This window comes from Nesterenkonia halotolerans, from assembly GCF_014874065.1.
Lineage (GTDB): Bacteria > Actinomycetota > Actinomycetes > Actinomycetales > Micrococcaceae > Nesterenkonia > Nesterenkonia halotolerans.
Genome location: NZ_JADBEE010000001.1, coordinates 2,118,393 through 2,176,063, shown reverse-complemented (window position 1 = coordinate 2,176,063; position 57,671 = coordinate 2,118,393). Strand labels below are relative to the sequence as shown.

At 63.8% G+C, this 57,671-nt stretch carries 50 protein-coding genes and 1 pseudogene (2 of these 51 cut by a window edge); 36 read left to right on the top strand and 15 right to left on the bottom strand.

Features of this window, described 5'->3' with window-relative positions; genetic code table 11:
- The 3 genes in view from H4W26_RS09880 to H4W26_RS09870 are tightly spaced (at most 20 nt apart) and all read right to left on the bottom strand, a layout consistent with a single transcriptional unit that may run on beyond the window.
- Positions 1-1,271, bottom strand: partial view of an ABC transporter ATP-binding protein gene (locus H4W26_RS09880; RefSeq protein WP_192591870.1) — the 5' portion only. The gene continues 613 nt to the left of window position 1, outside the view; 1,271 of the gene's 1,884 nt are visible here — the first part of the coding sequence; it begins with the start codon at positions 1,269-1,271; the stop codon falls past the left edge of the window.
- Between the two features lie 12 nt (positions 1,272-1,283).
- Positions 1,284-2,198, bottom strand: a complete 915-nt coding sequence (locus H4W26_RS09875; RefSeq protein ID WP_318779829.1) for a metallophosphoesterase — start codon at positions 2,196-2,198, stop codon at positions 1,284-1,286.
- 20 nt (positions 2,199-2,218) lie between these two features.
- Entirely contained in the window at positions 2,219-4,420 is a 2,202-nt protein-coding gene (locus H4W26_RS09870) for a transglycosylase domain-containing protein (RefSeq protein ID WP_192591869.1), read from the bottom strand.
- 131 nt (positions 4,421-4,551) lie between these two features.
- On the opposite strand from H4W26_RS09870, the gene H4W26_RS09865 reads away from it, so the two are divergent.
- From H4W26_RS09865 to H4W26_RS09855, 3 genes are read left to right on the top strand one after another with little or no spacing between them, the layout of a single operon-like run.
- Positions 4,552-4,719 carry a hypothetical protein gene (locus H4W26_RS09865; RefSeq protein WP_166645872.1) on the top strand — a complete coding sequence of 56 codons (168 nt, stop codon included), beginning with the start codon at positions 4,552-4,554 and terminating at the stop codon, positions 4,717-4,719.
- Between the two features lie 11 nt (positions 4,720-4,730).
- Positions 4,731-5,204 (top strand): RidA family protein, encoded by a 474-nt coding sequence (locus H4W26_RS09860; protein ID WP_192591868.1) that lies wholly within the window; start codon positions 4,731-4,733, stop codon positions 5,202-5,204.
- Between the two features lie 4 nt (positions 5,205-5,208).
- A complete protein-coding gene (locus H4W26_RS09855; RefSeq protein ID WP_192591867.1) occupies positions 5,209-6,519 on the top strand; it encodes a carboxylate--amine ligase in 1,311 nt (436 codons plus the stop codon).
- 106 nt (positions 6,520-6,625) lie between these two features.
- Here the strand turns inward: H4W26_RS09855 and H4W26_RS09850 are convergent, their stop codons facing one another.
- Positions 6,626-7,303 (bottom strand): Crp/Fnr family transcriptional regulator, encoded by a 678-nt coding sequence (locus tag H4W26_RS09850; RefSeq protein WP_192591866.1) that lies wholly within the window; start codon positions 7,301-7,303, stop codon positions 6,626-6,628.
- Between the two features lie 211 nt (positions 7,304-7,514).
- Here H4W26_RS09850 and H4W26_RS09845 point away from each other — a divergent pair, with 211 nt between their 5' ends.
- A complete protein-coding gene (locus H4W26_RS09845) occupies positions 7,515-8,690 on the top strand; it encodes a MarP family serine protease (protein ID WP_225939670.1) in 1,176 nt (391 codons plus the stop codon).
- Between the two features lie 123 nt (positions 8,691-8,813).
- Here the strand turns inward: H4W26_RS09845 and purD are convergent, their stop codons facing one another.
- Positions 8,814-11,111 (bottom strand): phosphoribosylamine--glycine ligase, encoded by a 2,298-nt coding sequence (gene purD, locus H4W26_RS09840; protein WP_192591865.1) that lies wholly within the window; start codon positions 11,109-11,111, stop codon positions 8,814-8,816.
- Between the two features lie 121 nt (positions 11,112-11,232).
- On the opposite strand from purD, the gene H4W26_RS09835 reads away from it, so the two are divergent.
- From H4W26_RS09835 to H4W26_RS09800, 8 genes are all read left to right on the top strand, one after another.
- Complete coding sequence (locus H4W26_RS09835; RefSeq protein ID WP_192591864.1) at positions 11,233-12,315, top strand: asparaginase; 1,083 nt, start codon at positions 11,233-11,235, stop codon at positions 12,313-12,315.
- Positions 12,316-12,543: 228 nt separating this feature from the next.
- A complete protein-coding gene (locus H4W26_RS09830) occupies positions 12,544-13,920 on the top strand; it encodes an NAD-dependent succinate-semialdehyde dehydrogenase (RefSeq protein ID WP_192591863.1) in 1,377 nt (458 codons plus the stop codon).
- Positions 13,921-13,933: 13 nt separating this feature from the next.
- Positions 13,934-14,305 (top strand): sterol carrier family protein, encoded by a 372-nt coding sequence (locus tag H4W26_RS09825; protein WP_192591862.1) that lies wholly within the window; start codon positions 13,934-13,936, stop codon positions 14,303-14,305.
- Between the two features lie 113 nt (positions 14,306-14,418).
- On the top strand, positions 14,419-14,757 hold the full coding sequence (locus tag H4W26_RS09820; RefSeq protein ID WP_192591861.1) for a hypothetical protein: 339 nt from the start codon (positions 14,419-14,421) through the stop codon (positions 14,755-14,757).
- Entirely contained in the window at positions 14,744-16,312 is a 1,569-nt protein-coding gene (purF, locus tag H4W26_RS09815) for an amidophosphoribosyltransferase (protein ID WP_192591860.1), read from the top strand. The genes H4W26_RS09820 and purF overlap by 14 nt, the downstream gene beginning before the upstream one ends.
- A complete protein-coding gene (gene purM, locus H4W26_RS09810) occupies positions 16,309-17,496 on the top strand; it encodes a phosphoribosylformylglycinamidine cyclo-ligase (protein WP_192591859.1) in 1,188 nt (395 codons plus the stop codon). The genes purF and purM overlap by 4 nt, the downstream gene beginning before the upstream one ends.
- A 130-nt stretch (positions 17,497-17,626) precedes the next feature.
- Positions 17,627-18,613 (top strand): hypothetical protein, encoded by a 987-nt coding sequence (locus tag H4W26_RS09805; RefSeq protein ID WP_192591858.1) that lies wholly within the window; start codon positions 17,627-17,629, stop codon positions 18,611-18,613.
- On the top strand, positions 18,606-18,950 hold the full coding sequence (locus tag H4W26_RS09800; protein ID WP_192591857.1) for a GntR family transcriptional regulator: 345 nt from the start codon (positions 18,606-18,608) through the stop codon (positions 18,948-18,950). The genes H4W26_RS09805 and H4W26_RS09800 overlap by 8 nt, the downstream gene beginning before the upstream one ends.
- Here the strand turns inward: H4W26_RS09800 and H4W26_RS09795 are convergent.
- Complete coding sequence (locus H4W26_RS09795; protein WP_192591856.1) at positions 18,907-19,215, bottom strand: hypothetical protein; 309 nt, start codon at positions 19,213-19,215, stop codon at positions 18,907-18,909. The genes H4W26_RS09800 and H4W26_RS09795 overlap by 44 nt on opposite strands.
- A gap of 84 nt (positions 19,216-19,299) precedes the next feature.
- Between H4W26_RS09795 and H4W26_RS09790 the strand changes: the two genes are divergently transcribed.
- From H4W26_RS09790 to H4W26_RS09775, 4 genes are read left to right on the top strand one after another with little or no spacing between them, the layout of a single operon-like run.
- A complete protein-coding gene (locus tag H4W26_RS09790) occupies positions 19,300-20,346 on the top strand; it encodes a nucleoside hydrolase (RefSeq protein WP_318779828.1) in 1,047 nt (348 codons plus the stop codon).
- A 1-nt stretch (position 20,347) separates the two neighbouring features.
- Positions 20,348-21,277: an ECF transporter S component gene (locus H4W26_RS09785; RefSeq protein ID WP_192591855.1), complete on the top strand. Its 930-nt coding sequence runs from the start codon at positions 20,348-20,350 to the stop codon at positions 21,275-21,277.
- Positions 21,255-22,037, top strand: coding sequence for an energy-coupling factor transporter transmembrane component T family protein (locus tag H4W26_RS09780; protein WP_318779827.1), 783 nt, complete (start codon positions 21,255-21,257; stop codon positions 22,035-22,037). Before H4W26_RS09785 ends, H4W26_RS09780 begins: the two co-directional genes overlap by 23 nt.
- A complete protein-coding gene (locus H4W26_RS09775; RefSeq protein WP_192591854.1) occupies positions 22,030-23,535 on the top strand; it encodes an ATP-binding cassette domain-containing protein in 1,506 nt (501 codons plus the stop codon). Before H4W26_RS09780 ends, H4W26_RS09775 begins: the two co-directional genes overlap by 8 nt.
- A gap of 43 nt (positions 23,536-23,578) precedes the next feature.
- Here H4W26_RS09775 and H4W26_RS09770 read toward each other — a convergent pair whose 3' ends face one another.
- Genes H4W26_RS09770 through H4W26_RS09750 form a run of 5 tightly spaced genes read right to left on the bottom strand, consistent with a single transcriptional unit; the run spans position 23,579 to position 27,601 of the window.
- Positions 23,579-24,190 (bottom strand): LysE family translocator, encoded by a 612-nt coding sequence (locus tag H4W26_RS09770; RefSeq protein WP_192591853.1) that lies wholly within the window; start codon positions 24,188-24,190, stop codon positions 23,579-23,581.
- Between the two features lie 9 nt (positions 24,191-24,199).
- On the bottom strand, positions 24,200-24,838 hold the full coding sequence (locus H4W26_RS09765; RefSeq protein WP_192591852.1) for a TetR/AcrR family transcriptional regulator: 639 nt from the start codon (positions 24,836-24,838) through the stop codon (positions 24,200-24,202).
- Positions 24,839-24,854: 16 nt separating this feature from the next.
- Entirely contained in the window at positions 24,855-26,393 is a 1,539-nt protein-coding gene (locus tag H4W26_RS09760; RefSeq protein ID WP_225939984.1) for an MFS transporter, read from the bottom strand.
- Between the two features lie 59 nt (positions 26,394-26,452).
- Complete coding sequence (locus H4W26_RS09755; protein WP_192591851.1) at positions 26,453-27,397, bottom strand: Sir2 family NAD-dependent protein deacetylase; 945 nt, start codon at positions 27,395-27,397, stop codon at positions 26,453-26,455.
- 3 nt (positions 27,398-27,400) lie between these two features.
- Positions 27,401-27,601, bottom strand: coding sequence for a DUF3073 domain-containing protein (locus H4W26_RS09750; protein WP_192592120.1), 201 nt, complete (start codon positions 27,599-27,601; stop codon positions 27,401-27,403).
- A 358-nt stretch (positions 27,602-27,959) separates the two neighbouring features.
- Here H4W26_RS09750 and H4W26_RS09745 point away from each other — a divergent pair, with 358 nt between their 5' ends.
- Positions 27,960-28,562, top strand: a complete 603-nt coding sequence (locus H4W26_RS09745; protein ID WP_192591850.1) for a methylated-DNA--[protein]-cysteine S-methyltransferase — start codon at positions 27,960-27,962, stop codon at positions 28,560-28,562.
- A gap of 32 nt (positions 28,563-28,594) precedes the next feature.
- On the opposite strand, the gene clpB is transcribed toward H4W26_RS09745, so the two are convergent.
- Positions 28,595-31,231, bottom strand: coding sequence for an ATP-dependent chaperone ClpB (clpB, locus tag H4W26_RS09740; RefSeq protein ID WP_192591849.1), 2,637 nt, complete (start codon positions 31,229-31,231; stop codon positions 28,595-28,597).
- 221 nt (positions 31,232-31,452) lie between these two features.
- On the opposite strand from clpB, the gene H4W26_RS09735 reads away from it, so the two are divergent.
- The 9 genes and pseudogenes from H4W26_RS09735 to H4W26_RS09695 all read left to right on the top strand — a co-directional run bounded on the left by H4W26_RS09735 (position 31,453) and on the right by H4W26_RS09695 (position 42,721).
- Positions 31,453-32,190 carry a TnsA-like heteromeric transposase endonuclease subunit gene (locus H4W26_RS09735; protein WP_192591848.1) on the top strand — a complete coding sequence of 246 codons (738 nt, stop codon included), beginning with the start codon at positions 31,453-31,455 and terminating at the stop codon, positions 32,188-32,190.
- Positions 32,187-34,175 carry a DDE-type integrase/transposase/recombinase gene (locus tag H4W26_RS09730; protein WP_192591847.1) on the top strand — a complete coding sequence of 663 codons (1,989 nt, stop codon included), beginning with the start codon at positions 32,187-32,189 and terminating at the stop codon, positions 34,173-34,175. The genes H4W26_RS09735 and H4W26_RS09730 overlap by 4 nt, the downstream gene beginning before the upstream one ends.
- The gene (locus H4W26_RS09725) at positions 34,172-35,239 is read left to right on the top strand and encodes a TniB family NTP-binding protein (RefSeq protein WP_192591846.1); all 1,068 of its coding nucleotides are present in this window, start codon (positions 34,172-34,174) and stop codon (positions 35,237-35,239) included. The genes H4W26_RS09730 and H4W26_RS09725 overlap by 4 nt, the downstream gene beginning before the upstream one ends.
- Positions 35,208-35,642: pseudogene (locus H4W26_RS14155) on the top strand (TniQ family protein); the annotation flags it as partial. The gene H4W26_RS09725 and the pseudogene H4W26_RS14155, both read left to right, overlap by 32 nt.
- Before the next feature lie 1,843 nt (positions 35,643-37,485).
- On the top strand, positions 37,486-39,141 hold the full coding sequence (locus H4W26_RS09715; RefSeq protein ID WP_192591844.1) for an ABC-F family ATP-binding cassette domain-containing protein: 1,656 nt from the start codon (positions 37,486-37,488) through the stop codon (positions 39,139-39,141).
- Complete coding sequence (locus tag H4W26_RS09710) at positions 39,138-40,400, top strand: MFS transporter (RefSeq protein WP_192591843.1); 1,263 nt, start codon at positions 39,138-39,140, stop codon at positions 40,398-40,400. Before H4W26_RS09715 ends, H4W26_RS09710 begins: the two co-directional genes overlap by 4 nt.
- A 366-nt stretch (positions 40,401-40,766) precedes the next feature.
- Positions 40,767-41,462, top strand: coding sequence for a hypothetical protein (locus tag H4W26_RS09705; protein WP_192591842.1), 696 nt, complete (start codon positions 40,767-40,769; stop codon positions 41,460-41,462).
- A 121-nt stretch (positions 41,463-41,583) separates the two neighbouring features.
- The gene (locus H4W26_RS09700) at positions 41,584-41,793 is read left to right on the top strand and encodes a hypothetical protein (protein WP_192591841.1); all 210 of its coding nucleotides are present in this window, start codon (positions 41,584-41,586) and stop codon (positions 41,791-41,793) included.
- A gap of 220 nt (positions 41,794-42,013) precedes the next feature.
- Positions 42,014-42,721: a DUF4352 domain-containing protein gene (locus tag H4W26_RS09695; protein WP_192591840.1), complete on the top strand. Its 708-nt coding sequence runs from the start codon at positions 42,014-42,016 to the stop codon at positions 42,719-42,721.
- Between the two features lie 153 nt (positions 42,722-42,874).
- Here the strand turns inward: H4W26_RS09695 and H4W26_RS09690 are convergent, their stop codons facing one another.
- On the bottom strand, positions 42,875-43,579 hold the full coding sequence (locus H4W26_RS09690; protein ID WP_192591839.1) for an HIRAN domain-containing protein: 705 nt from the start codon (positions 43,577-43,579) through the stop codon (positions 42,875-42,877).
- 233 nt (positions 43,580-43,812) lie between these two features.
- Between H4W26_RS09690 and H4W26_RS09685 the strand changes: the two genes are divergently transcribed.
- The 7 genes from H4W26_RS09685 to H4W26_RS09655 all read left to right on the top strand — a co-directional run bounded on the left by H4W26_RS09685 (position 43,813) and on the right by H4W26_RS09655 (position 51,011).
- The gene (locus H4W26_RS09685) at positions 43,813-44,472 is read left to right on the top strand and encodes a hypothetical protein (RefSeq protein WP_192591838.1); all 660 of its coding nucleotides are present in this window, start codon (positions 43,813-43,815) and stop codon (positions 44,470-44,472) included.
- A gap of 242 nt (positions 44,473-44,714) precedes the next feature.
- Complete coding sequence (locus H4W26_RS09680) at positions 44,715-46,211, top strand: hypothetical protein (RefSeq protein WP_192591837.1); 1,497 nt, start codon at positions 44,715-44,717, stop codon at positions 46,209-46,211.
- Positions 46,212-46,480: 269 nt separating this feature from the next.
- Positions 46,481-46,870, top strand: a complete 390-nt coding sequence (locus H4W26_RS09675) for a hypothetical protein (protein ID WP_192591836.1) — start codon at positions 46,481-46,483, stop codon at positions 46,868-46,870.
- Between the two features lie 80 nt (positions 46,871-46,950).
- Positions 46,951-48,525: an AlbA family DNA-binding domain-containing protein gene (locus tag H4W26_RS09670; RefSeq protein ID WP_192591835.1), complete on the top strand. Its 1,575-nt coding sequence runs from the start codon at positions 46,951-46,953 to the stop codon at positions 48,523-48,525.
- A gap of 26 nt (positions 48,526-48,551) precedes the next feature.
- Complete coding sequence (locus H4W26_RS09665) at positions 48,552-49,181, top strand: GNAT family N-acetyltransferase (RefSeq protein ID WP_192592119.1); 630 nt, start codon at positions 48,552-48,554, stop codon at positions 49,179-49,181.
- A gap of 99 nt (positions 49,182-49,280) precedes the next feature.
- Entirely contained in the window at positions 49,281-50,189 is a 909-nt protein-coding gene (locus tag H4W26_RS09660; protein WP_192591834.1) for a DUF2268 domain-containing protein, read from the top strand.
- A 30-nt stretch (positions 50,190-50,219) separates the two neighbouring features.
- On the top strand, positions 50,220-51,011 hold the full coding sequence (locus tag H4W26_RS09655) for a MerR family transcriptional regulator (protein ID WP_192591833.1): 792 nt from the start codon (positions 50,220-50,222) through the stop codon (positions 51,009-51,011).
- Between the two features lie 350 nt (positions 51,012-51,361).
- Here the strand turns inward: H4W26_RS09655 and H4W26_RS09650 are convergent, their stop codons facing one another.
- Together H4W26_RS09650 and H4W26_RS09645 are read right to left on the bottom strand one after the other, a co-directional pair.
- Positions 51,362-51,757 carry a RidA family protein gene (locus H4W26_RS09650; protein WP_192591832.1) on the bottom strand — a complete coding sequence of 132 codons (396 nt, stop codon included), beginning with the start codon at positions 51,755-51,757 and terminating at the stop codon, positions 51,362-51,364.
- A gap of 4 nt (positions 51,758-51,761) precedes the next feature.
- Complete coding sequence (locus tag H4W26_RS09645; RefSeq protein ID WP_192591831.1) at positions 51,762-52,043, bottom strand: CGNR zinc finger domain-containing protein; 282 nt, start codon at positions 52,041-52,043, stop codon at positions 51,762-51,764.
- A gap of 795 nt (positions 52,044-52,838) precedes the next feature.
- On the opposite strand from H4W26_RS09645, the gene H4W26_RS09640 reads away from it, so the two are divergent.
- The 3 genes from H4W26_RS09640 to H4W26_RS09630 form a co-directional block, all read left to right on the top strand.
- Entirely contained in the window at positions 52,839-53,384 is a 546-nt protein-coding gene (locus tag H4W26_RS09640) for a hypothetical protein (RefSeq protein ID WP_192591830.1), read from the top strand.
- Between the two features lie 249 nt (positions 53,385-53,633).
- The gene (locus H4W26_RS09635; RefSeq protein ID WP_192591829.1) at positions 53,634-55,892 is read left to right on the top strand and encodes an AAA family ATPase; all 2,259 of its coding nucleotides are present in this window, start codon (positions 53,634-53,636) and stop codon (positions 55,890-55,892) included.
- Positions 55,882-57,671, top strand: the 5' portion of a protein-coding gene (locus H4W26_RS09630; RefSeq protein WP_192591828.1) for a UvrD-helicase domain-containing protein. The gene runs 94 nt beyond the window's last position; 1,790 of the gene's 1,884 nt are visible here — the first part of the coding sequence; it begins with the start codon at positions 55,882-55,884; its stop codon lies beyond the right edge, outside the window. The genes H4W26_RS09635 and H4W26_RS09630 overlap by 11 nt, the downstream gene beginning before the upstream one ends.

Genomic DNA, 57,671 nt, shown 5'->3' with positions numbered 1-57,671 from the left:
TCGACGCCGTCGATCAGGATCGCTCCACCGGTGACCTCGTAGAGACGCGGAATCAGGTTCAGCAGCGTCGAGGTGCCTCCGCCGGTGGCCGAGACCAGCGCCATGGTCTCCCCGGGCTCGACGCGCAGGCTGACCCCGTCGATCAGGTCCCGCTCGCCGTCCTTGGCGTCGGAATAGCGGAAGTGCACGTCCGCCAGCTCGAGCACGCCGTGCTCCTCGGCGGTCTTCGAGGTGGCCGGGGAGGTGATCTCGGTGTCGGTGTCCATGACATCGGCATGGCGGTCGATGGCCGTCTTGGCGGTGAAGGTCATGCCGAGCATCATGCCCACCCCCTCGATGGGGCCCTTGAGCACGGCGGCGGTGGCGAAGAAGGCTGCAAGCGCTCCCACACTGACTCCGGTGCTCTCCTCATTCGCGACCTGCCAGAGACCGATCAGCAGGCACAGCCCGAGGATGCCCTCGGGCAGGATGACCATGGCCATGAGGAACTTCGCCAGCGTCCGGGCCTTGGAGACCTCGAGGTCGCGCAGCTCGTCGGCTTCCTGAGTGAAGCCTTCGAGCGCGTAGTCGCCGCGCCCGAAGGCCTTGAGCACACGAATGCCGTGCACCGACTCCTCCACCTTCGTGGCGACGTCGCCGGCCTGGTCCTGGGACGCGCGGGAGTAGTGGACGAACTTCTGCCGGAACTTCGGGCCGATGACCATGATCGGCAGCGCCGCACCGAGGAAGACCACTGCAAGCAGCGGGGAGAGTGTGGCCATCAGGGTGAACCCCACGATCAGGCTCACCACCGAGGTGATCAGCATCAGCGAGCCGAAGGCGAACCAGCGGCGCAGCAGGTTGAGGTCGGCGATCGCGCGGGACTGCAGCTGGCCTGCGCCCCAGGCGGAGTGGAAGGAGGCGGAGAGGTCCTGGAGCTTGTCGAAGAGCCGGGTCCGCATGGAGGTCTCGGCGTCGGAGGCGGGTGGGATGACGAAGAAGCGGCGCAGGTACACCAGGCCGGCTTCCAGCACCCCGAGGGCGAGGATCACTCCACTGGCGCTCCAGACGGCGCTGACCTCGGCGCCGTCGTCGAGCAGGGAGTTGACGAGGGTCTGCAGGACCTGCGGGATGGTCAGCGCGACGACGCCGGCCGCGATGGCTGCGATCAGACCGAAGGTCCAGCGGAGCTTCAGACCATCCAGGTAGGGGCCGAGCCGCGCCAGGGCCTGCCACAGGGTACGACGGCGCCCGGAAGCCTCAGTGCCCTGGGCACCAGATTCTCGTTGCATCAGGCAACTAACCTACTCCGTGTCGCGGTGTACTTTCAACAGTGTGGCCTCGGGCGGGCAGAAGAGGCGCACCGGTGCGGTGGCGCTGGTGCCGATCCCGGCGGAGACATGCAGCGGCACTCCCCGAGCTGACTGGCCGGAGCCTGCCTCCTGTGGCGAGGCGACGGTGATGGTGCTGAGCCCCTTGGCCTGCGACCGGGGCAGATCGCAGTTGGTGACCAGCGCTCGCCCGCCGGGCAGGCAGACCTGGCCGCCGTGGGTGTGTCCGGCAAGGACCAGGTCGGCTCCGGTCTGCGCGAAGGTGTCCAACACCGAGCTGACCGGCGCGTGGGCGACCCCGATGCGCAGCGGGGATTCGGGCCCAGTCGGCCCGGAGCTTCCAGCCGCCTGCGTGGCGGGGCCCTGCGACCCCGGAACAGCCCCCGGCCAGCCCTGGAACTCGTCGCGACCAATGTGCGGATCGTCCACGCCGCTGAAGTCCAGAGCGTGGCCACCGGCGGTGAGCTGCGCCGTGTGGTTGCTGAGATTGCGCCAGCCTGCTGCCTCGAAGGAGGTGAAGAGCCGGCGCCACTCCAGCTCCTCGGGCTCCTCATCCAACCTCGAGGGGCCGCTGAGGTAGCGCAGCGGGTTCTTCCATTTCGGGGCGTAGTAGTCATTGGACCCCGGAACGAACACGCCCGGGAACTGGAGCAGGGGCGTGAGCGCTTCGAGCACCTCATCGACAGCCTTCAGATGCGAGAGGTTGTCCCCGGTGTTGACCACCAGATCGGGCTCGAGCTCCGCCAGGGACTGCAGCCAGTCGAACTTCTTGCGCTGACCTGGGATGTAGTGGATGTCTGAGATGTGCAGGATGCGAAGTCCGGCCCCGCTGCGCAGGGGCAGAGACAGGTGGCGGAGCGTGAAGTCATTGACTCCCAGCCCCACCACCTTCAGAGACGAGGTCGCGCTCAGTCGTCGTCCCCGTTGTCATTGTCGTCCGAGTTGATGGCCTCATCATCGTCGGGCAGCTCCCCGCCATCGCGGTAGCGGCTGCGGTCCCGGCGGTCATCGAACGGGGAGTCCTCGGCCTCACGGAAGTCGGAGGTGTCATAGTCGCCACCGACCTGTTCCATGTAGTCCAACCACATGGGGGCCGCGAGGGTCGAGCCGTAGAATTCGTCGTAGTACTGGCCGTTGATCGTGCTTCCTGTGTAACCGGTCCGGTTGCCCTCCGGGTTGCCGATCCACGCGACGGTGGAGACGCCGGAGGAGTAGCCGACGAACCAGGTGTGCACGGCTTCGTCCGAGGTTCCAGTCTTGCCCGCCATCGGGAACGGCGGGTCGCCGGCGGCGACGGTGCCCTCGGCGATGTTGATGGTGATGTCGTTGACCTGCGCCACGATCTCTTCATCGATCGCCTGATCGCAGTTCTCCTCAGGCACGTCGTACTCGTTGCCGTGGGTGTCGGTGACCTCCAGCAGAGCCCGCGGCTCGCAGAAGTTGCCGTCATCGGCCAGGGCCGCGTAGGCGGCCGCCTGCGTCAGCGGTGCGACGCTGTCGGTGCCGAGCACGAACGAGGGATTCTGCGGGGACAGACCCTGCTCGGGATTGCTGGCCAGGTGAATCCCGAGCCGGTCGGTGACATCGGTGATCGCGCAGAGGTCCATCTGCGTGGAGGTGGCCAGGGTGGCGGTGTTGACCGAGAAGTACACGCCATAGTCGATGGTCATGCGACGGTTCGAGTCGTCCTCGACGTTCTCGACCTCCCACGGCCCATCTGTGGTGGTGAACCCGCGCTCCAGGCAGCTGGCTTCCCAGCGCTGGGTGTCCGCCCATTCATCGGGAGAGGCGTCCACGACATCGTCGGTAGAGCCGCCCTCTTCCAGGTAGGCGGCGACCACGAAGGGCTTCAACGAGGAGCCGGGCTGGAATCCCTGACCGCCGCCGACATCAGAATCCACGTTGTAGTTGATCGTCGTGTTCCCGACTCCGTCCTCGGGGGTGAAGTTTCGGTTCTGTGCCATCGCGAGGATGTTGCCGGTGCCGGGTTCCACGGAGGAGATCGCCGCACCCGCGCCGGAGTTGTCATCGGAGGGAACGGTGGCATTCACCTCATCCTCTGCCGCCTGCTGGGCGTCGGGGTCCAGGGTGGTGGTGATGCTCAGACCGCCGCGGTTCAGCAGCTGCTCCCGGGACTCCTCATCGGGGCCGAAGGTGTCGCTGGCAAGGATCTCGCGGCGGACGTAGTCGCAGAAGTAGGCGCCCATGCTGGCGGAGATGCAACCCGTCTCTTCGGGGTTGACCTCTTCCACGCCGAGGTCTTCGGCGATGGCCTCGTCGTACTCCTCCTGGGTGATCGCGTCCTGGTCCAGCATCGCACCGAGCACCACGTCACGCCGGTCCTTGGACGCTTCGGGGTTGACCGAAGGGTTGTAGCCGTTCGGAGACTGCACCATGCCAGCAAGCACCGCCGACTGGGAGATGCTCAGCTCCGAGGCGGGGATGCCCCAGTAGAACTGTGCCGCTGCCTCGACACCGTAGTTGCGTCCGCCGAGCAGCACGATGTTCAGGTAGCCCTCAAGGATCTCCTCCTTGGTCATCTCCTGTTCGACGGCGACCGCGAGCTTCATCTCGCGCAGCTTGTCCGCGTAGGTCTTCTCACCGGTGCCGGAGATGGTCAGGCGTCCCTCACCGGTGAGCACCACGGCGTTGATGAGCATGTTGTTCACGTACTGCTGGGTGATGGTCGAGGCGCCCTGCTGGGAATCCGAGGTGAGGTTGTTCACCAGCGCTCGGGAGACACCGCGGGGGTCCACACCGCCGTGCTCGTAGAACCGCTCATCCTCGATCGCGAGGATCGCGTCCACCATGTTCGGCGAGATCTCGTCCATCGTCACGGGCTGACGGTTCTCGGAGTAGAACGTCGCGATCTCCGTGGTGCCATCGGAGGCGTAGATGTGAGAGGGCACGCTGAGCGGCTCCTCATTCAGCTCCGCGGGGATGTCTTCGAGCAGGTCCGTGCCGGTAGCGGCAGCAGCCCCTCCGGAGGCCGCCAGCGGGAAGATCAGACCCGCCGCCAACAGGCCACACAGGGCACTCACACCGAGGAAGGACATGATTTTCCCGACGGTGGTGGCCGTGTCAAAGAGGGGAGATTTACGTGACGCCATGGGCTTCATCCTACCGTTAAGGGCAAGGCCGTTCGGGCAGGCGCATCCGTTGCCGTCCGCGCCGCGCTTCGATGCCTGCACAACTGCGAGATCTCTTCGGTGCGAAGACAGCCGTCGGATAGTCTGATCAGATGAGCGCTTCAGAGACCCAATGGGAATATGCCACGATTCCGCTAATCATCCACAACACCAAGGGCATCTTGGACCAGTGGGGCGAGGACGGCTGGGAGCTCGTCACCGTCCTCCCCGGCCCCGAGGGCAATGCCCCGGTCGCCTACCTCAAGCGGCCGCGGAACTGAGCGAGGCTTCCATGACGCAGCAGCTCTCCGCCGTTGAATCACGTCTGGCCGAGCTCGGCCTGAGTGTGCCCGAGGTGGTTCCGCCCGTCGCCTCCTACCAGCCTGCGGTCATCGCCGACGGCGTGGTCTACGTGTCCGGTCAGCTGCCCTTCGTCGACGGCGCGCTGCCGCTGACGGGCAAGGTCGGGGCCGAGGTGACCGAGGAGCAGGCCTATGAGCTGGCCCGCCAGTGCGCACTGAACGCCATCGGCGCACTCAAGGCCGCCGTGGGCGACCTGGATCGGATCACCCGCATCGCCAAGGTCGGTGGATTCGTCGCCTCCGCACCCACCTTCACCGGTCAGCCGAAGGTCATCAACGGTGCCTCCGATCTGCTGGGCCAGGCCTTCGGAGAGGCCGGGCAGCACGCCCGCAGCGCCGTCGGTGTGCCGGTCCTTCCGCTGGACACTCCCGTGGAAGTCGATCTCATCGCCCATGTCCGCTGAGGCCATGGCCCCGACGGATCGGCGCTGGGCCGAGAACGAACGCCGCTGGGCCGAGGTGGGCTTCGCCCCCGTGATCGTCGGCGGCGACGCCGGGGCCTACGGGGCGGCACGCGCCTTCCACGAGGCCTACGGCATCAGCTCCGTGGTGCTCTCCAAGCATCAGATGTGGATGATCCGACATTCCCGGATCATCGAGCACCTGGAGGTGGAGAACGGCACCGTGATGGAGCACGTCCGCACCGGGCTGGCCGCTCCACAGATCTCCCGACTCCGCGATCAGGGCATCAGGATCCTGCTTCTGGGAGCGATCGACTCCACCGTCGAGGCGATCATCGAGCTCAAAGAGACTCACCCAGAAGACCTGGGGGACGACGTCGTCGTGCCCTATGTGGACAGCGTCCGCTTTGAAGCAGGCACGGTGAAGGACAACTTCACCGCTCTCGCGCAGCGCCTCGGCGTCGATCATCCGGTGACGAGGGTCGTGGACTTCAGCCAGGATCTGGGCCCGCAGCTTCCACTGGATCTAAGCTTCCCCGTCTGGGCGAAGCCTGCCGATGTCACCGCCTGGTACTGGACCGAGTTCGAGGGCAAGCACAAGGTGCACCGGGTCGAGACTGCTGAGGATCTCGAGGAGCTCTTCGGCAAGATCCATGCCGCCGGGTATCGCGCGAGCTTCGTGGTCCAGGAAGAGGTGCCCGGCGACGATCAGAACATGCGGGTGCTGACCTGCTACTGCGATCAGGACTCCGTGATCCGCTTCGCGTCCTGGGGCGAGACCGTGCTGGAGGACCACTCCCCCGCCGCGCTCGGCAATCCTTCGGTCATCCTGAGCGGGCAGAACTCCACAGCGGTGGATCAGGCGCAGCTGCTGCTCGCCGAGCTCGGCTGGGTGGGCTACGCAAACTTTGACCTCAAGTACGACCCCCGGGACGGCAAGACGAAGTTCTTCGAGCTGAACCCGCGACTGGGCCGCTCGAACTACTACATCACCGGCGCCGGCAACAATCCGGTGGAGTACTACGTGCGGGACTGGATCCGCGGCGAGCTCTCCGGGCGCGGCGAGACCTCACGGGTGGAGGACCAGGCAGAGACCGTGTACACGGTGCTGCCCCGCTGGCTGACGGCTCGCTATGTCTCGGATCCCGCGCGTCGGCGTCGCCTTCGCAAGATCATGAGCTCCGGGGGAACGCGCAACCCGTTCTTCTACGCCAAGGACCGGGATCCTCGCCGGCTGGCCCTGCTCGTGGCGGCGCAGGCCTCCACCGTGCGGAAGTTCCTCCGCTTCTACCCGCCCTCGCGGGTCACCGGCGAGTAGGACCGGGGCGCAGGACCGGGACCGGCAGAAAGCTCCGCCAGACAGAGGAAGAGCGCCCGACTCACGTCGGGCGCTCTTCCTCTTGCGTCTGCTGGGCAGACCCTGCTCAGCGGGAGCGCTGGCGGATCCGCTGGATGTCCAGGATGACGACCGCGCGCGCCTCCAGGCGCAGCCAGCCGCGCTGGACGAACTCGGCCAGTGCCTTGTTCACGGTCTCGCGGGACGCGCCGACCAGCTGGGCGAGCTCTTCCTGCGTGAGCTCGTGGGCCACGAGCACACCGTCCGGAGCGGGACGCCCGAAGCGATCCGCCAGGTCCAGCAGCGCCTTCGCCACACGACCGGGGACGTCCGAGAAGACCAGGTCGGCCAGGGACTCGTTCGTGCGGGTCAGCCGCTTGGCCAGCGCCTGGAGCAGCTGGACGGAGACCTCGGGGTTCGTGTTGATGACCGAGCGCAGGCTGTCGTGGCGCAGGCCGGCCAGGCGCGTCTCAGAGACCGCAGTGGCGGTCGCTGTGCGCGGGGCCGGGTTGAACAGCGCCATCTCGCCGAAGATTTCGCCGGGGCCGAGCACTGCCAGCAGGTTCTCGCGACCGTCCGGCGTCGTGCGTCCGAGCTTGATCTTCCCGGAGATGATGAAGTAGAGCTGATCGCCCTGATCGCCCTCATGGAAGACGGAGGATCCGCGGGAGAGGTCCACCTCGGTGAGCTCTTTGATCAGAGCGGAGAAGACGTCGTCGTCGAGCGTGGCGAACAGCGGTGCGCGACGCAGTACTTCAAGATCCATGGGCGATCCGTTCTTCCTGGATGTGTGTGAGACAACAGATTCTCGTTGATTAGAAGTTACCAGTTCGCCCCGACCTGCGGAAACGTTCCGCAGGCGGCGAACGATTCTATGTCATTCTTGTGGAGCCGTTTCACGGGCCCGCGCACTACACGATCGGGCCAGCATGTGGCGGCGTCACTCACCAGCATGAGCCATAAGGAGCCCCCTGCCCATGGGAATCACCGTACTCGACGTGATCTTGGTGCTTGTGCTCCTCGGATTCCTCATCGGCGGGCTGCGCAAAGGCGTCTGGGCGACCCTCGGCGGCGTCTTCGGCTTCCTAGTGGGAGCCACCGCAGCCTTCTTCGCGATCCCCCTGGTGGCCTCCTGGGTGGCGGATCCGCTCTGGCGGGTGATCGCGGTGCTCGTGGCCGCCGTCGTGCTGGTGGCTGCAGGGCATGGGCTGGGCTCCGCCGCCGGCTCGGAGATTCAACGGATGTTCAACTCGCGGGCCGTGCGCGGACTGAGTTCGCTGGTGGGCGGCGTGCTGAATCTCGTCGTCGCCGTCTTCGTGATCGCCCTCTTATCCTTCTCGGTCTCCGCGATGGGCTTCCCCGCGGTGAACCAGGCGATGAACCAGTCGACCGTGCTGCAGACCATCAACTCCTCCGTGCCCGAGCGCGCGGAGTCCTGGTTTGCCCAGGTGCGCTCCGCAGTGCTCGAGTCCGACATCCCCGAGATTGCCCAGCTCGTGCCGCAGCCGGCTGAACTGCCGGAGGACCTCGACCTCAACGACGCGGCGCAGACCTCCGCGGCCTCGGTGGGACGGATCATCGGGGTGGCGGAGCAGTGCGGCCAGTCCCAGTCCGGCTCCGGCTTCGCCGTCTCCCCCACTCGGGTCGTGACCAACGCGCATGTGGTGGCCGGCGTCGCGGAGCCCTCGGTGGAGATGCCTGACGGTGAAGTGGTCACCGGGCGCACCGTCCACTTCGACCCCTCCACCGACCTGGCGCTTCTTGCCGTGGATCCCCTGCAGGCCGCCCCGCTGAGCGTCAGCGATGGTCTCGGGATCGGCGACTCGGCCTATGTGATGGGGTACCCCGCGGGCGGCCCGTTCTCGGCCGGCCCGGCGGTCGTCCAGGCGCGCGACGTCTCGCAGGTCAACAACATCTACGGCAGCTCACCCTCGGAGATGGAGATCTTCCAGCTCAACGCCGATGTCCGGCAGGGAAACTCCGGCGGCCCGCTGATCGATCAGTCCGGCGAGGTGGCAGGCGTAGTGTTCGCCCGCGCCGTCGAAGGCAGCAACGTGGGCTTCGCGATCACCGCCGCCCAGGCCGGGGATGTGCTCACCGACCCGGAGCGCTACACCGAGACGGTCTCCACCGGTCAGTGCGTGGACGGCTGAGCGGGACGTCCCGCGAGCGCCCTCTCGCCCAACCGCGATTATCGTAGAGCTTTCGCGAAATCGTAGGGCTATAGCTCTACGATTCGCTACAGCCCTACGATAATTTCCTGAGGAGAGGCTCGCTCAGAGGAGCAGTTCGGTGCCGGTGAGTCGTTCGTAAGCCTCCAGGTAGCGCGCGCGGGTAGCCGAGACGACCTCCTCGGGCAGCTCCGGGGGCGCCTGCGCGGAGCCGCGATCCCAGCCGGATTCGGACGAGGTCAGCCAGTCCCGGACGAACTGCTTGTCGAAGGAGGGCTGGGACCTGCCGGGTTCCCAGGTCTCGGCGGGCCAGAACCGTGAAGAGTCCGGGGTCAGCACCTCATCGGCCACGGTCAGCGTGCCATTGGGGTCGAAGCCGAACTCCAGCTTCGTGTCCGCCAGGATCACGCCCGCCTCGCGGCAGGTCGACTCCGCCAGGGTGTAGATGCGCAGCGTGGCCTCGCGCAGCCGCATGGCCAGATCGACCCCCACCGTCTCGGTGAGCGTCTCGAAGCTGATGTTCTCGTCGTGATCGCCCTGCTCCGCCTTGGACGAGGGCGTGAAGATCGGCTCCTCCAGCGCTGAACCGTCCTGGAGGCCCTCCGGCAGACGCAGTCCGGTGACCGTGCCGGATTCGCGGTACTCGGCGAGCCCGGAACCGGTCAGGTAGCCGCGGGCGATGCACTCGGCCTCGACCATCTCCAGCCGACGGCAGATCATCGCGCGGCCGGCCACCTCCTCCGGCACGTCCACGGAGACCACGTGGTGTGAGATCCCGGCCGCCTCGAGCTGGTCGAACCACCACAGGCTCAGCTGGGTCAGGATGATGCCCTTGTCCGGGATGGGCGTGGAGAGCACGTGGTCGTAGGCGCTGATCCGGTCGCTGGCGACCATCAGGACCACATCCTGCCCGTCCCAGCTCGACCCCGGCGCGGGGACATAGAGGTCGCGCACCTTGCCCGAGGACAGGTGCACCCAGCCGGCGGGGTACTCCTCTGGCGGGTCCTCGCTGCTGGGCGGCAGCTCGGTGCTGCGCACGCCCTCCTGGCTCAGCGAGACGTCCTCAGCCTTCCGCGCAGCATCCGGCCCGTTTGGGCCGTCCAGCACGATCTCTCCGGCAAGCGCCTTCGCGGCGATGTCGGTGCGGTGCTGCTCTCCCTCCCAGGAGATCTCCGCGACGCCGGCGTAGGCGCGGTCCACCGCGTCACGCAGCGAGTCTCCGGTGCCGACGACGGCGAGCACGCGCCCCCCGGCGGTGACCAGCTGCTCCTGGTCGTCTCGGGCGGTGCCGGCATGCAGCACGGCCACACCCTCGAGGGCCTCCGCCTGCTCGACCCCGCTGATCACATCGCCACGTCGCGGGTCCTCCGGGTAGTTCTCGGCGGCGAGCACGACGCCGGCCGCGCTGCCCTGTGCCCAATCGAGCCTGCGGTCCGAGCCCAGGGAACCGGTGGCGCAATCCAGCAGCAGCTGACCCAGCGGTGTGGCGAGCCGCTGCAGCACCGCCTGGGTCTCGGGATCCCCGAAGCGGGCATTGAACTCGATCACCCGCACCCCGCGGGAGGTCACGGCGAGTCCGCAGTAGAGCACCCCCACGAAAGGGGTCCCGCGGCGGGACATCTCCGCCAGCGTGGGGGCGGCCACGGTGTCCAGCACGATCTGCACGAAGTCGCGCTCCACGCCGGACGCATCGGTCTCGGTGTAGCCCTCGAGCCACTCCAGCGGGGTGTAGGCGCCCATCCCGCCGGTGTTGGGCCCGGCGTCGTCGTCGGCGATGCGCTTGAAGTCCTGAGCCGGGGACAGCGGAACCATGTTCTCCCCGTCGGAGAGCACGAACAGGGAGACCTCCGGGCCGTCGAGGAACTCCTCGATGACCACGGATCCTCCGGCATCGAAGCAGGCCTGGGCATGGGCGAGCGCGGCGGCGCTGTCCTCGGTGACCACGACCCCCTTGCCAGCGGCCAGACCGTCGTCCTTGATCACAAAGGGGGGGCCGAAGCGGTCCATCGCCTCTTTCGCCGCGGAGAGCTCGTCCGCGTGCACTGCCTGCGCGGTGGGCACACCCGCGGCCTCCATGACCTCCTTGGCGAAGGACTTGGAAGCCTCCAGCCGGGCCGCCTCGGCCGAGGGCCCGAACACCGGGATCCCCATGTCTCGCACGGCATCGGCCACACCTGCGGCCAGCGGCGCTTCGGGTCCGATGATCACCATATCGAAGCGGCCGACGACGGCGAGCGACGCCACGGCTGCTCCGTCCTGGGCGTGGAGGTTGTGGCAGGTGACGTCCTGCGCGATCCCGGCGTTTCCCGGGGCCGCCTCCACGGTGGTGACTGCCTCATCGCGCAGCAGTGCTCGGACAATGGCGTGCTCGCGGCCTCCGGGGCCGACTACAAGTACCTTCACGCGGCTCAGCCTATCGAACGGGTCAGCGGATGGACCCTGCGGCGCCCTGGTATTCACCGTGCCGCACCCAGGTTCGGAACGGGTCCCCAGAAGCCAGGCTCCGGCTCCGTAGACTGGGCGCATGGATCACGTGCGCCGCTCGGCCGAAACCCCCACCGCCCTGCACCCTTCGGAATCCAGCGGTGGCGATTCGCATGAGCTGGCCACCGCCTCCGTGGAGGAGTCGGTGGAACTCGCGGTGGTGACCCGCGCCGGCGTCGTCGAATCGCGGCACATCGGCTCCGCCGTGGTGGTGGGTCCCGACGGGCAGGTGCTGGAGTCCATCGGCGCCCCGCAGCGGCTGATGTTCCCGCGCTCCACGCTCAAGCCCTTCCAGGCGATCGCCTCGCTGCGCTCCGGCGCACTGATCTCTCCCGAGGCGGTGGCGCTGGCCTGCGGCTCCCATGTGGGCTCGCGCAAGCACCAGGAGCTGGCCGCGAGCGTGCTGGAGGCGGAGGGCCTCGATGAGTCCGCGATGAAATGCCCCACCGCCTGGCCCGCCCGCACGCAGGATCTGCGGATCCACCTGGAAGCGGGCAAGACCGAGACCCGGCTGGCGTTCAACTGCTCCGGCAAGCACGCGGCCTTCCTCGCCGCCTCACGCACCAATGGGTGGCGGCTGGCCACCTACCTGGAACGCTCCCACCCGCTGCAGCAGGTGATCATGGATGTGATCACCGAATACTGCGGCGAGGAGCCCACGGTGGTCGGCGTGGACGGCTGCGGCGCACCGGCACCCGCGCTCTCGCTGACCGGGCTGGCCCGCGGCTTCTCCACCCTGGCGGCCTCCACCTCGCGGCGCGACGCCGAGGTGCATGCCTTCACCGTGAACCAGGCGATGCTGGACTACCCCTGGGCCGTCCACGGCCAGGGAGAGGCCAACACCCTGGTGCTCGAAGAGCTGGGCCTGACGGCCAAGCTGGGCGCCGAGGGTGTGCTCGTGGTCGCGGCGCCGGATGGCACTGCGGTGGCGGTGAAGGTGCTCGACGGCTCCTCACGCGCCACGAACCTGGTCGCGCTGAGCCTGCTGGCGGCCCGCGGGGTCATCGAGCTGGATGCCCTGGGGCCGGTGCTGCGCAAGATCGTCAAGCCCATCACCGGTGGAGCCTCCGGGGAGCAGGTGGGCAGCATCCGCCTCGCCCCCGCCCTGCTTGACCGGCTCTGACTGACCTGCTCGACCGGCTCTGAGCCGCCTGCTCAGCACCGACTCCCCGTCAGCACCTACCCCGGGTTTTATTCCGCGCGACCGGTCGATTTCGCCAGCTGGTGAACAACCCCTGAATAGTGCCCTCTGAGCTTGTGATGACTCGCGCCGCGTCATAGCGTCGGCAGAGTCCGCCGCTTGGGCGGACAGGTCAGGATACGACCACTGATAAGCGAGGCATTGATTCTTATGGCCGACTACAAAGTCACCAACCCAGCCACCGGTGAGGTCGAGGCGGAGTTCGCCACCCTCACCGACGACCAGCTGCGCGAGTCCCTGGACCGCACAGCCGAGACCTTCACGACCTGGTCGAAGTCCGAGCTCTCCGAGCGCGCCAACCTGCTGCGCCGCGCGGCTGACCTTTACGAGGAGCGCAAGGACAAGCTCGCGGAGATCATCACCCGTGAGATGGGCAAGCCGATCAAGCAGGCTCGCTCCGAGCTCGACATCGTCATCTCGATCTTCAACTACTACGCCGATCACGGTGCAGAGTTCCTGAAGGACGAGGAGATCACCGACGCTCCCGACGGACGCGCCTTCATGCAGAGCGAGCCCTTCGGCGTGCTGCTGGGCATCATGCCCTGGAACTTCCCGTACTACCAGGTCGCCCGCTTCGCCGCGCCGAACCTGATGATCGGCAACACGATCCTGCTCAAGCACGCATCCCAGTGCCCCGAGTCCGCAGCTGCCATCGAGCAGATCTTCCACGACGCCGGCTTCCCGGAGAACGCCTACACCAACGTGTACGTCTCCAGCCAGCAGATCGCGGAGATCGTCATCCCGGACCCCCGCGTCCAGGGCGTCTCGCTGACCGGCTCCGAGCGGGCCGGCACCAAGGTCGCCGCCACCGCGGGCGAGAACCTGAAGAAGGTCGTCCTCGAGCTCGGCGGCAATGATCCGCTGCTCGTGCTCGACCGCGAGATCCTCCCCCAGGCAGTCAAGGGCGCGGTCTCCGGCCGGATGGCGAACGCAGGCCAGGCCTGCAACGCCGCCAAGCGCGTGATCGTGCTCGAGGAGTTCTATGACGAGTTCATGGAGCAGTTCCGCGACTCGCTCGGCAAGATCGAGCTGCGCGATCCGATGTCTGAGGACTCCTTCGTCGGCCCGATGTCCTCGGTCTCGGCGGCTGAGGATCTGCACGAGCAGGTCCAGGACACCGTGAAGCAGGGCGCGACCCTTCATATGGGCGGTGACTACGATGAGCGCGGCGGCGCCTGGTACCAGCCCACGCTGCTGACCGACATCACACCGGACATGCGCGCCTACGGCGAAGAGCTCTTCGGACCCGTGGCCATGGTCTACAAGGTCGCGAACGAGGAAGAAGCCGTGCGGCTGGCCAACGACACCCAGTACGGCCTCTCTGCCTCGGTCTACTCCTCCGATGAGGACCGCGCCCAGCGTGTGGGCGAGCAGATCCAGACCGGCATGGTCTTCGTGAACCAGCCCCCAGGCACTTCGGCCGAGCTGCCCTTCGGCGGCGTGAAGCGCTCCGGCGTCGGCCGCGAGCTGGGCCCCTACGGCATGGCCGAGTTCGTGAACAAGCGGCTGGTCAAGATCGCCGGCTGATCAGGCGATAGATATGGCCCGACGTCGCATCTCCCCGGAGAAGGGAAGAGCCGCCGTCCTGCATTGGCAGGGCGGCGGCTCGGACCGCACCACCCTCGCCACCGCCGTGCGCTACCTCCTTGAGGAGCTCGCGGAGGTGGCGCCGGGTAACTCCGTGGAGGTCCGCGTCCCACCCTTCGGGGTGACCCAGTGCGTCGAGGGCCCGACGCACTCGCGCGGCACTCCCCCCAATGTGGTGGAGCTGGCCCCTCAGACCTGGCTCGAACTAGCGACCGGTGCCACCGACTGGGCGGACGCCGTGGCCGAGGCGCGGGTCTCCGCCTCCGGCACCAGGGCCGATCTCTCCGCCCTGCTGCCCCTGAATGCGGCTCGCCGCAGCCGCTGAAGTGACCCCGGGCAGCCGCTGAGCTGGACCTCAGTCGCGCTGCCGTGACCGGCTCCCGACTGCGCAGCCCGCAGGATGCCGGACACTCAGGCTGGGCCGGTAGCATGGGAGATATGTCTTCACGCGAGCAGCCCGACGCGTCAGCGCGTCGGCAGGTGACCGTTCGCCCCACCCCACGACTGAGCCCCTTCCTGATCACCGGGGTGCTGGTGGCCGTGGTGGCCGCCGTCGTCGTGGTCCTGGTGACCGGACCTGCCGAGGACTACACCACAGCTGGCTCGCTGGGATACCTCACAGTCGCCTTCGCCATGCCCGGGCTGGCCCTGGGCGCGGTGATCTGGCTGCTGATCGACTGGCGCTCGCGGAAGCGCACCCGCACTTATGACCTGCAGAAGTTCGAAGCCCAAGGTTCCGAACCTGCAGAGAGGAAACCTGCGCATGGCTCGGAGTGATGGCCGGCTGAATTTCAACCTCCTCGACGAGGACCCGCTGCCGCAGGATGAATGCGGCGTCTTCGGGGTCTGGGCACCCGGGGAAGAAGTCTCCAAACTGGCCTACTACGGGCTCTACGCCCTGCAGCACCGCGGCCAGGAATCGGCCGGGATCGCCGCATCGGACGGCAAGAGTATCCGCGTGTACAAGGACATCGGCCTGGTCTCCCAGGTCTTCGATGAGTCCACGCTGAACTCGCTGACCGGGCACATCGCCGTCGGGCACTGCCGCTACTCCACCACCGGGGCCAGCCAGTGGTCCAACGCCCAGCCCACCCTGGGCGACACCCCGCACGGGACCGTCGCGCTGGGACACAACGGCAACCTCACCAACTCCGCGGATCTGCGCGACCGCATCCTCGAACGTCACGGCCGGGCCGACTTCGGCGAGCTCAACCAGGGCAACACCACCGACACCGCGCTGGTCACCGCTCTGCTCAAGGACCAGCCCGGGGATTCTCTGGAGGATCAGGCGCTCGCGCTGCTGCCCACCCTCGAGGGCGCGTTCTGCCTGGTGTTCATGAATGAGGGCACGCTCTACGCCGCACGGGATCCGCACGGAGTCCGTCCGCTGGTCCTGGGCCGGCTCGCCAGCGGGTGGGTGGTCGCCTCCGAGCAGTCAGCACTGGCCACCGTGGGCGCCTCGATCATCCGCGAGATCGAACCCGGCGAGCTGATCGCCATCGATTCCGACGGCGTGCGGTCCCACCGCTTCGCCGCCGCCACCCCGTCGCGCTGCGTCTTCGAATACGTCTACCTGGCCCGCCCAGACGCCAACATCAATGGCCGCTCGGTCTACGAGTCCCGCGTGGAGATGGGCCGCCAGCTGGCCCGCGAAGACACCCATGACGCCGACATCGTCATCCCCGTCCCGGAATCCGGAACCCCCGCCGCCGTGGGCTACGCGGAGGCCTCCGGACTTCCCTTCGCCCAGGGATTCATCAAGAACGCCTACGTGGGCCGGACCTTCATCGAGCCCTCGCAGACGCTGCGCCAGCTCGGCATCCGGCTCAAGCTCAACGTCCAGGACCATGTGGTCCGCGGCAAGCGCGTGGTGGTCGTGGATGACTCGATCGTCCGCGGCAACACCCAGCGCGCCATCGTCCGGATGCTCAAGGAGGCCGGCGCCGCGGAGATCCACGTGAAGATCTCCTCCCCGCCGGTGAAATGGCCCTGCTTCTACGGGATCGACTTCGCCTCCCGCGCGGAGCTGATCGCCAACGGCGCCACCATGGACGAGATCACCCAGGCCGTAGGCGCAGACTCGCTGGCCTACATCTCCGAAGACGGGATGATCGCGGCCACCAAGCAGCCACGCTCCACGCTGTGCACTGCCTGCTTCTCCGGGGTCTACCCGATCAAGCTGCCTCCGGAGAGCCGGCGCGGCAAGATGCTGCTGGAGACGCCCTCGGCCACCGACGCCGGTTCCACGCAGAACCCCGGCGGCGGCTGCGATCCGGGCCCCGACGCTGAATTCGAACTCGACGAGACCCCCCTGGCGGAGGCCAAGAAGTGACTTCACAGAACACCAGCGCCGCGGCCAGCTCCGGCGCTCCGATCACCTATGCCTCTGCCGGGGTCGACGTGGAGGCCGGCGACCGCGCCGTCGAACTCATGAAGGCCCATATCGAGGCCACCCACACCCAGCAGGTCTTCGGCGGCTTCGGTGGCTTCGCCGGGCTCTACGACGCCTCCGAGCTCAAGCGGCTGCCGCGGCCGCTGCTGGCCACCTCCACCGACGGCGTGGGCACCAAGGTGGCCATCGCCCAGGCGATGGACATCCACGACACCATCGGCTTCGACCTGGTCGGCATGGTGGTCGATGACATCGTGGTCATGGGCGCCAAGCCGCTGTTCATGACCGACTACATCGCCACCGGCAAGGTGGAGCCGGCCCGGATCGCCGCGGTGGTCTCCGGGATCGCCAAGGCTGCCGCTGAGACGGGCACCGCGCTGATCGGAGGGGAGACCGCCGAGCATCCCGGCCTGCTGGCCGCCGATGAGTACGACGTCGCGGGCGCAGCCACCGGCGTGGTCGACGCCTCCGCCGTGCTCGGCCCGGAGCGGGTGCGCGCTGGTGACGTGATCATCGGCATGGCCTCCTCCGGCATCCACTCCAACGGCTACTCGCTGGTCCGCCGGGTGGTCTCCTCCGTCGGCTGGGGCTACGAGCGCGAGGTCGAGGAGTTCGGCCGCACACTGGGCCAGGAGCTGCTCGAGCCCACCCGGCTCTACACCCAGCCCTGTCTGGACCTGGTCACCGCGCTCAACGGCGATCCGGCCGAGGCCGAGATCTCTCCCGAGGCCCCGGTCCGCGGCTTCAGCCACGTCACCGGTGGCGGCCTCGCGGCGAACCTGGCGCGCGTGCTGCCCGCCGGGCTCATGGCCACCGTAGACCGCTCCACCTGGTCCTGGCCTGCAGTGTTCTCGCTCATCGCGCGGCTCGGCTCGGTCCCGCAGGCAGATCTGGAGCGCACGCTGAATCTGGGCGTGGGGATGATCGCCGTGGTCTCGGCAGACAAGGCCGACGACGCCGTCGCTCACTTGCAAGCTTCCGGCCAGTCCGCCTGGGTCATGGGTGAGGTCAGCGCCTACAGCGCCGAGGAGGCCCGCGTGGCTGATGCGGGTCTGGACTTCGTCCAGGGCGCCAAGGGAGTCGACGGCGGCGGCGTGCTGCTGACCGGGAGCTACGCCTCCTGATCGCTCTTATGAGGTGAACGGTTCCGCCTGTGGGACCTCTTGTACTGTTCAGCTGACACAAAATCTTGTACGTTGTCAGTGATACAAGAAAGTCCGCCTCGGTGGAACCACCTCTTCACCTGGAGAGACCATGCCTGTCTGGCAGATCTTCTACGATGCCCCGATCTTGATCCTCGCGGCGGTCATCGTCGCGTGTTCCTCGCTCCCAACACTGCGCCGCCGGCTGCCACACGTGCCCCGCCTGCCTGGTGAGGCTCGTCCGGACCCCATCGTGCGCGTCGGGCTGGGGGTGTTGACAGTGGGCGCACTCATTTACTCGGTCTCCTACGAGCTGAGAAGCTACTTGGCTGACGGGATGCTCCTGGCGGAGTACCACTGGTGGGCCTATGCAGACCTCCTGCTCGGGGCCTGTGCTGCCCTGATCTTCCTCACGCTGCTGATGCTGCTGTTCCGACGAACCTCCGCCGCACCCGTCGCGCCAGCCCATCCCCGAACGTGGCGCTCGTTCCTGAATGCGGGCCAACTCTGGCTGCTGATCGTCCCCACAATCCTGTTGCTCGCCCTGGTCGCCTTCGCCGGGTCAGTCTCCAGCCCGGATGAGGACGGCATCTATCGCATTCTTGTGCTGGATGTCGGCGAGGATGCGGACGGCGTCGGGGGCGGAATGCTCATCAGCTTCTTCGGCTGGGCGTATGGACTGCCGGTGGCCGGCGTCGCACTGGCCCTGGTGCTGCTGACGCTTGTGGTGCTTCACGTGAACGCCGTCCGCCCGTTCCTCAGGCCGGAGACTGTGGCGGCCGAAGAGGCCTCGCGATCTGCCCTTGCCACCCTGTTCGTCCTCTTCGGCGCCGGAGCAGTGCTGGTCACGCTGGCTCGGGCCACTCGAGTGGTGTCCACAGCAGGTGACGTCACTCTGGTCAGAGACGGCTACCAGTGGGAGACCAGCGTCTCCGCAATCTCACCCTGGCTGTTCTGGTCCGCACTCGCGCTCCAGCTCCTCGGCTATGTGCTGCTCCTGATGGTGGCGCGCATCGCCCTGCGTCGCCCCAGCGCGCTTCCCGACGCACAAGCCAGCCCGGCGACGCGGTCACACCCCGGGCTCAACGCCCATGGCTGAGTACACCGCCGAGGACATTGCGACCCACTACCGTGGCCTGATCCTCGCCGGGCGCGTGGGCGCGGGAGACCGGCTGCCCACAGTGCGGCAGACCGCGCGGGACTTAGGTGTCGCGATCGGGACCGCCGCGAAGGCGTATCGCCTGCTGGAATCGGAGGGCCTCATCGTGACGCGAGGCGCGGCGGGCACGCGCGTGGCGGAGCATCCTTCGGTGCTTCCGGGCGAACTGCTTGCTCACCTGCGCGAGGCGGTGGCGCAGGCGAGGTCCACTGGAATCTCGCGCAGCGAGCTGCTCAGTGCGCTGCAGGCGACGTGGGCTGATCAGCCCGAGCCCTGAGCCGGCGCAGGCGCAGCCCTGCCCAGAGGTAGAAGAGGCCTCCCGCGATCAGAAACGGTCCGAGCACCTGGACGTTGTGGGCCCAGCCGTCGCTCGTCTCCGTGAAGAAGCGCCAGGTGGTCGTCACCCCGTTGTAGAGGAGTACTGCACTGATACAGATGCAGAAGGTCACAGTCAGCTTCTTGATGTCGCCCAACATCCACCTGGACCACCGCGGCCACTCCTGCCGCCCGGCGTCGTCCTCTGTCCGGACTGAATCTGTCACGTCACTCACCTCTGATCCCACCTTAGGAACACATCAACTGCCCTCGTCAAGGGCTGTTCAGCAGAAACCGGCACAATAGGACGGGTGATCCCCCTCTTCCTTGACTGTGACCCCGGCATCGATGATGCCCTGGCGCTGGGCTGGCTGTTCTGCCAGGACGACGTCGAGATCCTTGGTCTCGCGGCCAGTGGCGGCAATGTCTCGACGGACCAGGTGGTCACCAATACCTTGGGCTGGCTGCAGCTCGCCGGCCGCGACGGGATCCCGGTCCACCCAGGGGCCCAGCATCCACTGGCAGGGGTCTCCGAGTACGCCGAGGAGACCCACGGAGACACCGGAGCCGGCTATGCCCAACTGCCCGCCGGCGGGAACACCGCCGATGCGCTGTCCGCGGCGGAGGCCTGGGTGCGCGCGGCCCACGCCCACCCTGGTGAGCTGATCGGCGTGGTCACCGGCCCCTCCACGAACCTCGCGCTGGCGCTGGACTTGGAGCCGCGGCTGCCACAGCTGCTGAAACGACTGTTCATCATGGGCGGGGCCTTCAACTACCGCGGCAACACCCGGCCCACCACCGAGTGGAACATCAGTTATGACCCGGAGGCCGCCAAGGCTGTGCTCGATGCCTTCGGCGAGGCCACACACCTGCCGGTGATCGGGCCCATCGAAGCCACGGAGGCCGTGGCGCTGACGCGGGCACGCCTGGAGCAGATGCTCGCCGGACCCGCCAACCCGCAGTGGTCGGCCTGGCTGACCCAGCTCGCCGAGGCGCTGCGGTTCTACTTCGAGTTCCACGAGTCCGACGGCCACGGCTACCTGGCCCATGTTCATGATCCCTATGTGACCGCGGCAGCGATCCTCTGGGCCCGGGGCCAACCTGAAAGCTCCTCGCCGGCGGAGGGGGCTGACGCGGATTCGTCTGCACACCAAACACACGGGATAATTCCCTGGGCGCAGAAGACCGAGAGGGCGGCGGTCGACGTCGAACTCACCGGCACCCTGACACGCGGCGAGACTGTGGCCGATTGGCTGGGTCGCTGGGGCCGAGTGCCCAATGCGGAGATCATCCGCAGCCTGGACGCTGAAGCGTTCCTTGATCACCTGACCAACACTCTGAGAAAAGGACCTGTCTGATATGACTCCCACCGACACGCACTCTGGGCAGGGGTCCGTCACCGCGGCGGATCCCGGAAAAACCCCGAAGCATCGCACCACCAAAGCCTCCAAGCAGCACCGCGCCGGAACCCACCCTCGGCCCGCTCCCCCACTCTGGTCCACCCTCGCGCTCACCGCGGGGGCCGCCGTCATCGCCGGCACCTATCTCTGGGTGTTGACCAGCCAGCCCGCCACCCTCGGCGCCGACCTCGGGCACACCACCCTCGGCGTGATGGTCGGCTACCTGCTGGGCGCCGCACTCATCGCCGCCGGCACGCCTCCGCGGATTCCGCGCAGCGTGCTCGCCCTGATGCCGGTCATGATCGCGCTGAACATCGCCACGGGGCAGATCGTCGGCACCATGACCCCCATCCCGCTGTACCTCGATTCGCTGGGCACCGTGATCATCGGTGTCATCGCCGGCCCGGCCGCAGGCGCGCTGACCGGCATCCTCACCAATGTGCTCTGGGGCGTGACGATCAACCCCACGGTCATCGCCTTCACCGCCGGCTCCGCCTTCATCGGTGCCGCGGCAGGCTGGGCCGCCCGGCTCGGTGGCTTCCGCCGCATCTGGTGGGCCGTGATCGCCGGCGCCGTGGCAGGAATTCCCACCGGGCTGATCGCCACCCCGGTGGCCGCCTTCATCTACGGCGGCGGACTCGGCGTGGGCACCGGCAGCCTGGTCGCCGCGCTGCAGGGCGCTGGCTCCTCGATGTTGGAAGCCGCGACCATCCAGGGTCTGGGCTCCGATGTGGCCGACAAGGCCATCATCTTCGCGTTGGCCTTCCTGGTGATCGCGGCGCTGCCCAAGCGGCTGCGCAGCCGGTTCCCGTTCACTGAGCACTCGATGGTGCGGCGCCGGAACACCTCCTCCGCGGAGCCTGCGCGTGCGGCTGCACCCAGCCACTGAGCTGGTCCTGCTCGGCTGCGCACTTCTGCTCGTCTACGGGATCCCCTCCCCGTTGCTCCCGGCCGCCGTGCTCGTCTGCGCGGTGGCCGGGGCGGCGGTGTCGCCACGAGTGCGTTTTCGCAGCTGGCTGCTGACCCTGCTGGTGCTCGCCGGACCCATGCTGGTCATGGTCGGCATCATTCAGGGGCTGTTCTATCCAGGCACTGATGTCCAGGTGCTGGCGGAGTTCGGTCCCGCCGCCGTCACGGTGGAAGGGCTCGCGCTCGCGGTCCAGCTCTGGCTGCGTGTGGCGGCCATGATCGCGGTCTGCGCGCTCTTCGCCATCGGCTCGAATCCTTCGCGCGCCTTCGACGGCCTGCTGACCCTGCGCGTCCCGCTCGCTCTGGCGTATGTCTGTGCAGCGGCGCTGAGCCTGATCCCCCTGGCCCAGCACCGGGTGCGTGCGGCGCTGGCAGCCCGCGCCGCTAGGGGCTGGAACACCGAGAAGTTGTCCGTCCGGCTGCGTCTGCTCACCGGCGTGCTCACCGGACTGCTGGTCACCGCCATCACCCAGCTGGATCAGCGCCACGACGCCCTGGCCCAGCGCGGCTTCGGCATGACACCGAGGCCCTCCCCCGCTCAGTTCTACCCCCAGGGTGCGGCACAGCGCGGACTGCGGTGGGGCGCCGCCGCCGGCTCGGTGCTGCTGGTCGGCACCTCGCTGGCCGGGCTGCTGCCGCTTCCCTCCGCCACCGACCTGCTCGGAGAGCTCGATGCCTGAACACGCGCCACTCCCCTCATCCTCTGCGCCGCCTTCCCCACCGGTGCTGACCCTGCGCGAGTTTGGCTTCACCTACCGCGGATCCGATGACCCTGCCCTGACCGGCGTCGACCTGATGCTGCATCCTGGCGAGGCCGTGGCCGTGCTCGGGCCCCAGGGCGCCGGGACCTCCACACTCGCCCGCGCCGTCGCCCGGCTGCTCGGCGAGCACGGCGAGAGCACCGGCTCCCGCGAGGCGACCGACGACGGCATCGGCATGCTCGGCGACGATCCCGAGGCCCAGGTCACCGGACTCAGCCGCACCGTGCGCGAGGAGGCGGCGCTGCCTGGACGCCTGATCGGTCTGCCGCTGCAAGACTGCCTCGCCCGCGCCGCGGTCAGCCTCGAGACGCTGGGCATCACCGCACTGGCCGAACGCGAGCTGTCCACACTCTCCGGCGGAGAGCGCCAGCTCACCGCCCTCGCCAGCCTGCTGACTCTGCACCCCAGGGTCCTGGTGCTGGACCAGGCCTCCCAATCACTGGACCACAGCGCACGACGGCGGCTGGCCCGGTCATTGCGCCAGTTCCGCGCCACCGGTGGTGCCGTGCTGCTCACCGGGCATCAGCATGACGAGCTGAGCGTTGAATGCGACCGCGTGTTGTTCCTGGACGAGAAACGGCTCAGTGCGGGTGGCCTGATGCCGAGTTCGGTCACACCGGTTCAGCTGGCCGCACACGGGATCTGGGACGCGCGCCACGAGGTTCACACCCCGCTGAACACGCCCGTGCACTTGCCGAACTCTGCTCGGGGCCCAGGCCACGAGGTGCTGCTTCGGGTGCGCGACCTTTCTGTCCATCGCGCCTCCGTTCAGGTGCTCGATGGCGTGGAACTGGATCTGCGCGCTGGCGAGGTCACCGCGTTGTTGGGCGCGAACGGTTCAGGAAAGTCCACCCTCCTCGGCTCCCTCGCGGGCCTAGTCCCCTCAGGGGCCGGAGCCAGCATCCTCGGTCCCGGTGGGGTGGAGCTCGCGGCGGAACCGGCTCATCGCCGGGCGAACCATATCGCCTGGGTAGGCCAGGATCCCGGGGATCAGCTTTCGGCTTCCACGGTGCACGCCGAGTTGATGCGCGCCGCCCCGCTGGGCCCCGGCGGGCGTCGACTCAAGCGCGCGGACCGGCTCCAGGCGAAGAAGCAGCGGGAGCTGGATGTCCAGCGCGTGATGGAAATGGCCGGCCTCACCGCCCACGCCGAAGACCACCCCTATGACCTCCAGCCGGCGCAGCGCAAGGACTGCGTGATCGCCTCCGCGCTGCTGATGAACCCAGCAGTGCTGCTGCTCGATGAGCCCACTCTGGGCCGGGACGCTGCCGGGATGGCCCGGCTGAGCCATCTGCTGCGCAGCTTCACCTCTGCAGGGGGAGCCGTGCTGGTAGCGACCCATGATCGGCGCTGGGCTGCGGAGGTAGGCGATCACCAGCTGCGATTGGTGGCGGACCACCTGCTTCCAGACACCTGATTGCTGGTCTTGCCTGCGTCGGGTGCGCCAGGCGCTGGAAAGACTACAGCGGCAGTGACTCCCAGGTGTCGATCATCGCGGGCACCACGGAGACGACCAACAGTGCGGCCATCACCACATTGAAGATCAGCATGTGCTTCGGCTGGGAGATCACCTTCCCCGCGCCGACGCCGAGCAGCGTCCAGGCCACGGTGAAGGGAGCTCCAAAGCACAGGGCGACCAGTGCGATCACCGCAACCTCGGCCAGGAACGAGTCCCAGAATCCGGTGAAGGTGCTCAGCGCCGCCACCGAGAGCGTCCATGCTTTAGGGTTCACGAACTGGAACAGTGCCATCTGCACGAACCCGGGGGGTTTGGCCTCCTGCTTGAGCCGCAGGTCAGTCGGCCCGGTGGCGATCTTGAAGGCGAGCCAGAGCAGGTAGAGGATGCCGATCGGTCGCAGGACGTCCAAGATGACCGGCCACTGCTCAAGCGCCTGGCCCAACCCGATCCCGACCAGCAGCACCATGGAGGGGAACCCGACGTTCACTCCGAGGATCGCCGGCAGGGTGCGCTTGAACCCGTAGGCAGCGCCCGAGGCCATCACGATGGTGTTGTTGGGCCCCGGCGTGCCAGCGCCGGCCACCACGAAGAGCATCAGAGAGAGAATTGCCACTGGACGAGACTACTCTGCGGCGTCGGCGGGCTTCGCCACGGAATCACTGGCGGGCCGCGCCGCCGATTCACTGGCGCGCTGCGTCGTGGAATCGCTGGCACGCTGTGCCAAGGCGATGATCTCCTCTGTGACACGCTCACGCATCTTAGGGCCCAGGCCCTCAGTGGAGAGTGCCTCGTAGAACCACAGCCCATCGGCGGCGAGCCGCGCGATGAAGCACCGGAGCGCGGCGGCTTCCGCGTCGTCGTCGGGGGCTGACACGACCTCCGGGGGCTGCGGGGCCCAGCGGGCGAAGACCTCATCCCACGCTGCGTTCGCCACCGGATCCTCGGACGCCTCGAGCATGAGCAGCAGCTCGGCTCGCTCGGGGTTCTGCGAGAGCCGGACGAAAGCCTGGAAGCGTTCATCCCAGGAGAGCTCCTGTGCGGTCCCGCCCGCCTGCGCCTCGAGGGAACGTTCCCACTGCTCAGCCACATGCCGGTGCAGTCCCAGCAGCAGCTCCTCCCGGGACGGGAAGTGGTAGAGCAGTCCGCCCTTGGTCATGCCCGCCTCGGCGGCCACGGATTCGTAGGTCAGGGTGGTGACACCCTCGCGCTGGACCACGCGGGTGGCGGCGTCGAGGATCTCGTGGCGTTTGGAGGGGCGCACAGTGCTGGATCTCCGCTCAGTGGTTTCCGGGGTAGGCCTGGGATTCGCTGCCCGGAGTGTACCGGCGCAGCATCCAGGACGAGGCGATGGTCGCGAGCAGCATGATCAGGGCGACGCCGATCAGCACTGCGAGGTAGGCGGTGTCGAAGGCCTCGGCGGCCGCCCCCATGGCGGGGGCGCTCCCGGATTCGAGCACCGCAGCCGGGGCCTGCCCGGCGAACTCCTCGGCCCCCGCGGGCAGGACCAGCACCCGGGTGTAGACGAAGGTGATCAGGCTGCCCAGCAGGGCCACCCCGACCAGTCCGCCGAACTCGTAGGAGACCTCCTCGATGGAGGCCGCCATTCCGGCGCGGCGGGGCGGAACGTTGCCCATGATCGCGGTGGAGGCCACCGACATGGACGCACCCAGCCCGGCGCCGAGCACGACGAAGCTGATCACCAGCCAGAGCAGCGAGTCTGCGAGGGTGGCGAAGATGGCTCCGCCCGCGCCCACGGCGGCCAGCGCCATGCCGCCGCCGATCAGGGTGAGCAGGCCGGAGCGGTGCAGGATCGCCCCGCCGAAGAGCGCGAAGGGCATGGAGCCCACGGCCAGTGCCGAGACGATCAGGCCGGCGTCGAGCGGGCTGAAGCCCTCCACCAGCTGGAAGCGCTGGGTGGTGCCCAGTTGAACCCCGACGATGGCGAAGATGCTGGCGCCCGCGGCGATGACGCCGCCGCTGAACCCGCGGTTGCGGAAGATGCTGAAGTCGACCAGCGGCTCCGAGGTGCGATTCAGCCGCACCTGCCGGCGTCCGAAGACGGTGAGCATCACGACGGCGACGACGGTGGAGACCACAAAGAGCGGCCAGTTCACCGGGGTTGCGGCGATGGTCTTGATCGCCAGCACCGCGGCGGTGAGGCCGACCATCACCTGCGCGGAGGACAGCCAGTCCCAGCGCCGGCGTGGGTTGGAGATGTTCGCCGGGCCGACCACGAGCATCAGCACCAGTGCGGCGATCACGATCGGGACGTTGACCAGGAACACCGAGCCCCACCAGAAGAACTCCAGCAGCACCCCGGAGACGATGGGGCCCAGGGCCATGCCGACGGTGGCGACCGCGGCCCAGATGGCGATGGCGAGGTTGCGCTCGCGCTCCACGGCGAAGGTCAGCCGGATCAGCGCCAGGGTCGCCGGCATCATGGCGGCGGCGCCCACCGCCAGCAGGGCGCGGGAGGCGATGAGCATCTCGGAGGTGCCGGAGAAGGCGGCCAGGGTCGAGGCCACACCGAAGATGCCGAGTCCGACCTGGAAGATGCGCTTATGTCCGAACCGGTCCCCCAGCGCGCCGGAGCCCGGCAGCAGCCCTGCGATGACCAACGGATACGCGTTGATGATCCAGAGCTGAGCTGAGGAGGACGCGCCCAGCTCGGTGGTGAGCGTGGGCAGCGCCGTGTACAGGATCGTGTTGTCGAGGGCGATCAGCAGCAGGGCCGAAGAGACGATGGCGAGCATGGTCCATCGCTGCCACGCGGTGAGCGTCTGGCCGAGCGAGGCATGCAAAGAAGGAAGGGTCATCACCGGAGTTACTATACTATACGTACGGTACAGTAACTACCTCGCGGAATCCTCCCAGGTCAGTGCAGAAGCTCGTCGAGTTCCTCCAGGGCAGGAGTGATGCGGGTGCGCCAGCGCCAGTCTGCCTTCGCGTCCGCTCGGGAGGGTCCGCCGTTGATCACCCCGATGGCGCGGTGCGACTGGTGCATGGTCAGGGCAATCTTGAATCCGCTCATCACCGCCATGGAGCTGCCCACCACCAGAAGCGCCGAGGATGCAGCGACGAGCTCATCCACGGCGGCCTTGCGCTCAGCAGGCACCGATTCCCCGAAGTAGACGACGTCAGGCTTGAGCCGGTCTGATCCGCAGACCAGGCAGGTGATCATGTGGAACTTCTCCACCCAGGACTGATCCAGCGTGACGTCGCCATCAGGATTGACGTTCTCAGCGGCGGCGAACGCGGCCTCTGCGTAGCCGGGGTTCGCCTCCTGGAGCCTGGTGTCCATGGAGGACCGAGTCTCGCGGTTGCCGCAGTTCAGGCAGATGACCGAGTCCATGTCCCCGTGCAGATGGATCACCGGGTCCGAGCCGGCGGCGCGGTGAAGCCCATCCACGTTCTGGGTGACGAGTCCGGTGAGCAGGCCCTCGGTCTGCCATTTGGCGAGCAGCCGGTGGGCCTGGTTCGGCTCGGCGCGATGCATCTGGCGCCATCCGACAAAGCCGCGGGCCCAATAACGACGGCGCGCGGCGAGGTCATGCTGGAACTCTTGGTAGGTCATCGGACGGTGCCGATGCAGGGAGCCCTGGGGTCCGCGGTAGTCCGGGATGCCTGAGTCGGTGGAGACACCGGCTCCGGTGACGGCCAGCACCCCGCCGTTCTTGAGCAGCGCGGCGATGCCCTCGCGGGCCTGATCGGCCGGCTGGGGTTCGGCGGTGTCCTCCACCACTCGCGCGATGGACCGCAGAGCCGCCTTGTGGGCGTTCTCGACGGGTCTGGTGAAGGCCTCTGAGGTGGGCTCAGTCACGCGTCAGCGCCCGTACTTATCCTCGTACGGGTCGAAACTGCTGCTTCGTTCCTCGGAGTCCGGTCGCGATCTGCCGGAGACATCCCCATCACCGCGGGTCTTGGCGAGCTCTCTCTCGAGCGCAGTCAGGTCGGTGTCCGGAGTGTAGTACTTGATCTCCCGAGCCTGCTTCGTAGCTTTCGCCTTCTGACGGCCACGCCCCATAAGCGAGACCCCCTCTGTCTTCTCGTGTCCTCTACGATGCCGGGCAGGGCTCATCGCGGGATTAGCTGTTTAAAAGTAGTTCGTGCTCACTAGGTTAACATGACTGGCGCTGCGCCGTCGTCAGATTGCCGCTGTTGGTCAGCACGATCACATGCGACCTCGCCTGGTCAGGTCAGTCACCTGGTTCAACGCCGCGGAGGCCGACTCTGTTCCGCGGTAATGCCCGCGGTGCTGCCCAAGGCGTGCCTGCGCGTCGCGGGCCGCTCGCCCCGGGCTCTCCAGACTGGAAGCGGCACCATCAAGCCGCGGTCCAGGGCGGAGGTGGACCTGGTTCGGTGGGCGATGGAGAATTCGGCATATGACTGATGTGTCCCTCCCGCCGGAGTCCGATCTGCCCGAGCTTCGCTGGTCCTCGGCCTCCCTCGACGGGCTGGGCGCCATTGTGGTGATCTACTCCCCCGAGGACGAGACCATCCGTGCGGCCTCGCTGGCTCAGGCGATCGGCGAGGAACCCGAGGTGGCCGCGATCGGACGTGTGCTGGAGGGACTCATGGATCGCCTGGAGCTGCTGGCACCGACCACCGCCGCCCGGGAGATGAAGCCGCTTCCCGCCGGCACCGGCAGGGTGGCAGAGGCCTTGGCGGCCTATGCGGCGGGGGATCACACCGCGCTGGATGAGATCCCCGTGATCCAGCCGGGCTCGGAGTATCGGCAGGACGTGTGGGCCGCGATGCGCGAGGTGCCCGCCGGGGAGACGGTGTCTTACGCGGAGCTCGCGCAGATGGCGGGCCGCCCGCTGGCACACCGGGCCGCGGCGAGCGCCTGCGCGAACAACCTGGTCGCCTTCGCGGTGCCGTGCCACCGGGTGATCCGTTCCGACGGCGGGATCGGCGGCTACGGCTTCGGCGGCACGGAGACCAAACGCGCACTGCTGGCCCGCGAAGGCCTCACGCTCTCCTGACCCTTCCCGGGCGGTTCGCTGACCCCGAGGGTTCAGCTGTCGAGGAGAAGTGGACCGTTCGCGGGCTTCTTGGACACCGTGAGCCCGTGCATGGATTCACCCTCCAGGGTGAGCTCCTCGCGGTCCACCAGCACCGTGTCCCCGTCCTCCACCTCACCGGAGAGCAGCGCGCGAGCGAGCTGATCGCCGATCTCGCGCTGCACCAGTCGGCGCAGCGGGCGGGCACCATAGGCCGGGTCATAGCCGGTGAACGCCAGCCAATCCCGGGCCGCCTCGGTGACCTCCAGGGTGAGCCGGCGTGCGGTCATCCGCTCCTGCAGCAGCCCGATCTGCAGCTCCACAATCCCGCTGAGCTGCTCCATGGAGAGCGGATCGAACATCACGACGTCATCAAGCCGGTTCAGGAACTCCGGCTTGAAGGAGGCGCGGACCACATCCATGACCCGCTGGTGCTTCACCGAAGTCTCCAGGGTCTGATCCACCAGGAACTGCGACCCCATGTTCGAGGTCAGGATCAGCACCACATTCCGGAAGTCCACGGTGCGGCCCTGACCATCGGTGAGCCGGCCGTCGTCGAGCACCTGCAGCAAGATGTCGAAGACCTCGGGGTGGGCCTTCTCCACCTCGTCGAGCAGGATCACCGAATAGGGACGACGCCGGACCGCTTCCGTGAGCTGCCCGCCCTCGTCATAGCCCACATAGCCTGGGGGCGCTCCGACCAGCCGGGACACCGAATGCTTCTCGGAGTACTCGGACATGTCGATCCGAACCATCGAACGCTCGTCATCGAAGAGGAACTCCGCGAGCGCCTTGGCCAGCTCGGTCTTGCCCACGCCGGTGGGACCCAGGAACATGAACGACCCAGTGGGCCGGTCCGGGTCAGCCACCCCGGTGCGCGCGCGACGCACAGCGTCGGAGACCGCGCCCACGGCCTTCTTCTGCCCGATCAGCCGCGAGCCGATGAGCTCCTCCATGTGGAGCAGCTTCTCAGTCTCGCCCTGCATCAGCCGACCAGCAGGGATCCCGGTCCAGGCGGCGATGACCTCGGCGATGCCGTCGGCGTCCACCTCATCGGCGACCATCTTCTTGCCCTCGGCCGGGGTGGAGGCGTCTTCCTCTTCCGCGGCCGCCAGGTCCTTCTCCACCTGCGGGATCTCGCCATAGAGCAGGCGGGAGGCCTCGGCGAGGTCGCCGTCGCGCTGGGCCCGTTCCGCTGTGGACTTGAGCTCGTCGAGTTTCACGCGCAGCTCACCGGCACGGTTGAGCTCACCCTTCTCGGCCTCCCAGCGAGCGGTGAGCTCGGCCAGCTCCTCGCGCTTGTCGGCCAGGTCGGCGCGCAGCGAGTTCAGCCGCTCGGCGGAGCCCGGGTCGGTCTCATTCTTCAGGGCCAGCTCCTCCATGGTGAGCCGGTCCACCACGCGGCGCAGTTCGTCGATCTCCACCGGCGCGGAGTCGATCTCCATGCGCAGCCTCGACGCGGCCTCGTCGATCAGGTCGATGGCCTTGTCCGGCAGCTGCCGGCCGCTGATATAGCGATCCGAGAGCGTGGCGGCGGCGACCAGGGCGTTGTCCGCGATGCCCACCTTGTGGTGGGCCTCGTAGCGTTCCTTGATCCCGCGCAGGATCGCGATCGCGTCGGCCACGGAGGGCTCGCCCACGTAGACCTGCTGGAAGCGGCGCTCCAGCGCGGCGTCGGCCTCGATGTTCTCGCGGTATTCGTTCAGCGTGGTGGCGCCGATCAGCCGCAGCTCCCCGCGGGCCAGCATCGGCTTGAGCATGTTGGATGCGTCCATGGAGCCCTGCGAGGCCCCGGCGCCGACCACAGTGTGGATCTCATCGATGAACGTGACGATCCGACCCTCGGCGGCCTTGATCTCCTCGAGCACGGCCTTCAGACGCTCCTCGAACTCGCCGCGGTACTTCGCCCCGGCGATCATCGCGCCGAGGTCCAGTGAGATCAGCGTCTTCTCGCGCAGCGATTCGGGGACGTCACCGGCCACCATGCGCTGGGCCAGGCCTTCGACGACGGCGGTCTTCCCGACCCCGGGCTCACCGATCAGGACCGGGTTGTTCTTGGTGCGGCGGGAGAGCACCTGGACCACGCGGCGGATCTCGGAATCGCGTCCGATCACCGGATCGAGCTTTCCGGAGCGCGCGATCTCGGTCATGTCGGTGCCGTACTTCTCAAGCGCCTGGAAGCTGTTCTCCGGGTCCGGTGAGGTGACCTTGCGGTCCCCGCGCAGCCCAGGAAGCTCGGCCTTGAGCGCCTGGATCGTGACACCTGCCTCGGCGAGCGCCTTGCCGGTGGGGCCGCCGTCGGAGGCTGCGCCGATCAGCAGGTGCTCGGTGGAGACGAAGTCGTCCCCGAAGTCCTCGGCTTGGGCTTGGGCGGTCTTGATGACGTTGAGCCCGGCGGGCGAGAACTGTGGCGCGGCGACAGAGTCACCACTGGTGGCTGGCAGGGATTTGATGATGGCCGAGGCGCGGGTGCTCACGGCATCCGCATCTGCGCCGGCGGCCTTGAGCAGCGCGACGGCCATGGATTCGCGCTGATCCATGAGCGCCTTGAGGATATGCGCCGGCTCCACCTGCGGGTTGCTCGCGGTGTTGGCGTTCATTGCGGCGGCCGAGACCGCCTCCTGCGATTTGGTCGTGAGTTTGACGTCCATGTCTGCCCCTCCCAGTGCGTAGTGACGCCGGGTACACGATGGCGTCGAATAAACTTGAGTCCATCATACTCAACTTTAGAGTGGGCGGAAGTATTCCTTGACGCAAGACCGCTCGACATCCGATCCGCCTGTAGGTTCTCGTATAAGTTGGCCAATTATCACCTACTTGGCCACAGCGTGTCAGATTTCTCATCTGCCTGTCCGGCAGGCAAAGTGAGAACGTGAGCAAACCCCAAGCGACGGTCAAATACTGCAACGAGATCGGCGATGAAGTCAGCACGACTTGGGAACAAGCACGTGCTGACCTGATAGTGGAAGGCCTTCCGGTCCGGGTACCCCCGACATTCAAAGGTCAACGGAACTACCCCGGCTTATTCTGGGCTTCTACCAATCGGCGGGTGATGGTCTACGAGAGCTTGCTCGAGCTAGACCGATTGTGGCTGGCCGACTTCGACCTGAACGTGGGACGGATAGCTACCCAACCGTTCCAAATCATGGGGCGTGAGGGCGCTGCGCCACGCAAACACGTGCCCGACATCCTGCTAGTCCATCGAGACAAGACGGTCACTTTGGTTGACGTGAAACCCTCAGCTCATTTGGAAAGGCCAGAGGTCGAAGCGCAACTAGCCTGGACACGCAGCCTTTGCCGGACGAAGGGCTGGAACTACGAAGTGTTCACGGGTAGTGACGGAGCAAAACTCCGCAATATCAAAGCCCTCGCGGTCGGAAGACGCCCTGAACGTCTTCCTCCAGGCTTGGTCGACGCCGCTCGCGCGACCTTGGACTGCAGCGAGGTGACGCTGCGCGAAGTCCTCACGAGAAGGCCCGAGGGTTGCGACGTGAATTCATGGCGCGTGGCAGTACTGGCCTGCCTGTGGGCTGGGTACATGACCCTCGATCTGGAGCAACCGCTCGGCGAGGAGACCGTTCTGAAATCTTCGGCAGGAGCTAGAGCGTGACATCGGAGATCTTGGACATTTTCGTTGGAGCAGGACTGTGGCACGATGGCGCCGCCTGGACCGTCGTCGAACTTGACGGTACAACCGTGGTGTTGCGTTCGGGAGAGCACTTCAAGCGCGCCCACGCTCCTTCTCTAATTGGGCAGGCGGAGCCCCTGCAGGAGGAGATTGGAGATCAAGATCCACATTCTGAACTCGACGTTGTCCTGCTGTCGGGGCTCAGCAAGGTCCAACGAGAACGGTTAGAAGCAGAAGCTCGTATCTACGATGAACTTGTTCTGACCGAAACCGGACTCCCGCTCGAACAGAAATATCGACAGGCGGGCACAATGCTGGGCGCCTCCTCCCGTACTGTTCGTCGCCGCGCAATTCGATACGCCGAACGTGGCCTCGCGGGCCTGATCGATGCGCGCCGCGGCAAACCCCATCGGCGGTCAGTTGCTGAAGAGTGGGATCAGGCCTGTATGGAGGTCTTGAAGTTCTTCGCTACACGTTCCAACCCCACGAGACGATTGGTCCTACATAAAACCAACGCACTTTACCTAGAGCGATATCCGGACGCTCACGTCCCTTCTCAAGCGGTGGCCTATCGTCGTTTGCAGGAACTCGATAAGGGACGCTACACCTTCGGTTCCGCGAAACAGCGGCGATCTGTGGCTGATCGTCCGAAAGGCGTTCTAGGACGTCTCAGTGCAGATCGGCCTGGCCAGTACGTCGTTCTGGACACCACTCGTCTCGATGTGTTCGCCATGGAACCTGCTACCGGCCGCTGGTTGAACACCGAGCTCACGATCGCAATGGACCTGTACTCGCGATGTATTTTGGGGCTGGCGCTTCGGGCGGTGTCAACTACGGCCCAAGACGTCTCCTCCGTGCTGTACCAGGTAGTCACACCCCAACAATGGGGAATGCCCGCTGAGGACCGTGTTCCAGCACCTTACGCCGGGGTCCCAGACACGTTGATCACCCAATCCACCGGGGCGTTGCCAGATACGATTGTGGTCGATCACGGCAAGGTCTATCTCGCGGCTCGAACCAAAGCCGTGTGTCACCGTCTGGGGATCAATATCCAGCCAGCAACCCCGCATAAGCCAACGGATAAACCAACTGTCGAAAGATTCTTTCGCACCTTGCGTCAACAATTGTTGGAGCGTCTGCCGGCATACAAGGGCCCCGACGTGCACTCTCGAGGCAAGGACGTAGAGAACGAAGCCTTTTACACGGTCCCAGAGCTTGAGACGATCATCCGCGAGTGGGTCGGCATTTACCACCACACCGCTCACAAGGGACTCTGTGACCCGCGGATTCCTGATGTTGTGCTTTCACCTGCGGAAATGTTCTCTCGTGGCGTCGCCGCCTCTGGGGTGCTGCGGCTGCCGGCTAGCCAGAGTTTGCGCATGGAGTTCCTGGACGTTGTTTGGAGGACCATTCAGCATTATGGCGTTGAGATCAATGGTCGGCGCTACGACGGCCCGGCCCTCAACCTCTACCGAGGCTCCAAGTCGCAACACGGGGGCGCCCACGGAGGAAAATGGCCCATCATGGTCGACCACGATGACGTGCGCACAGCCTACTTTCAAGATCCCGACACGCACCTCTGGCACGATTTGGAATGGGATCAAGCAGCAGGGCTCGACGCTCCGTTCAGCGCCGAAGCTGCGGACTACACCCGACGGCTAACCCTCAAGACCGACAGGCACATCAACCCCGACGTTGCCCTCCAAGATCTCATGCAGCGATACAGCAAAGGTGCCGTCACCGATAAGCGTGAAAAAAATCTCGCTCGTCGATCCGCCTCGACCTTGGCTCCCAGGCTCGATGCCACTGAGCCCACCCGACCCCCGGAGTCGGAACCTGAGGTAATCGATCTGATTGCGCACCTTGACCAACGTCGCGCCCACCCGCCCATGGACGATGATCTCGATGTCTTCGATCGAGCCTACGCAGATGACCCAGAAGGCACGATCGAGGTGTTCGACGTATGACCAACAGGTTCGCCCAGTGGCTGGCCAACAACGCGGTTCGTGACTTCGACATGGCATACAAGGAGGGGTGGAACACCTTTGCTGAACTCGGACCACGTGAACCGCTACCGATACTTTCCCACGCCGATCTCCAGACCCTGGGTGACGACGAATTAGAGGACTATAACGAAGCTCGTGCCGTCTGGAACGCCAACCCACCTGCAGTACACACCGCGCAATTGAAGGACGCATTTCGCGTCCTAGACCAGGTGATGGCTTCCAACTATCGAGACGGCGACCGCCTCCGTGGATCAGCAGTCATCGATGCGAAACCCGCGCTTGGAAAAACCACCATCGCAACCCGGTACGCCCGCGCCTTCCATCAACGTTCGTTACGTCGCCATGGGATCACGACACCGGAAGGACACCAAAGGATCCCTGTAGCGTTCATCCCGGTAGACGCAGGCACCACGCTGAAAGGGCTGAATCAGAAGCTTCTCAGCTTCTATGGCCACCCAGGGGCCAATCGAGCATCAACTTCCCGTCTAGCGGCGTTGGCCGTGGATTGTGTCCGGTCGTGCCAGACAAAGCTCATCGTGTTCGATGACGTCCACTTCATCGATTACAAGCACAGGCGGGGCCAGGAAGTCAGTAATCACTTCAAGGGCCTCGCCAACGAAATGCCAGCAACTTTCATTTTTGTTGGCGTGAACCTGAAAGCCAAGAAGTTCTTTGACGAGGGTCTACTCGGTGAAGATGCTGCCTTCGCGCAAACTTCACGGAGAGCCACTCGGATATCGGTATCACCGTTTCGGAGCACCTCAACCTCCGGGATGCGTGCGTGGTGCGACGTACTCGGCGCCTTCGAGCGTCACTTAATGCTGCTCCACAAGAAGCCTCGGATGCTGACCGACCTCGCCAACGAGCTCTTCGACAAGACGAGTGGGTCGATCGGGTCACTTACGAACATCCTGGATCGAGCAAGTCTCCATGCCATCGCCTCCGGCGAAGAGAGCATCAACGCCGCAACTATCGCAGCCGTGACGGGTGACAATGCAGCTGAGACCAGCCTCCGCAACGCTTAGTACTGGCCAGTCTCCAGCTACCGAACTTCGAGCAATTCCCGGTGGATACGACCTCGATCGGTGGCCAATACGAGTCGAGTTGAAACACGATGAGACCCTCATCAGTTGGTGGGCCCGAATGGCCCACCGATTTGGAGTCTCACCGGCACACCTGTTCGCAGAGGTCGGCATGAGCAAGAATTTTTACACGCCACTGATGACAGAAGAGCGGCTCGGCGATCGGCAAGACATCATCACCAAACGCACGGGCGTCGATGACGCCCAGCGGGCCGCTGCCTTCGAACGGCACACGGATATCCTCAACTCCGAGCGAAGGCTATCCACCAGGTACATGGCGTATCGGCCCCTGCCAGTCCTAACCGGATCCCGTTTCTGTCCTCAGTGCCTACTCGAGCAACAAGCATGGAGCCCAGAATGGCGACACCCGTGGATGGTTGCGTGCGTTCACCACAGGACTTTGCTGCTGACAAGCTGCCCAGGATGCGGCTCTCAGCCCTTCAGCACTTTCACCTGGGCACGCAGGCTCCGATCACCCTCTACCTGCACTGAGTACAGCAAACAGCCAGAACGCGGTCGGGGCTATGCCAGGGCTGGTTGCACCGTCGATCTGGCGACTCTATCGGCACCTCCAGCCCCAGAAGACCTCATTAGTGCACTACAGCTACTTCGACCAAAACCAGGTCAACCAAATCGGATCGAATTCTGTGCGGGCAAGCAGCTCACTCACGAGCACGCTTCCGAGTCGATGCATCTCCTTGCCAACGAGGACCGCCACAACTACCGAGGGAAACGACTCCATACTTCCGACCAGCACATCGCAGCCGCTCTCCTTCGAGCATTTCAAATCCTCAACCAACCATCGTTGGGAGAAGCTGCAAAGAAGGCCGATGAGTACGACTTGCTGCGGGTGCACGGGCGCCTCACTCCAATCGGTCCCGGCCGGGCTCTCGCACAAGCGCCCTTGGACCCTCTACTCCACGCGATTCGTCTCCAAAGCCTCCACGACAGACTTCCTCCATCGAGCCAACTGGCCTTCCGCATCGGTTCAAGCTGGCCCCGCGTTCCGCACCAATTGCGCCATACTGCGACATTCAAACCCGAACATGAACCCTCGTGGGAGATTCCGCCTCCCCCCATGTCGGCGATTCCGCAACTCTGGTGGCCCACGGGATTACCCGGTTTCGACCTCACCGGAGACGAACAAGCTCAGTTCGCCATCAGCATTGCTGTCACGTGCATAGGTCGCAGTATCACCGTCGCCTCGGCGGCGGAACGACTCGGCGCACCCAAGCTGGCGTCAGCCCGAATAATAAGCACATGGCGTCGCATCGCCCAGCAATCTAGCTGGCCTAACCTGCGACGTGCTCTCCTCACCGCCGCTGACCAACTCGTTGTCGACCCGCCACCCATCGACTACGCGGCGCGACGCGAAGCCCTTGCCTCGCCAGAACAGTTGGATCTCCTTGGAGGAGAACCCGATCGTGGAATTTCCTTTAGCGACGCCGAAAAACTCTGGATCTGGAGTCACGTTACGAGAAGCAGTCCACGGCTCACCCCTGAACGCTGGAAAGAGCTACGTGTTCCGCAGACTTTCCCAGAAGCGCCAGCCGAGTGGAAGATCAAACTAGCGCACACAACCGTCTGCGAGCACTCAGCCCAACCAGAGAGCTGGGCGCCACCATGAATGGTCAGTCAGCCACTCCGGGACTATCTGAATCTGCCCTCTTCAGAAGTATTAGAATCGCCTGAATTGGAACGTGCAGAGGAACGAGCATCCAGCATCTCCCTAGCCCCAGGAGCTCGTGAGCGCCCCATGTGGAGAAAACTCACGTACCAAACCGTCAATAGAAATCGCCTCGTCGGCGAGGCTGCGGATAGAAGAGTTCTTGGGTCCCTGCCGCCTCGGACCGGGCGCTTGACCGACTAAGCAGAATACCGACCTTTGAGTGCCTGTAAGCAAAGACCCCTCCCGGTCCAGCCACCTTAGCTGCGGCCCTCTGATCGCGCCGTCCGCAGATGATCATTCCCAGTTGGCTCCAGACCGCGCAGTTTCGTACAACACCCAATTGCTTTACTCTGTAGTCATGCATTTGTACTTCCTCTGACGGTATGACCGGTCCGTTGCGCCCGTTGAGTTACTCCGGGCCCCTAGCGGTCGCGTGTTCTGACCCTTAGTCGGTCACCGTCATCAGCGTGCCTTCCAGCCTTCTTCCTAGGTTCGGCGCGCCCATTCTTAGAGGAATCACATGCTTACCCCCACCCACCCTCATCCTGCGCGCCATAACGCGCAGCTCACCGCCACCGGCGTCTCGGTCATTCGCGGCGCGACTCCAGTCCTGAACCACATCAACCTCACCGTTACAGCAGAGTCTCGTATCGCTATCGTCGGCGAGAACGGTCGCGGCAAATCCACCCTGCTCCACGTCCTCGCCGGCAACCTCTCTCCTCAGACCGGCACCGTTCAACGGTCAGGCACGATCGGGGTGGCAGACCAAGAAATGTCTGCCACAGAGGACCGCACCGTCGGCCAAGCGGTCGCTGAAGCGATCAGTGAATCTCTGGACGCCCTCAAAGCCCTCGACTGCGCCGCACGTGCACTGGCTGAAGGTGAAGCAGGAGCGACTGAGGCCTACGCGGCAGCGCTGGAGAGGACCGAAGCACTCAACGCGTGGGAAGCCGAGCGGCGAGTAGAAGTCGCGCTTGAAGCGCTCGACGCCGAGACAGACACCTCCCGGTTGCTCGCCGACCTCTCGGTGGGACAACGGTACCGTGTCCGATTGGCGTGCCTGCTGGGCGCTGACGACGACTTTCTGTTGCTCGATGAGCCCACGAATCACCTCGACCGCAGTGGCCTCGACTACCTCAGCGCGCAGCTGCGTGCGCGCAAGGGTGGCGTCGTCGTCGTTAGCCACGACCGTGCGCTGCTCTCCGACGTGGCAGAGACCATCATCGACCTAGACCCCACCATGGATCAGCGCCACCGCGTCTATGGCGACGGCTACGCGGGATATCGCCAAGGACGACTCGCGGAACGTCAGCGGTGGGAACAGGAGTATCAGCGTCAGCAGGCGGAGCAGGCGCGTCTCCAAGTCAGTCTCAGCGCCGCGCAGAACCGGCTCGTTTCGGGGTGGCGCCCGGATAAAGGCACCAATAAGCACGGACGGGCTACACGTGCAGGAGGGCTCGTGAAAAACGTTCATCGGCGACAGGAAGCCCTGGACGCCAACGCGGTGACCGTGCCAGAACCACCCCAGTACTTTCGATTCCCCGATCTCCCGACCCGCACTGGGGCAACGCTGCTCACCGTGGATGAGGTCAGCGTGCCGGGAAGGCTCAGCGGACCTGTCAGTTTTGAGCTTTCCCATCGTGGGCGTCTCGTCGTGACCGGTCGCAATGGAGCAGGAAAGTCCACGCTCCTTGGGGTCCTCGGCGGTGAGCTGGCCCCCGATACAGGGGCCGTGAGGCTGTCCGGAAATACCCGTCTGGGCTTCTTGCACCAGGAGTCCACGCTGCCTCCGGATCAGCGCGCGAGCGAACACTTCGCGTCCCACGTCAGCGAGCTCATCTCAAGTGGCTCGTTGACCCCCTCAGAAGCCATCGGGCTCTCACAGCTGGGACTGTTGCGTCCCAGGGAGTCAGGGAAACGGATCGGGGAGCTCTCGATGGGACAGCAGCGACGACTTGATCTCGCACTCGTCCTGGCAGGCAAACCCCACGTCCTGCTCTTGGATGAACCCACCAACCACCTCTCCATCGCACTGGTGGATGAACTCACCGAAGCACTCCACGCCACTGCAGCAGCTGTCATCGTCTCCACCCATGATCGGCAGCTCCTGCGCGACGTGAGCGACTGGCCTGCGCTGGACCTGAGCGAGACCGCGGAAGCTGAGGTTAGATCATGAACCCCAAGAAGCAGCCGAAACTGCGGGCCCTGAAGCCGCTGAACTCGAAAGATTACCGACTGCTCTTCGCCGCGGTGGGGATCGAGATGTTCGGCACTGGCATGTGGACCATCGTGATGGTCTTCCAAGTACTCGCCCTCAACGACAGCCCTCTGGCGCTCTCGGCCGTGGCCACGGGCATGAGCCTTGGACTGTTCGCCTTCTCCGTCATTGGCGGGGTCGTCGCCGATCGGTTTTCGAAACGCCGCGTCATGATCACGGTGCATGGATGCACTGCCGCGGTGATGACGACGGTCGCCGTATTATCTCTGTCTGGCTCTATTGAGTTGTGGCACGTCGGGGTGGCCTCGTTCGCGATGGGCGCCGGCAGTGCGTTCTTCTACCCTGCCTACAGCGCGTACCTGCCCCAGGTCCTGCCTCCGGAACAACTCTTGGCAGCAAACGGCCTTGAAGGGGCACTGCGGCCCTCCATGGCCCAAGGCTTAGGTCCTGCACTGGGCGGGGTGATCGTCGGGGCATTCTTCCCCGCGATTGGTGCCGCCATCGTTGCTGCCTCCTACGTCGTGGCGTTCGTCATGACCCTGTTCCTCAGCCACCGCGACGAGAAAACAGGTTCAGAGACCTCAGAGCGCGCCAGCGTGTGGGGTGACCTCAAGACGGGAGTGAGGTTTGCAGCGCGAACCCGCTGGCTACTGTGGACCCTGATATTCGGGTCGTCTCTGGCCCTGATCATCCAGGGCCCAATCGAGGTACTTCTTCCGTTCCTGACGCGCGGGCGTTTCGAGGATGCTGAAGCCACGTTCGGGATCCTGTTGGCCGCGTACGGAGTGGGAGGTGCGGTCGGCTCCCTGGTGGTGTCATCGATCCGACTTCCCCGGCGGTATCTCACCTTCATGATCCTGTGCTGGGGCGCCGGCACGTTGCCCCTCATCGTGATTGGTTTCGCAGACCAGCTGGCCCTGATGCTCGCCGCACTCTTCGTCGTCGGCGCAGCAACCGGCGCGGGTGTCGTGATCTGGGGAACCCTGCTGCAACGTCTCGTTCCGCAGGAGATGATCGGTCGAGTCGCAAGTCTCGACTTCTTTGTATCGATCGCGTTCATGCCCGTGTCGATTGCTATCACAGGACCGCTGTCCTTGGTAGTTCCGATCGAAACGATCTTCATCGTCGCCGGGATCGCGCCGACAGTTCTTGCAGTCGTCGCTCTGTTCGCCGGTCAGATGCGGTCTACCGAGCTGGATCGCCCACTGGATACGTAGTTCAAGGTGGGTCCGACCAGTTCTAACGTCGGACCCACCTCCCAACGAACTACCGCGGACACAGAGAGTTGCGGCCCTTGAGCTATGTGATGGTGGATGTGGCACCTGTCCCCGAGCAAAAACCCTCGGAACCCGGGACCAGAGCCTCCAGGAAAGCCAGGGCGGTTCGCTTCCCCCACGGTGACCACAAGTGTCTCAACTGAGCCAGGTACGTCGTGGGGTCAGGCCACGCATTCCCTCGTGGGCCAAGGAATATGCGTCAAATCCCCTGGCGCTCCACGTATACCCGGAATAGGCTCGAGACAGATCGAGACGAATGTGCGAGCGGGGTACTTTCTGAACTCCTGTGGCCCAGACGGAGAAACCATGAAAATGACTTCAGCACCTTCTGGTGGTTCCAAAGAACTTCTGAAACTTGCCAAAGTCGGTGAGGAACTGGATAGACAGCTTCTGCGGTTCGGCAGCGCGTTTGAGGACTATCAAAACGCTCAGCCAGATCTTGAACTACCCACCACCGAGGCTATGACCGAGGCGCGGGAATCGCTTCGCGCAGAGCTCGCTAGCGCTCTCGAGGTCATGCGTCTCATCGACTCCGGTGTCTCCGTGGCGGCGACGACGCAGCGCGGTAATTTTTGGACGACCCCGCTCACTATCAATCAAGCCTTCAGACTCATGGAGCAGGCGAGCCCAGACAGCCTAGGTTTCCGCATCCAAGCCGACAGCAACTACGCCAAGCACATCGCCAGGGTGTACCGACAACATGCCGCCGCATCATCCACGTGCGGTCGTGGCAATAATTGTCAGACCCGCACCGTCACATGGCCCGGCCGGACACGTGGCCCAGGATGCTGGCGACACCTCACCCCAGAGGAACGCGAAGAACTGACAAAGATCTACGACCTCGCCGTTGAGAAAGGCCCCTGTGAAGCGTGCCAGGTGAGTCCTGGCAAACCGTGCGATGAGAACGCGGAGCCAAAGAACATCGACGGCTGGTTCTCCCCGATCCGGAAGTTCAATAAGCGGAGCGTCCATCTCATCCGGCTCGAGGCGTCGGTCGCGTGACGGCAGTGGTGAAGTTCTTAAGGAGCGAGTCTCATGTATCGCTTCGCTCGATTCCCACGGTGACTGACCGACAACCGGAAGATCTCAATATAGGGCTCTTCCCCACGACATGGAGCCACTAATGATCCGCAGGCAAACCACGAATACACCTGACGAAGAAGCTCTCGAGCAGTGGGCCGCCTCGGACGAAAGGGCAATCCGGAAAGACGCCACCATCATGAGCCCGACCGAGGTTAGTCGCACCGAGATGCGAAAACTCTTGATCGCGGCCGCCAACGCCGAACAGCTGGAGGAGATCAAGCGGGCAGCCAAACCTCCTTCCCGCTCGTAGCCTGCGCGCGCCTCATCTCATCGTTCCAGATCAGATGTCACCCATTAGCACAGCAGACCATGGCACGAGCCCGGCAGCGATACTGTTCAAGCGCGCTGCGCCGGTGACAAGAACGAGGCTCATGACGGGAGTGTACTGATTCCGCTTGCCTGAATTCGAAGTGTTTGCAGGCCAATCCACGTGCGGGCCGTGGGGTGTCGCCTAGGTACACTTTTGGGCCATGAGCCACGCACGCATCAGTATTTCCCTAGGCTTACTGATCTGCACTGGAACGCTGATCGTGGGATGCAGTGAAACGACCGGGGAAGAAGACGTCGGCCAAGAGTCGCCTGTCGATCAGGAGTCCGATTCTTCTTCGCCGGAAACCGATTCTCCAGAACCCGATACCGTTACCGAGGGAGAGGGCGGTGGAGAATCTGGCGATCCAGGTGAGATCGAGGAGCGCGAGCCGGTAGCCGAACGACTCAATGAGCGCGGAAACCTGCCCATGCCGGAGCACAACCCCTATTACCTGCTCTCACCGGAAGATGACTCAGCGATAGCAGAGTTTGATATCTCTGATCTACAGACTGACGTGGTGTGCACGTCTTCGATCGCGCCTGAGTCGACCGAGTCTTTCTTACAGATTGATCTTGACGTTTCCGTAGAGAACGACGCACGCAATTTCATCCCCGATGGGGCCATCCTCACCACAAACTTGTTCCAGGTGCTCGACAGTGACGGTTCGATAGTGGATACCGATCCGGGGTCCGGCGAAGCGTCGTATTCCTGCCTCCCGGAGGAAGAAGTGTTCCCGTTCGGGAGTATCCGCCCCGGTACTTCGGGGTCGGGTTCGTTCGTTTTTGAGCCTAGCGTTGAATCCGGGTACGTGGTCTTCCACGAGGTACTTTCAGACACATACCTCGAGTGGGAGTTTGATCTTCGCTAGTCGAACATGCCGGGCGGTGCCGTGACCGGCCTGCACCGCAGCTCAGTATTGGCTGGCCGGGTGGGCGGACGGCAGCACCTATTGCACCCTGCCGCCCTTCTCCTAGATACCCCGATCATGGATCTTTCGGCGGCCGGCACGAGCCCTCACACATCATCCGCCAAGCTTCGCGAGCCGCTCTGCGATACGACTATCCTTACGGAACTGCGGCGGGCACACTGCGAGCCAACGTTTCAGTACAACAAGCTCCTCGTCGCGGCGACCGAGCTTTCGGAGGATGATCGCCGCCTGCTCGGTATACCAAGGTGCCGGCGCTCGGCCGTCACGTTCACCTTCCGCTCCTTCAATTGCGGCGCAGCAGAGGACTAGCGCTTCCTCCAGGCGCCCTTCGCGCTTGAGTTGTTTAATCGGCTCAACGAGTTCGAGATAGTGCACGCCTTTGACCATGCCCACCTCGAACTGCGCAGCCCGGTCGCCACCGCTGGCCAGTGCATCGCGAACCATGTTGCTGCTTTGGACGTGACTGGCCTCAGCCTTCGCCTTGGAGGACATCGGCGGCCTCTTCGTTTCCGTCCATTCCCACTGCGGTTGCTCTGAGCCGAGCCACGCCCACGCCTCGGCCCGAAGCCCCTTAGGCGCCAACTCCGTGAAGATTTGGACGCGGACCGTGCGTGAGCCATCTATTGGGATGTTGACTTCTGAGGTGAGGTACCCGGGGAGGTATCCGACTCTCTCAGCTTCAACCAGGACGGCCACGGCGTTCGCATCTACCTCATTGTTGGGCTCGCGCTGCAACGAGCCGGGCAGTTCGAGGTAGCCGCCATCAGCGATACCGTGGCGCTCCGCCAGTGCAGACATCGCAGAACGACAGATTGTCGTGGTGCCGCTTAGTTTGACGAGACCAGCGAAGCCCCGGTCGGGGGCCGGCTGTTCACGGGAGCGGCCAAGAATTCGATCTAGGATCCCCATCTCTCGATCATCGCAGATCTGGCCCGCACTGGGATTGAAGCGCCCTGGGATTCCTGGAGATGGCCTGTGCTGGTTTCTGTGGCGCCAGCACTACTTGGTTGAAATCCCTCTACGATGTAGTTATGCAGCGTTCATATGTCGAAGCCCATATGCCATTGCGTGCAGCTTTCATTGCAGCCTGTAAATGGGCAAGAGGTAAGGAAGTTTCCCTCATTTCCCCCTCGACCAGCGTGGTCGAGGCGCAGCCATGGTTGGAGTCTTCAGGGGTGGCGATCGGCACGACCTCCAACCGACATTCTCGTTTCTCGGCTCGACCCCGCGGGGTAGTCATCGGTTGGTGCTTGAACCTAGGCGAGGTGTTAGAGATCGAGTCCAAAAAATCAGTGAGCAGTATCGTCGTGGTCCAGGCCCACACAGGTCACGCGCCTTGGGTGACCGCGCACGATGTTGAGCGTCTTGGGGGTAGCGAGATTGTTCCCGTTCCAGAGGCTTCAAAGGCGGTCAAGGCCATGGTTGCAGGGATAACCTCGCTCGCCGTCCTGAACCAGGGTCTGATCGATAACCGGGAGAGATCCATGGCGATTCAAGCACTCACTTTTATGCGTGACCGTGGTCATGCTCTTGACCCTGAGCAACTCGTTGCTGAGGCGATCCAACAGGACTGGGCAGGAACGAGTCCGCTAGAGTTCGCCGACCTCGCCCGGGACGTCAACAGAGGCAAACGGCTTCGCTTCCAGAATCGTCTGAACGCGCAGGCCCTCGAAAGCTGGGCGAGCGCGTGACGGGCCCCAAGTCCCACATGCCACGGGTATCTGGAGACGGTCGCCCCGATGCGATTCCGACGCTCGCCACGAGATGGTTGCGGCCGCCCGGCGAGTACCCGCAGGAGCTTTGGCCGATCGTCTTGCTCCGTAGAGTCACGCCCGAGCCCACGGGCTGGCTGACCGTCGAGGAGCACTTTCACCGGGACGACATGTACGGGGGAACCCACTCTGTCCTTGCCGCTCACGAAGCAGAGGAGCGAGTGCTTGGGTCTACTACGTGGTCCGGTCTGCACACGATTGGAGAGATTCAACTCTGGAACGATGGCCGGTTTTCCGACGGGTTGACTACCGGAGAGGACCCGGCACAGCCGGATCTGTTTTTCTTCACGGCAGTCCGTGAGCATCACCGGCGTGTTGACCCGACCTATGAGATCACGCCCACGTTTCTCTGGTACTGGGATGCGTTCCCAACAACTACCGGTTGGTCTTACCTCAATGCTGCGGGACGGGACGTGGAACTGATTCGGACCGACGTCGGCATGGATAGTTGGCGGATCCAAGTTGCCGCTCTCGAACTCCGAACGTTCTTGGCAAACGCGGGTCGAGATCTCCTCGTTCAAGTGGACTACACCACGACCATCGATCACGAAGACTTTGAACGGGTAGATAATCAGTTCCGTTCCAACACCGCAATCTTTGACTGGGTCGCGCTCCATCATGGCGACATCGGAGGACGGCCTGCGTTCTCGAACGTTATGGGGAAGTACCTCATCGCAGGCTTGAGAACCTCTCGCCTCCGCCGCAGTGAGGAACGCGGCGAGTCCCAGACTTACGCCGAGTTCATTTACGATGTGGATCCCGGCAACGGGAACATGCTGACGCATGTCTGCGACCCTAGACAACTGGGCGACTACAACGACAACTCCAAGTTGCATCAGTTGACCCCCGTGTATTTCGCGAGAGAGGTTCTAGGCCGGTACGCGGATGAGCCGAGTCGTTATCGGGTGACCGCCAGCCGCCTTGAGTGTCTCGATCTCTGGGGGATCGACATCTCCACGAACACCGCGGGACTCATTGAGGTCTACCTGTGCGAACTGGGCTCCTTGCCCGCAACAGAACAGTCGCACTGGGTTGCCCACAACGTGCCGCCCGAAGGACAGATGGAGGAAGGGCGGTTTCGACGGGACTTCCTCAACCAGGCTGCGTCCTCGCCCGACCCCGTTGGTGAATTGCATCGCGCCAGGTCTCGGGCAGCCGAGGCGACCCAGACCCTAATTGGGTCACCACTTTGGACAGCTTTGGACCCTCAGACACGCGAAGAGTTCGATCATCTCGTCGGTCCAACGACTCGTGACTCGTCGTCGTTGGGCCCGGCCATTCTGACGTTGGCCAAGGCCATGGTCGATGGAATCGATCCAGCACCCCTTAAGACTTTTCTTGGCGGGGCTGCAAGTGGCGAACGATCATTGGCTTTACTTGTTCGATTCCTCGAGAACCTCGGCGATACGGAAGACGCAGTTGAGCCCTTTAAGGCACTACAGACGTATCGTTCGGCGGGAGGAGTGGCTCACCTCGGTGGGGCCAAAGCCGCCGGAGCACGAGAGCGACTGGGAATCGACGGACTCTCGCCCTGGCCGTCTTTCGTTCACGTAGTGGAGCAATTGACCGGCGCCCTCAATCACATCAGCGAACTCGTCGCAGCCGTCAGCGCCGAACCGGCAGCACCGCCCTCTTCCTCTGCGTCAAGCGAGGAGTAAGAGAGACCAGGCAATGCTGCTCTCCTTCGCAGTCGGGTCTTGTGACGAATCGACCGTGCAGATCAAGAGCTTGCATGAGTTGTTTCGACATTTGTCGACCTGAGACCAGGGCATCAAGATACGGGGCCAGATGACTGAACCGCCCGGGGTTCTTGGAGAGTCTGGTATGCACCGGCAGGCTGGTCCTGGTGCGTGTCCGTGCCGGGTGATGGAATGACAGCACACCGCGACATTAACGCCGCGACCATCGAGCATACGGGAGCTAACCCATGGCATGGATGAACACCGGCCGAAACGGCTGGTTCGAGGACTGGTTCACTCGGTATTCCAAAACTATCGAGATCCTCGACGAAGACCGCACCGGCCACCACTGGCGCGAGAACACCACCGGCAATGAGATTGCCCTGGTCTCCGATGGCGGCTGGCGGATGACGCTGAATCGGGAGCCCTATATGAGCCGCTACCGGGCATTCCTGTACCTGGCAGACGTCGACCAGGTCATCGAGCAACAGCACCTTCTCGAGGAGACCTCCCACCAGGGCCATTTCAACCCCGACGAGACCGGGGCAGGCCGATACTCACAGATCCGCCGGGACTCCGTAAATGCCATCGACGCGGCACTAAGGGCCCGTCAGGGAGCCGCAGCGGCCAGTAACTAGCCCTTAGCATCAATCACAGGCATCAACGAGCGCTCTGGAGCCCGCAAAGGTGCTCAGAGCACATGAGGCGGGAACGGGCTATGACAGGTACCAACACAGGCAGCGAATCGAATGGACACGCACGCGGAGTGGTCATCGTGGAGGGGCGCACGGATAGGGAGAAACTAGTCGAGCTGCTTACCTTCCCTGAGGAGACGCACCTTGAGTTCAAAAAAGATCTCAATCTAGGCGATCCGGAAGCTAAGTTAAAATTCGTAAAAGATGCTGTTGCCATCCTCAACACCTTCCCAGGTGGCTACATTCTGGTAGGCGTATCGGACCAGGGTGAGCTTGCCTTGCCGGTAGGCTCAATTAAAGACCGAGCTTCCTATGACAGCGCGAGACTCCACGATCTCGTCCGAGGCTACATCGACGGCCAATTTAGTGTTATCCCCGCGATTCACGAGATAGACGACCACGAAGTGGTGCTTATCTACCTCGAGCATCCGCGTGATGGATTACCGATCCCGTTTTCCAAGCTTGCTCAGTATCCTGACAGGAACAATCCTAAGAATCAGAAAGTGGTATTCCAACCGGGTGAACTATGGCTGCGCGAAGGAGCAAGAAATGTTCCGCTGCGACATGCGCATTGGAACACTCTCCTAGCCGAGCGTGATCGTCGCATCAGGGAAGACGCCCGTTCCACAGTCGATTCAATCATTCAAGATCTTGCGACGGCCCTGCGTGAGGGGGGAGTCTCTCTCGGTTCTGGCTCCCTACTTCCATTGACCACGGAGATGTCAGATGCGGCGTTCACTGAAACCGTGGTCACGTATTTAGAGGCCGGGAAAGACCTCCGGCTGAGTCAGTTCACCGGCCAAGCGCTGTCTGTGCTGTCCTCATCTGATGATCATGGTCGCGAATCGATCCTTAATAAGGTCACATGCGTTGCGGCGCAGGCTATGTACTACGAGCGCTACGACTTGCTGCGGAAGGTCCTGAGTGGCCTGGTCGAGACTTATACCCCCCTGACAAGTTCTCAGGCCGTGCAGCGCCTGGAGATCGTCAACCGCCTCTATGTGCTAGGCAGTTTGGCTGTCCGGCAGAAGCAGTGGGCGATCATCAAAGACCTGGTTCTGCAACCGTATGCGGACCCATATGGCTCCTATGTCTATGCCTCTTGGATTAGACACGGTCAAGTCGCCGCTAGCCGAGAGGGTCTGTTTCCGAAGGACAACGGCAGCATGATGATCACGGCGGCTAGGCAGCTCATGAGTGAGCATTCGTTCCTTCGTCCGGACTTGCCGGACAGCGCCATTCCCATCGCGAATAAGTTGGCAGACGATGACGTTCTCTTCAACTCACTATGCCAGTTCGACATCCTGTACTGCGTGATAATCGAGAACGACCCGGAGGACAATGGTGGCGCTTACCCCGCGTCATCGTCGATGAATCAGTACCGGTCAGACCCCGCGTTTGTGCTCCTCGGGAGTGATGCAGACGCCCGAAAGCAGATGTTTCCTGATGGAACCGACGCCGAGATCGCGGAAGCGATTCTGACCGTTTTCAAGGTCGCAAAACGCGAGTCCTACGGGTATGGCGGCCACTGGTGGGAACTCCCCCGTCTGACGCAGCAGTTCGTCCAGGATCATCTCGGAGAAGGCCACGATCTTTAGACCGTAGAAGCGTTGTTCGCGAGACTCTGGACACCATCTTCAGCCACAAACCCACACTCGAAGGACACCTGGTCCGTCTGCGCCCGATCCAGGGTCAGGACGCCGAGGTGATCCACCGGCTGATTCAAGATCCCGAAATCGCTGTGCTGACTGGCTCGGTGCATTCAAGCACCCCGCAACAATCACCCTGGTCCATGGGATCCCTTCGGCCGATCTACGAACCGTGGAGCACCGCAGACGACCGACTAGTGCTCGCCGTGATCGAGCAGAAGACCGGCGCCATGGTCGGTGAGGTAGTTCTCAAAGACTCGCACGAAGAGAACCGGTCCTGCGGCTTCCGGACCCTCATCGGCCCAGAGGGACACGGGAAAGGGCTCGGCACCGAGGCAACGAGGATGATCATCCGGTATGGACTGCAATCACTAGGTCTGCATCGGATCTCGCTGGAGGTCTACGATTTCAACCCACGCGCACGACACGTCTACGAGAAGGTCGGCTTCACCCACAAGGGAACCGGTCGGGACGCGTTGCGATTCGAGGAGCGGTGGATCGACGTGCATTACATGTCGATCCTTGAATCCGATATCGCGTCAGCCCTTCCGCGCCGAACGTCAACTCGGACCGCCGACTTGCTGCGCGACAGAACAATGAAATAACTAAGAGGTCTACCTCTTCGGATCTGCGCAGTACCGCACCAGAAATTTCACACGCGGAAGTTGACCTTGACGTAACGGCAATGCTTAGAGTCAAGCGCTATGACCATTTCATTTATCGACAGCGCCCCCGCGATGACAAAGATTCTCAACGCGGATCCCGGGCTTCGCGCTGAACACGTGCGCGAGATGTGGGCCCCGATGGCAGGGATGTACCACTTCATCCCTGGCGGGGTCGATATGACCGAGGTGCACCGGCAAAACTTCGGGTTCCCTTGGGATGACTCCTCGGATCGACTGCGCGAAGGACTGGACACACTCGTGGCCGCTGACGCGTGGAACCGCATCGCCAAGTCCCTCGACGTCGGAGTCGCAGCCTTGAGATCCGCCGATCCCAAGATCAGAGTGCCAGATCTGAAAGTCCTGCTCGTACTGGGGGACCCGAACAACAAGCACTTCCTCAACGAGGTCCAAGGACTCTCGGGCTTCGGCGGAATCAGCGGATACATTGCCATCACCGTCTGGCCCACCCTGCAGGTCCTCGACCGCCTTGAAGCCATCGCGGTCCACGAGCTCCACCACAATCTCCGCTACTCCCCCGGGGGCATAGCCTGGGACCCTGCCACCGTGACGGTCGGCGAGCACGTCATCTCGGAGGGCCTGGCCGATGTCTTCGCCGCAGAACTCTTCGGCGCTGTGGGCTACACCCACTTCGTCGCCGAAGCCACCCGCTCCGACGACGACGTGCTGGCGAAGGTCATCACAGGGCTCGACGTCACGGGGATGCAGAATTTCGGCGCCTGGGTCCTTGGGGATGCCACCGCCCGCATGTTTGGCGGTGAGCCCGTCGGGCTCCCAACTGGGGCTGGATACGCCGCCGGCGCGAGACTCGTCCATACCTATCTTCAGGCCACCGGAGGCACGTCGGCGCAGAACCTCCACACACCAGCAACCAAAATCCTGGACATCGCCCTGAGATACCTCGATATTCCGCCCACGACGACTAGCTGAACAACCCACCTAGAACATCAGGAGCCTGGTATGGAATGGACGGTCAAGCAGCTGGCTGAACGCGCGGGGATCAGTGGACGCACTCTGCGGCACTATCACCACATTGGGTTGCTCGAGCCCGACCGAATTGGGCCCAATGGCTACCGCTACTACGGTCCAGACGCGGTGGGTCGACTGCAACGGATTTTGCTCCTTCGTGACACAGGCATGGCTCTTCCCGAAATTGCGGCGGCCCTGGGTGTGACCGAGACACCCGATGCCGAAGTTCTAGCCCTCCGAGCGCATCTGCAGCAGCTGGCTGCAGACCGGCAGACCCTGGACCGTCGCATCGAAGCCGTCGAGCACACACTGGCGATGCGAAAACAGGGCCTCGAGCCACGGATGGATGTGATGCTCCAGGGTTTCAACGATCGATACGAGAGTGAAGTTGTGGCGCGTTGGGGACGCGAAGCCTTCGACGCGTCGAACCAGTGGTGGCACAGCAAATCGATCCAACAGCAACGTGAGTGGAAGGCCGACACTCAAGCCCTCCTCGAACGCTGGCGCGAACTCCAAGAACAAGGCTACCGACCGGATTCGTCAATCGCTCAAGACCAGGCCTCGGTGCACATGGCCTGGTTCGCCAGCATCCCGGGAACGCCAGTCCATGCTGGCGACGCTGAAAATTCCGCGGCAATGGTCCGGGGCATGGCAGGGCAGTACGAGACGGATCCTGGCTTCCACAAGAGCTTTGGAAGCAAAGCCGCTGCACAGTTCGCCGCCAACGCCCTCCGGAATCATGTGGAGAATCTGCCTCGACGACGAAGCGACCAAAGTGCCTGAGTCTTTGGACTACGACACCACGACGGCGAGGCAAACCGCATCTAAATCGAGACATAAGCAACTGCCCCGAAGATCTGGAGCAGGAACGCCTTGCTTCCCACGGAATGGGGGACGACTACGTTCCGTTCGGCACCGAACTCGCAACCCGCCCGCCTGAAGGTGCCAGTTCGGTCGAGGACACCGTGGAGCGTGTGACGGCTCATCCTGCCCGGACTTTCGAACAGTGGGCTCAGGAGAACAATCGGCTGTTCCACTTATGACCCCCATGGAGGCACCGGAGACTGCAGGACTCAGGAATGCTGAAGCCAACGACCCCGGGACGCAACGGTCGAAACTCTTGCGCCTGCTTTCTAAACAGGACCTTCCGGAACCTCGGCAACGGCTTCAATTTCCACGAGGGCGTCTGGACGGGCAAGACCATGCACACGGAGGACCGTAATGGCGGTGGGCTGACTCCCCCAAACACCTTGCGCTGCAGCCAACCCCGCGGAGACGTCTTCATCGCCCTTCACGTAGATGGTCATTTTCATGACGTCACCGGTAGAACAGCCCGCAGCCTCAAGCACGGCAAGCACGTTCCGATAGGCCTGCTCCGTTTGAGCAGCGAACCCCTCAGCCATCGCTCCAGAAGCAGTATTGCCATTTTGCCCGCCCACGTAGAGCACCCCGGCCCGCGAGGAAAGCACTCCTTGAGAGAAGACAGGTGAGGGCTCGAGCTGTTCAGGGTTCAGATGGGTCAGTGTCATCGGTCTACCTTTCATCGGTGGCGCGATGGGTGCGGGCTATTGCCCTGTTGCCGCATCGCGCCATGGAGCGCCAACGACGAGCGTTGGGGCGTGAGTGTTCGAAGAAGTTTTCCCCGGCGCAGCGTCGCCGCGACCAATACCTGAGTGTCCGCCAATCATCTTCATCAGATATACCGGCCCGAACCAAGAATGTGCCGGCGCCCCGAGGGCTAGGTCGGCAGCGCTGAGGGCGGCTGCAGCTCCATTGGCGACCACTCGTCGAGAAGTGGAGTAAGACAAGAAACATTCAAGAACCGCAGTCGAGACGACGGCCGTTGCGTACCTCCCTGTGGCACGGCGCCATGAGCCTTCACCCAGCAGCGGGAGAAGAAACGGCTGAACGTGCACGAGTGCGAACAACATGCGCGACTCCAGAGGTGAGCGCGAGTACTGCTCCCGAGTGGGCTGAAACTGAAATGCGACAAGGCCTCCCCAGAGGTCGAATGCCGCTAGCCCTGCAGTTACTCCTCGGGGTATCCCCGCTCGACGGCTGGTGTTGTAGGAGATTCGCGCGGCCGCAGAGGTGGCAATAACGAGGACGACCGCTGATTCACGCCTACCCAGAGGCCCAACAAGGGAGGACCAAAACTTGGTTCGGCCTCGAATCCTCATACCTCAGAGTCTTCTTGTTCTAGTTGATGCGGTCAATGGCACGCGAAGCGCGTTCGGGCAGACGTTGCCCTCAAGCCGATCCTTCAGCGTGCACCAAATCCTCAACTTGAAGATGAATGTCCGCAAGCCGCCCGACTTGCGGGCCAGATCAATGAATCGCAACGCCCACTCGTAGACCCGTAAACACAATTTTTCTCGGCCCTCAAGGCAACCGCGAAAACAGCAAATCGAGGTACGGCTTTGGGGACCGACAGCTCCCACTGCGCGCGCATTCGTACCGATCAGCAGAACATGGCTAGGAGTAGGTAGGGGCAATACTCTCCACCCGGTCGCCACTCGGACGCTACTCAGTCAGTCGTCGGGGTTCGCTTATCTTTTTCAGCAATGTATGTTAGTTCGAAATACAAACATGAGTTAGGGATCACATAGAGTGCTGACTGAATTTGTGCGCGATCACGCGTTCACCATCGCGTGGTTCGGCCTCATGGCAGTCGCGTGGTTCGGCTGGTCCCAAGAAGACGCGCCATCTCACTGGCGTTGGAAACTGGGTGCGGGTTCAGTAGCGGGGCTCGCCCTTGCGGGAGTCTTCGGATACGCCATGGTCACGCGGTGGGGACAGAGCAGCGCCTTAGAGGGCCGGTACGAGTGGTTTGGTTTGCTCGTGCTCGTCGAAGTAGTAGCCGCGACGATTGGCAGTCTCTACCTGCAGCGCAGCGAAAAAGGACGCTGGGCGGCATGGTGGGTTGCGATGGTAGTTGCTGCACACTTCATTCCGCTCGCATTCTTGGTAGCAGACGGGTCGCTGATTGTCCTTGGAGTCCTCCAAGCTGGGGCTCTGTTGCTGCTGGCTCGGCCGCTGAAAGGAAAACAGTGGTCGACGAGTCGAATCGTCGGACCTATGATGGGGCTATCGATGTTGCTCTTCGCTGTTGTCTCAGCTGCACTCTTCGTTACGACGGAAGGAGGCGTGTGGTGAGACAGCAAATGCTTAGATTTCCCAGTCGGAGCAATAGGCACGACCTGCGAGGAGTTCGGAGAGCCCAGGTGTCCGCCGCATTAGTAGGTGACATCCTGACGTGCTCCACAGTCTGATCGACGCGCAGTTGAAGCAGCCCCGTCTCGGTGAATCTACTTTCCTCGGCGACAACCTATATGCCTCAAAAACCCGTTAGCGATATTTTCCGGAATTGCAGGGCTCGGACTGCGACTTATGTCACCATAGGTCATGCATATCGAAACAATCGAGATCCGCAATTACCGCAAGCTGGCTTCGGTGCGGCTGGATCTCGCAGCCGAAACGACGCTCCTTGTCGGGGCCAATAACAGCGGTAAGACATCGGCACTCATCGCACTCCGATCCTTCCTGAAACAAGGCATCTCGGCTTTCAGCAAGAATGACTTCACCTTGTCACGGTGGCAGGAAATTAACGACATCGGCGTCGGGTGGACCGAGGCTCCCGATGTGACTCCGGCCGTCAAGTGGGACGGCCTGCTTCCTAGTTTGGACGTCTGGCTCCGGGTCGATGACCACGACGTACATCGGGTCAGCGCTCTCATCCCCAATCTGGATTGGAGTGGGGGCCTGGTCGGAGTCCGTTTCTCACTGGAACCTAAGGATGAGGCCGAGCTGGCACATTCCTTCAATGAGGCGTGGAATGCCACCCAAACTGCTCGAGCCGCATGGCAGGCATCAGGGAGAAGGGAATCAGAAGGTCATCTGTCGCTCTGGCCCGACAATTTGGTCGACTTCCTCACGCGACGATTCCAGACCCACCTCACACTGCGCCACTACACTCTGGACCCCGATCAGCTTCAAGATCCACAACAGGATCGTGCTGTGATTCAGAACCTATCCGCCGATGCGCAGCCCCTGGCAACGAATCCTCTGCAGGACATCGTGGTAGTAGATGAGATCAATGCACAACGTGGTTTCGGCGACAAAAGCGGGGCATCTACCGACGACTCGTCAGGCAGGATCCCGGAGACTGCCAAGTTATCCCGCCAGCTAAGCGAGTACTACACCAGCCATCTCGACCCCACTGAAACTCCTGGGCCCGAGGACCTTGACGCGTTGCAGACGATCACCATCGCGCAGAACGGGTTCGACGCTCGACTACAGGAAGCATTCCGTGAAGCACTGAAAGAGTTGACGGGACTGAGCTATCCCGGTGTCACTGATCCGAGCATCAGGGTGGCCTCGAAACTGAGCGCGTCAGAGAGTCTCAAGCACGAATCCGCCGTCTCCTTCAAACTGGATAATGCCAACGATCAAGAGACTCAGGACATGTTTCTGCCAGAGGGACAGAACGGGCTCGGGTACCAGAACCTAATCTCGATGATCTTCCGTCTCATGAGTTTCCGTGATCGCTGGATGCGTGTGGGGAAAGCCCGACGACCCAAGTCCGAGAAACCAATCGAACCTATTCACCTCGTTCTGGTCGAAGAACCAGAGGCACATCTTCACGTGCAGGTTCAACAGGTCTTCGCGAAGAAGGCATTCGAAGTGCTCCGCAATCATCCGGACCTCCAGACTGGGAGCCAACTGACAACGCAGCTCGTCATCAGCACTCATTCGAGCCACATCGCTCACGAGCTGCCGTTTGAAAGCCTCCGCTACTTTCGCAGGTTAGAAGCAGGCACTCATGGAGTTGCCGTTCCGACCTCCAATGTCATCAACGTTGGAACGACGTTCGGCACTGAGCCGGAGACACAACGCTTCGTGACCCGGTACCTTCGCGTGCAACATGCCGACGTGTTCTTCGCCGACGCCCTCATCCTGATCGAAGGTAGCGCCGAGAGGATGCTTGTCCCCCACTTCATCCAAAAACACCATGCCGCTCTACATCACGCATACGTCACCATGCTCGAAATCGGGGGCAGTCATGCCCATCGCCTTCGTCCGCTCATCGATGCGCTGAAGATTCCAACGCTCGTCGTGACTGACCTGGATCCCAAAACTAAGGTTGGTGGCAACGCACCTACTCAGCGGGGTGCTGCACAGATAACAGGCAACCCCACGCTGGTGGATTGGTGGGAGCACAGCACAGTTATTGATGCTCTACTCGACACTGCTCCTGACCGAAAACTGTTGGAGCTCGACGGCCAGTACTCAGTGCGATTCGCGTACCAAACTCCGGTTATGGTCGCCGTATCCAGCGAGGAGCCCGAGGAAGCGTTGCCGAGTACGTTCGAAGACTCGCTCGCTTTATCAAACCTCGACTTTTTCAAGGAACTCGAGGGTACCGGGTTGACGAAGAAGATCCGCGACATCCTCAACAAGGAGACCGATGCCACCTCGATCGCGAGGTCGCTACACGATGCGCTGAGGACTGGGAGCAAGGCGGCACTCGCCATGGACATCCTGGTTTCAACCAGGTTCAACAGTCTCGAACCGCCGGCGTACATTAGCGAAGGTCTCTCGTGGCTGGAAGAACGGGTCCAAAAGACGGATCCGGCGCTAGGCGGAGCGCTTCATGCTGCGTGACCCCTCTGTCGACGATCGGGTCGATGACGAGATCGCTCACTGCCTCCAGCGTGAAACTCCCCGGTCGTTCTTCCTATACGCCGGAGCCGGGTCCGGCAAGACACGATCTCTCGTTCTTGCCCTGAAACGCGCCCAGGAAACGCGCGGGCATGATTTGACCCTTCGTGGCCAGCAGATAGCCGTCATCACCTTCACCAACGCGGCCGCGGATGAAATCTCCAGCCGGCTCGATTTCGATCCACTGGTCTCGGTCACCACGATCCACGCCTTTGCGTGGAAACTGGTCCGCGACTACCAAGACGACATCCGCAGCTGGTTGGCGGCGGAGCTCGACGCCTCAATCGAGCAACTCGAATCGACAAAGAGTAGAGAAGGATCGAAAAAAGAGACTGACAGGGTCTATCGACTCCAAAAGAACAGAAACCTGGCGGCCACGATCCACGACATCCGAAAGTTCACCTACAGCCCCTCGGGAGGAAACCACGACAGAGAGGCTCTGAATCACTCTCAAGTCATCAAACTCGCGGCAGATCTCCTGACGAGCAAGCCTCTGCTCGCCAACATTCTGGTTACCAAACACCCGATCCTCTTCATCGACGAAAGCCAGGATACGAACAAGAACCTGCTGGACGCGTTCTTACACGTCGCTTCGGAAAGCGAGGGCCAGTTCGTCCTTGGTCTTTTCGGCGACACGATGCAACGCATATACAACGACGGCAAGGTCGACATCGCCGGGTCGATCCCAGGCACCTGGGCCACGCCCGTCAAGGTGATGAACCACCGGAGCCCACGACGGATCGTGGAGCTAAGCAACCGCGTCCGAGCCGACGCTGACGACCATTCACAGACAGCTCGGGAGGACCGAGGAGAAGGGACCGTCCGTCTCTTTATCGCTTCTGTCGACTCAGACACGGACGTCGTCGAGAAGGCCGCAGCGGCGACTATGTCCACCATCACCGGAGACGCAGATTGGACCGTCCCTGCAGGAGACGATTCCGAAGCGGGCGAGAACCCAGCGGTAAAACGACTCATCCTCGAGCACAGCATGGCCGCACAGCGATTTCATTTCGCTGACCTGTTCAGCGCCCTCAAGTCTCTCCCTCGAGATCAGACGAGCGTGTTGGATGGTTCAGTGCCGGAACTCCAGGTCTTCTTGCAGCAAGTAGAACCCCTAGTTCAGGCACATCAGCGCGGAGATCAATTCACGGTCGCACGGATAGTCCGCGAAAACTCGCCATTGATGGCGCACAAGATTCTTGAGGCAGCTTCTCCCACACCCGGAGCACTCCGGACAGTATTGGAGGAGTGCCAAGAGGCCGTCGATCAGCTCATAAATCTCTGGAGCGGTGCTGAAGTCCCAACCATTGGGCAGGTTGCATCCGTTCTCGACGGCCTCGGACTGTTCACGTTGGCGACCTCCATCAAGACGACACTGATGATCGACAAGCTCGAGGACGAGGAATCCCCCGCCGGTGAGATCGATGCATGGCAGCGCTGCCTTGCGGCATCATTCGACGAGGTATCTCGCTATGGCCGCTATTTTTCCGGAATGACACCGTTCGCCACCCATCAAGGCGTCAAAGGTCTGGAGTTTCCACGAGTCATGGTCGTTCTCAGCGACGAAGAGGCTGGTGGATTCTTGTTCAGCTACGAGAAACTCCTGGGAGCCAAGGAACTGACGGCCAGCGACGTGAAGAATGTGGCCACTGGGAAGGATTCGTCAGTGGATCGCACCAGGAGGCTTATGTACGTGACCTGCAGTCGCGCCTCGGAAGCTCT

Excerpts from the sequence above, each read along its gene's own strand:
- H4W26_RS09820 (WP_192591861.1), top strand. The coding sequence starts at position 14,419 with ATGTCTTCACGCGAGCAGCCCGACGCGTCAGCGCGTCGGCAGGTGACC.
- H4W26_RS09830 (WP_192591863.1), top strand. The coding sequence starts at position 12,544 with ATGGCCGACTACAAAGTCACCAACCCAGCCACCGGTGAGGTCGAGGCG.
- H4W26_RS09865 (WP_166645872.1), top strand. The coding sequence starts at position 4,552 with ATGAGCGCTTCAGAGACCCAATGGGAATATGCCACGATTCCGCTAATC.
- H4W26_RS09675 (WP_192591836.1), top strand. The coding sequence starts at position 46,481 with ATGGCATGGATGAACACCGGCCGAAACGGCTGGTTCGAGGACTGGTTC.
- H4W26_RS09725 (WP_192591846.1), top strand. The coding sequence starts at position 34,172 with ATGACCAACAGGTTCGCCCAGTGGCTGGCCAACAACGCGGTTCGTGAC.
- H4W26_RS09835 (WP_192591864.1), top strand. The coding sequence starts at position 11,233 with ATGGATCACGTGCGCCGCTCGGCCGAAACCCCCACCGCCCTGCACCCT.
- H4W26_RS09760 (WP_225939984.1), bottom strand. The coding sequence starts at position 26,393 with ATGACCCTTCCTTCTTTGCATGCCTCGCTCGGCCAGACGCTCACCGCG.
- H4W26_RS09850 (WP_192591866.1), bottom strand. The coding sequence starts at position 7,303 with ATGGATCTTGAAGTACTGCGTCGCGCACCGCTGTTCGCCACGCTCGAC.
- clpB (WP_192591849.1), bottom strand. The coding sequence starts at position 31,231 with ATGGACGTCAAACTCACGACCAAATCGCAGGAGGCGGTCTCGGCCGCC.
- H4W26_RS09635 (WP_192591829.1), top strand. The coding sequence starts at position 53,634 with ATGCATATCGAAACAATCGAGATCCGCAATTACCGCAAGCTGGCTTCG.
- H4W26_RS09715 (WP_192591844.1), top strand. The coding sequence starts at position 37,486 with ATGCTTACCCCCACCCACCCTCATCCTGCGCGCCATAACGCGCAGCTC.
- H4W26_RS09660 (WP_192591834.1), top strand. The coding sequence starts at position 49,281 with ATGACCATTTCATTTATCGACAGCGCCCCCGCGATGACAAAGATTCTC.
- H4W26_RS09655 (WP_192591833.1), top strand. The coding sequence starts at position 50,220 with ATGGAATGGACGGTCAAGCAGCTGGCTGAACGCGCGGGGATCAGTGGA.
- H4W26_RS09700 (WP_192591841.1), top strand. The coding sequence starts at position 41,584 with ATGATCCGCAGGCAAACCACGAATACACCTGACGAAGAAGCTCTCGAG.
- H4W26_RS09800 (WP_192591857.1), top strand. The coding sequence starts at position 18,606 with ATGGCTGAGTACACCGCCGAGGACATTGCGACCCACTACCGTGGCCTG.
- H4W26_RS09750 (WP_192592120.1), bottom strand. The coding sequence starts at position 27,601 with ATGGGGCGTGGCCGTCAGAAGGCGAAAGCTACGAAGCAGGCTCGGGAG.
- H4W26_RS09705 (WP_192591842.1), top strand. The coding sequence starts at position 40,767 with ATGAAAATGACTTCAGCACCTTCTGGTGGTTCCAAAGAACTTCTGAAA.
- purF (WP_192591860.1), top strand. The coding sequence starts at position 14,744 with ATGGCTCGGAGTGATGGCCGGCTGAATTTCAACCTCCTCGACGAGGAC.
- H4W26_RS09745 (WP_192591850.1), top strand. The coding sequence starts at position 27,960 with ATGACTGATGTGTCCCTCCCGCCGGAGTCCGATCTGCCCGAGCTTCGC.
- H4W26_RS09870 (WP_192591869.1), bottom strand. The coding sequence starts at position 4,420 with ATGGCGTCACGTAAATCTCCCCTCTTTGACACGGCCACCACCGTCGGG.
- H4W26_RS09855 (WP_192591867.1), top strand. The coding sequence starts at position 5,209 with ATGGCCCCGACGGATCGGCGCTGGGCCGAGAACGAACGCCGCTGGGCC.
- H4W26_RS09695 (WP_192591840.1), top strand. The coding sequence starts at position 42,014 with ATGAGCCACGCACGCATCAGTATTTCCCTAGGCTTACTGATCTGCACT.
- H4W26_RS09845 (WP_225939670.1), top strand. The coding sequence starts at position 7,515 with ATGGGAATCACCGTACTCGACGTGATCTTGGTGCTTGTGCTCCTCGGA.
- H4W26_RS09805 (WP_192591858.1), top strand. The coding sequence starts at position 17,627 with ATGCCTGTCTGGCAGATCTTCTACGATGCCCCGATCTTGATCCTCGCG.
- H4W26_RS09710 (WP_192591843.1), top strand. The coding sequence starts at position 39,138 with ATGAACCCCAAGAAGCAGCCGAAACTGCGGGCCCTGAAGCCGCTGAAC.
- H4W26_RS09685 (WP_192591838.1), top strand. The coding sequence starts at position 43,813 with ATGCAGCGTTCATATGTCGAAGCCCATATGCCATTGCGTGCAGCTTTC.
- H4W26_RS09775 (WP_192591854.1), top strand. The coding sequence starts at position 22,030 with ATGCCTGAACACGCGCCACTCCCCTCATCCTCTGCGCCGCCTTCCCCA.
- H4W26_RS09690 (WP_192591839.1), bottom strand. The coding sequence starts at position 43,579 with ATGTCTGCACTGGCGGAGCGCCACGGTATCGCTGATGGCGGCTACCTC.
- H4W26_RS09650 (WP_192591832.1), bottom strand. The coding sequence starts at position 51,757 with ATGACACTGACCCATCTGAACCCTGAACAGCTCGAGCCCTCACCTGTC.
- H4W26_RS09645 (WP_192591831.1), bottom strand. The coding sequence starts at position 52,043 with ATGTTTCTTGTCTTACTCCACTTCTCGACGAGTGGTCGCCAATGGAGC.
- H4W26_RS09785 (WP_192591855.1), top strand. The coding sequence starts at position 20,348 with ATGACTCCCACCGACACGCACTCTGGGCAGGGGTCCGTCACCGCGGCG.
- H4W26_RS09860 (WP_192591868.1), top strand. The coding sequence starts at position 4,731 with ATGACGCAGCAGCTCTCCGCCGTTGAATCACGTCTGGCCGAGCTCGGC.
- H4W26_RS09825 (WP_192591862.1), top strand. The coding sequence starts at position 13,934 with ATGGCCCGACGTCGCATCTCCCCGGAGAAGGGAAGAGCCGCCGTCCTG.
- H4W26_RS09670 (WP_192591835.1), top strand. The coding sequence starts at position 46,951 with ATGACAGGTACCAACACAGGCAGCGAATCGAATGGACACGCACGCGGA.